This is a genomic window from Sphingobium agri (assembly GCF_023051225.1).
Lineage (GTDB): Bacteria > Pseudomonadota > Alphaproteobacteria > Sphingomonadales > Sphingomonadaceae > Sphingobium > Sphingobium agri.
Genome location: NZ_JALKHS010000010.1, coordinates 171,850 through 229,520, shown reverse-complemented (window position 1 = coordinate 229,520; position 57,671 = coordinate 171,850). Strand labels below are relative to the sequence as shown.

General features: G+C 60.2%; 42 protein-coding genes and 1 pseudogene (2 of these 43 only partly in view). 29 read left to right on the top strand and 14 right to left on the bottom strand.

The window, feature by feature from the left end:
• A protein-coding gene (locus MU848_RS13700; RefSeq protein WP_201516756.1) for a spermidine synthase crosses the window boundary here: on the top strand, positions 1–527 show its 3' portion. It extends 172 nt beyond the left edge of the window; only the last 527 of its 699 coding nucleotides appear in the window; its start codon lies off the left edge, out of view; its stop codon occupies positions 525–527.
• A 628-nt stretch (positions 528–1,155) separates the two neighbouring features.
• A pseudogene (locus MU848_RS13695) lies at positions 1,156–1,787 on the top strand (tyrosine-type recombinase/integrase).
• Between the two features lie 156 nt (positions 1,788–1,943).
• Here MU848_RS13695 and MU848_RS13690 read toward each other — a convergent pair.
• The 6 genes from MU848_RS13690 to MU848_RS13665 form a co-directional block, all read right to left on the bottom strand.
• Positions 1,944–3,029, bottom strand: a complete 1,086-nt coding sequence (locus MU848_RS13690) for a PepSY-associated TM helix domain-containing protein (protein ID WP_247233316.1) — start codon at positions 3,027–3,029, stop codon at positions 1,944–1,946.
• Positions 3,026–5,236, bottom strand: a complete 2,211-nt coding sequence (locus MU848_RS13685; RefSeq protein ID WP_247233310.1) for a TonB-dependent receptor — start codon at positions 5,234–5,236, stop codon at positions 3,026–3,028. Before MU848_RS13685 ends, MU848_RS13690 begins: the two co-directional genes overlap by 4 nt.
• 159 nt (positions 5,237–5,395) lie before the next feature.
• A complete protein-coding gene (locus MU848_RS13680; RefSeq protein WP_247233308.1) occupies positions 5,396–6,412 on the bottom strand; it encodes a sugar phosphate isomerase/epimerase family protein in 1,017 nt (338 codons plus the stop codon).
• A gap of 10 nt (positions 6,413–6,422) precedes the next feature.
• On the bottom strand, positions 6,423–7,556 hold the full coding sequence (locus tag MU848_RS13675) for a Gfo/Idh/MocA family protein (RefSeq protein ID WP_247233305.1): 1,134 nt from the start codon (positions 7,554–7,556) through the stop codon (positions 6,423–6,425).
• 3 nt (positions 7,557–7,559) lie between these two features.
• Positions 7,560–8,396: a 3-keto-disaccharide hydrolase gene (locus MU848_RS13670; protein WP_247233303.1), complete on the bottom strand. Its 837-nt coding sequence runs from the start codon at positions 8,394–8,396 to the stop codon at positions 7,560–7,562.
• The gene (locus MU848_RS13665; protein ID WP_247233301.1) at positions 8,393–8,980 is read right to left on the bottom strand and encodes a TetR/AcrR family transcriptional regulator; all 588 of its coding nucleotides are present in this window, start codon (positions 8,978–8,980) and stop codon (positions 8,393–8,395) included. The genes MU848_RS13670 and MU848_RS13665 overlap by 4 nt, the downstream gene beginning before the upstream one ends.
• A gap of 102 nt (positions 8,981–9,082) precedes the next feature.
• Between MU848_RS13665 and MU848_RS13660 the strand changes: the two genes are divergently transcribed.
• The 5 genes from MU848_RS13660 (at position 9,083) to MU848_RS13640 (ending at position 16,936) form a co-directional block, all read left to right on the top strand.
• On the top strand, positions 9,083–9,967 hold the full coding sequence (locus MU848_RS13660) for a sugar phosphate isomerase/epimerase family protein (protein WP_247233299.1): 885 nt from the start codon (positions 9,083–9,085) through the stop codon (positions 9,965–9,967).
• Positions 9,964–11,034 carry a Gfo/Idh/MocA family protein gene (locus tag MU848_RS13655; RefSeq protein WP_247233297.1) on the top strand — a complete coding sequence of 357 codons (1,071 nt, stop codon included), beginning with the start codon at positions 9,964–9,966 and terminating at the stop codon, positions 11,032–11,034. Before MU848_RS13660 ends, MU848_RS13655 begins: the two co-directional genes overlap by 4 nt.
• Positions 11,019–11,813, top strand: a complete 795-nt coding sequence (locus MU848_RS13650; protein ID WP_247233295.1) for a hypothetical protein — start codon at positions 11,019–11,021, stop codon at positions 11,811–11,813. Before MU848_RS13655 ends, MU848_RS13650 begins: the two co-directional genes overlap by 16 nt.
• The gene (locus MU848_RS13645; protein ID WP_247233292.1) at positions 11,814–13,058 is read left to right on the top strand and encodes an MFS transporter; all 1,245 of its coding nucleotides are present in this window, start codon (positions 11,814–11,816) and stop codon (positions 13,056–13,058) included. It abuts the gene before it with no gap.
• A gap of 1,478 nt (positions 13,059–14,536) precedes the next feature.
• On the top strand, positions 14,537–16,936 hold the full coding sequence (locus tag MU848_RS13640) for a TonB-dependent receptor (RefSeq protein ID WP_247233290.1): 2,400 nt from the start codon (positions 14,537–14,539) through the stop codon (positions 16,934–16,936).
• A gap of 102 nt (positions 16,937–17,038) precedes the next feature.
• Here the strand turns inward: MU848_RS13640 and MU848_RS13635 are convergent, their stop codons facing one another.
• Positions 17,039–19,603, bottom strand: coding sequence for a beta-glucosidase family protein (locus MU848_RS13635; RefSeq protein WP_247233288.1), 2,565 nt, complete (start codon positions 19,601–19,603; stop codon positions 17,039–17,041).
• Positions 19,604–20,063: 460 nt separating this feature from the next.
• Between MU848_RS13635 and MU848_RS13630 the strand changes: the two genes are divergently transcribed.
• Positions 20,064–20,765, top strand: a complete 702-nt coding sequence (locus MU848_RS13630) for a FecR family protein (protein ID WP_247233286.1) — start codon at positions 20,064–20,066, stop codon at positions 20,763–20,765.
• Between the two features lie 159 nt (positions 20,766–20,924).
• Here MU848_RS13630 and MU848_RS13625 read toward each other — a convergent pair whose 3' ends face one another.
• Positions 20,925–21,833, bottom strand: coding sequence for a LysR family transcriptional regulator (locus MU848_RS13625; RefSeq protein WP_247233284.1), 909 nt, complete (start codon positions 21,831–21,833; stop codon positions 20,925–20,927).
• Between the two features lie 175 nt (positions 21,834–22,008).
• On the opposite strand from MU848_RS13625, the gene MU848_RS13620 reads away from it, so the two are divergent.
• A complete protein-coding gene (locus tag MU848_RS13620; RefSeq protein WP_247233275.1) occupies positions 22,009–23,121 on the top strand; it encodes an S-(hydroxymethyl)glutathione dehydrogenase/class III alcohol dehydrogenase in 1,113 nt (370 codons plus the stop codon).
• Positions 23,122–23,492: 371 nt separating this feature from the next.
• On the opposite strand, the gene MU848_RS13615 is transcribed toward MU848_RS13620, so the two are convergent.
• Positions 23,493–25,703, bottom strand: a complete 2,211-nt coding sequence (locus tag MU848_RS13615; protein ID WP_247233268.1) for a TonB-dependent receptor — start codon at positions 25,701–25,703, stop codon at positions 23,493–23,495.
• Positions 25,704–26,251: 548 nt separating this feature from the next.
• Here MU848_RS13615 and MU848_RS13610 point away from each other — a divergent pair.
• The 8 genes from MU848_RS13610 to MU848_RS13575 are packed head-to-tail and all read left to right on the top strand — an operon-like array spanning position 26,252 to position 34,999.
• Positions 26,252–27,679 carry an aldehyde dehydrogenase family protein gene (locus MU848_RS13610; RefSeq protein ID WP_247233266.1) on the top strand — a complete coding sequence of 476 codons (1,428 nt, stop codon included), beginning with the start codon at positions 26,252–26,254 and terminating at the stop codon, positions 27,677–27,679.
• On the top strand, positions 27,676–28,671 hold the full coding sequence (locus MU848_RS13605; RefSeq protein ID WP_247233264.1) for a phosphotransferase: 996 nt from the start codon (positions 27,676–27,678) through the stop codon (positions 28,669–28,671). The genes MU848_RS13610 and MU848_RS13605 overlap by 4 nt, the downstream gene beginning before the upstream one ends.
• Entirely contained in the window at positions 28,671–30,200 is a 1,530-nt protein-coding gene (locus tag MU848_RS13600; protein WP_201516264.1) for a class I adenylate-forming enzyme family protein, read from the top strand. The genes MU848_RS13605 and MU848_RS13600 overlap by 1 nt, the downstream gene beginning before the upstream one ends.
• A complete protein-coding gene (locus MU848_RS13595; RefSeq protein WP_201516263.1) occupies positions 30,190–31,362 on the top strand; it encodes a saccharopine dehydrogenase NADP-binding domain-containing protein in 1,173 nt (390 codons plus the stop codon). Before MU848_RS13600 ends, MU848_RS13595 begins: the two co-directional genes overlap by 11 nt.
• Positions 31,359–32,165: an SDR family NAD(P)-dependent oxidoreductase gene (locus tag MU848_RS13590; RefSeq protein ID WP_247233262.1), complete on the top strand. Its 807-nt coding sequence runs from the start codon at positions 31,359–31,361 to the stop codon at positions 32,163–32,165. Before MU848_RS13595 ends, MU848_RS13590 begins: the two co-directional genes overlap by 4 nt.
• Entirely contained in the window at positions 32,162–33,319 is a 1,158-nt protein-coding gene (locus tag MU848_RS13585) for an NAD(P)/FAD-dependent oxidoreductase (protein WP_201516261.1), read from the top strand. Before MU848_RS13590 ends, MU848_RS13585 begins: the two co-directional genes overlap by 4 nt.
• Positions 33,316–34,188: a 5'/3'-nucleotidase SurE gene (surE, locus tag MU848_RS13580; RefSeq protein WP_201516260.1), complete on the top strand. Its 873-nt coding sequence runs from the start codon at positions 33,316–33,318 to the stop codon at positions 34,186–34,188. The genes MU848_RS13585 and surE overlap by 4 nt, the downstream gene beginning before the upstream one ends.
• The gene (locus MU848_RS13575) at positions 34,181–34,999 is read left to right on the top strand and encodes an SDR family NAD(P)-dependent oxidoreductase (RefSeq protein WP_201516259.1); all 819 of its coding nucleotides are present in this window, start codon (positions 34,181–34,183) and stop codon (positions 34,997–34,999) included. The genes surE and MU848_RS13575 overlap by 8 nt, the downstream gene beginning before the upstream one ends.
• Before the next feature lie 49 nt (positions 35,000–35,048).
• Here the strand turns inward: MU848_RS13575 and MU848_RS13570 are convergent, their stop codons facing one another.
• From MU848_RS13570 to MU848_RS13560, 3 genes are all read right to left on the bottom strand, one after another.
• Entirely contained in the window at positions 35,049–35,405 is a 357-nt protein-coding gene (locus MU848_RS13570; protein ID WP_247233260.1) for a hypothetical protein, read from the bottom strand.
• Entirely contained in the window at positions 35,402–36,664 is a 1,263-nt protein-coding gene (locus tag MU848_RS13565; protein ID WP_247233253.1) for an ethanolamine utilization protein EutH, read from the bottom strand. Before MU848_RS13565 ends, MU848_RS13570 begins: the two co-directional genes overlap by 4 nt.
• Positions 36,665–36,727: 63 nt before the next feature.
• Positions 36,728–37,399 (bottom strand): TetR/AcrR family transcriptional regulator, encoded by a 672-nt coding sequence (locus MU848_RS13560; RefSeq protein WP_247233251.1) that lies wholly within the window; start codon positions 37,397–37,399, stop codon positions 36,728–36,730.
• A gap of 418 nt (positions 37,400–37,817) precedes the next feature.
• Between MU848_RS13560 and MU848_RS13555 the strand changes: the two genes are divergently transcribed.
• On the top strand, positions 37,818–38,600 hold the full coding sequence (locus MU848_RS13555; RefSeq protein WP_247233243.1) for an AraC family transcriptional regulator: 783 nt from the start codon (positions 37,818–37,820) through the stop codon (positions 38,598–38,600).
• Between the two features lie 247 nt (positions 38,601–38,847).
• The gene (locus MU848_RS13550) at positions 38,848–39,855 is read left to right on the top strand and encodes a BKACE family enzyme (RefSeq protein WP_247233241.1); all 1,008 of its coding nucleotides are present in this window, start codon (positions 38,848–38,850) and stop codon (positions 39,853–39,855) included.
• A gap of 185 nt (positions 39,856–40,040) precedes the next feature.
• Here the strand turns inward: MU848_RS13550 and MU848_RS13545 are convergent, their stop codons facing one another.
• Positions 40,041–40,751, bottom strand: coding sequence for a TetR/AcrR family transcriptional regulator (locus MU848_RS13545; RefSeq protein ID WP_247233239.1), 711 nt, complete (start codon positions 40,749–40,751; stop codon positions 40,041–40,043).
• A gap of 353 nt (positions 40,752–41,104) precedes the next feature.
• On the opposite strand from MU848_RS13545, the gene MU848_RS13540 reads away from it, so the two are divergent.
• The 8 genes from MU848_RS13540 to MU848_RS13505 all read left to right on the top strand — a co-directional run bounded on the left by MU848_RS13540 (position 41,105) and on the right by MU848_RS13505 (position 52,767).
• Positions 41,105–43,192 carry a hydantoinase/oxoprolinase family protein gene (locus MU848_RS13540; protein ID WP_247233237.1) on the top strand — a complete coding sequence of 696 codons (2,088 nt, stop codon included), beginning with the start codon at positions 41,105–41,107 and terminating at the stop codon, positions 43,190–43,192.
• Positions 43,189–44,991: a hydantoinase B/oxoprolinase family protein gene (locus tag MU848_RS13535; protein ID WP_247233229.1), complete on the top strand. Its 1,803-nt coding sequence runs from the start codon at positions 43,189–43,191 to the stop codon at positions 44,989–44,991. Before MU848_RS13540 ends, MU848_RS13535 begins: the two co-directional genes overlap by 4 nt.
• 5 nt (positions 44,992–44,996) lie before the next feature.
• Positions 44,997–46,526, top strand: coding sequence for an APC family permease (locus tag MU848_RS13530; RefSeq protein ID WP_201516251.1), 1,530 nt, complete (start codon positions 44,997–44,999; stop codon positions 46,524–46,526).
• A 31-nt stretch (positions 46,527–46,557) separates the two neighbouring features.
• Positions 46,558–47,328, top strand: coding sequence for an SDR family NAD(P)-dependent oxidoreductase (locus MU848_RS13525; RefSeq protein ID WP_247233228.1), 771 nt, complete (start codon positions 46,558–46,560; stop codon positions 47,326–47,328).
• A 57-nt stretch (positions 47,329–47,385) separates the two neighbouring features.
• The gene (locus MU848_RS13520; protein WP_247233226.1) at positions 47,386–48,714 is read left to right on the top strand and encodes an aspartate aminotransferase family protein; all 1,329 of its coding nucleotides are present in this window, start codon (positions 47,386–47,388) and stop codon (positions 48,712–48,714) included.
• A 5-nt stretch (positions 48,715–48,719) separates the two neighbouring features.
• Positions 48,720–49,514 (top strand): SDR family NAD(P)-dependent oxidoreductase, encoded by a 795-nt coding sequence (locus tag MU848_RS13515; protein WP_247233223.1) that lies wholly within the window; start codon positions 48,720–48,722, stop codon positions 49,512–49,514.
• Between the two features lie 25 nt (positions 49,515–49,539).
• Positions 49,540–50,298 carry an SDR family NAD(P)-dependent oxidoreductase gene (locus MU848_RS13510; protein WP_247233220.1) on the top strand — a complete coding sequence of 253 codons (759 nt, stop codon included), beginning with the start codon at positions 49,540–49,542 and terminating at the stop codon, positions 50,296–50,298.
• A gap of 78 nt (positions 50,299–50,376) precedes the next feature.
• Positions 50,377–52,767: a membrane-bound PQQ-dependent dehydrogenase, glucose/quinate/shikimate family gene (locus tag MU848_RS13505; protein ID WP_247233212.1), complete on the top strand. Its 2,391-nt coding sequence runs from the start codon at positions 50,377–50,379 to the stop codon at positions 52,765–52,767.
• Between the two features lie 28 nt (positions 52,768–52,795).
• Here the strand turns inward: MU848_RS13505 and MU848_RS13500 are convergent, their stop codons facing one another.
• On the bottom strand, positions 52,796–54,283 hold the full coding sequence (locus tag MU848_RS13500; RefSeq protein WP_247233205.1) for a class I adenylate-forming enzyme family protein: 1,488 nt from the start codon (positions 54,281–54,283) through the stop codon (positions 52,796–52,798).
• Between the two features lie 670 nt (positions 54,284–54,953).
• Between MU848_RS13500 and MU848_RS13495 the strand changes: the two genes are divergently transcribed.
• Positions 54,954–57,113 carry a TonB-dependent receptor gene (locus MU848_RS13495; RefSeq protein WP_247233197.1) on the top strand — a complete coding sequence of 720 codons (2,160 nt, stop codon included), beginning with the start codon at positions 54,954–54,956 and terminating at the stop codon, positions 57,111–57,113.
• Between the two features lie 136 nt (positions 57,114–57,249).
• Positions 57,250–57,671 carry the 5' end (the start) of a carboxylesterase/lipase family protein gene (locus MU848_RS13490; protein WP_247233195.1) on the top strand. The gene runs 1,216 nt beyond the window's last position, so only the first 422 of its 1,638 coding nucleotides appear in the window; its start codon is at positions 57,250–57,252; the stop codon falls past the right edge of the window.

The following is a 57,671-nucleotide window of genomic DNA, read 5'->3' as shown; positions in this document are numbered from 1 at the left end:
CCACTCTGACGTGTCAGCGCGTCACCGAAGGAGATGCGCGGGTTCTCATCGGTGGTTTGGGCATGGGCTTCACGCTCGGCGCTGCTTTGCGATCACTGCCGCCCACCGCCGAGATCATGGTAACAGAACTCATCCCTGAGATCGTGAACTGGGCGAAAGGCCCTTTGTCCCATCTCTTTCATGATTATCTCTCCGACCCCCGTGTCGTCCTTGAACTGGCCGACGTTCATGATGTGATTGCCAGCGCCGAAGCTAGGTTCGACGCCATTATGTTGGACGTCGATAACGGCCCTGACGGGCTGATCCATCTTGCGAACGAACGCCTCTATTGCAATTGGGGGCTGCGCACGGCCCATGCAGCGCTCAAGCCGGGGGGCATTCTGGCGATCTGGTCGGCCTATAGCGACGATGCATTTGTCGCACGCCTCGAAAGCAACGGTTTTGATGTGGATGAAGTTGAGGTAGCAGCGGTGGTCGACGGAGAAAACACGATCCACACTGTATGGCTTGCTTCAAAGCGGCCTTAATCCGGCTTCCCGTCAGGGGCGAAGTCGCTTGGCTCCCTCCAGTGCTTCCCGACGGATTACGTTGATGAGTTTCCGGAGAGCATGGGCGTGAACTTCATGCCCGTTCCTCTTTAAGGAACAAGATGACGCCGATGCCTCCTTCAGCGCTTTCGTTTTGCGAGATTGGAGACGATTGATCTTATCCATGGCCTATCTCCGCAGCTGGTAAGGGGGAGCTGCCGCGCGATATGCGACGGCGATCGGATGACTTCGCCCCATATTAGTTTGTTTTTCATCCGGGCACGAAATGCTTCAGCATCCCGGGGGAGCCGTTCAGATGGAGGCGCTCGCCGCCCGAATTCGCGAGATCATCGAAAGCAAAGGGATCTCACCAAAATAGTCGGCCGATAGCGATCCATTGGATTGCTATTCACTGTAGCGATAAAGATAACCGCATGCGACTGGCAGCTATACCCGCATTTGCATCCACAACCGGAAAATCGGATATCGGCCAGACTTGAGGTGCGTATATTGAATAGCTGCCGTTCCGGACCTAGGGATCGAGATCTGGCCTTTGTACGGTAAACAAGAGTCGGCCCCACCATGAAGCGTTTTCCCCGCGGCGATTATGGCCAATTGGAGACGTGTCATGGGATTGTCAGAATTCGATCCTGCCGCTCGTGATCGAGTGTCGTGTAATGCAGGACGCAAGGTAGGTGCGAAGCGAGCGCTCAAACCCCGTCAGATTTGGGCCATCCGCTTCTTCCTGGATCAACATGGGCGGGTTCAAGATCGGGCTCTCTTCGATCTCGCCATCGATAGCAAACTGCGCGGCTGTGACCTGGTGAAGATCAGGATCAGCGACATCGTTTGTGATCGGAAAATTCGTACGCGAGCCACGGTCGTTCAGCAAAAGACCGGAAGGCCAGTTCAGTTCGAATTGATGGACGAAGCTTGCGCTAGCCTCCTCAAATGGCTCGAACTGAGAGGGGGGCTCTTTAGAGGATTTCGCTTCCCCAGCCGCACCGATCATGCTGCCCACATAAGCACAAGACAATATGGCCGCCTTGTCGACAAGTGGGTTACAGGAATTGGCTTGCCCAGTGAAGATTATGGCACCCATTCGCTGCGGCGGACCAGGCATCGATCATCTTCAAGGCGACCGGAAATCTTCGTGCGATCCAGATCTTACTGGGGCACACAAAGATTGAAAGCACGGCCCGATATCTCGGGGTGGATGTGGAGGACGCGCTCACATTGCCGGAGGGCACGGAAATCTGAGGTTGCCTGGCGCCTCGCCGATACGAGGAGCTAGAACCTATTTTGCGGCTGCTACGCGCCACTTTTTGCCTTTACCTCGCGAGGTTGTCGTTCCTCGAAACGGACATCAAAGTGGCGTGAACTCGCTCTCCCGCCGGCGGTGGTCATGGGCCGCGCTCAACGATGTACCTTGATCAATTGCCGCACCGGACGTTTGACGCGTTTTCTCGCGAACCAAAATGACCAGAGGGTCAACGTCCCCAGCAGCCCCAATGCCAGTCCAGCGAAGGTCATTACCAACCGATAGCTTAGACCGCCGACCTTGGCGGCATGAAGCGGGTAGAGCATGTTGTAGATCTTCACGACCTGAGGCAGGCGGGAAGCATCCCGAGCCTTTATCATACGGCCATCATCCGCCGCGAACCATAGGGTTGTGCGTCCGTTTGGCAGCCATTCGTCCGGCCGCTTCATCCGCAAGGTTACGAGGCCGCTGCCTTGCCGGGGGAGCGACAGGCTGCGCACTTCGGCGCTTGGGAAATGCGCCCGGGCCTCCTCGATAAGAGCACGCCCATTATACTTTGCCGCAAGCGGAACATGCGGAACGGAAGGCGCCTTGAGACTTGCGTCGATCTGGCCGGGGGCGGCGGGCCCTAGGATTAGGGCCGCCATCGGACGGAAGACCAATATGGCGCCGGTCAGCAGCGCCAATATCAGTAGCGGTGCCGCGACCACCCCCAGATCACGATGATGGCGCAAGATTGCCGGCCGGCTCATCCGCTTGGGCAGAAGGCGGAACTCGAACGTCTTGCGCGTGCGGATCCACAGGATGATGCCCGAAATGATGAAGAACAGCCCGGCGATTGCGGCGATGCCGATCACCGATTCTCCCGTGTCGCCTGCAAACAGATGATGATGAAGGTCGAACAGCCAGAGTTCCGGCCGCTCCCATTGGCTGTTCCAGCGCGCAACCAGATTGCCCGCTTGATCGGTATAGGCGCCACGACCATCCGCGAAACGCAGCCGGTTGAGGCCGAAATCCTGTCCGGCAAAGGTGATCATCTCGGGACGGGTGGCAGGATCCGCCATGATACGTTCGACGGCCGCAGCGATGGCGTTCGTTTCCTGCACCTGGGTGTCGGATGCATGCGGCAGCAGCACCCAGGCGTCCTTATGTACCAGCAGAGCGCCCGAAAACCCCAGCACTGCCAGAACAAGGCCGATCAATCCGCCAAACCAGCGATGCAGGAGATCGAGCGTCTTCAAAAGATGTAATCCCAACTCAGGGTGAAGGTGCGACCGCGTCCCGCGAAATAAGCAAGATTATCGGTCGGCAGCCGCGTGTCGCTGCTATAGTCGATGTAGAATTTGTCGAACAGGTTCTGCACGCTCAGCCGCAGCCCGCCAAAGCCGGTCTGATAGCGGAAGCTGGCGTCCGTGACGTGATAGCCTGCGAAATTGTTGCGCCGGTCGGGCTGCGTGAGCCCCGGATCGGCATGAAAGGTGCGCGACAGGAAATATTGCGTCTGGACGATCGCCGAAACCGGCCCGCGATTGAATGTGGCCGACAGGTTGACGCGATCGGGTGAGATGTTCACGCCATCGAGATCGGTATCCACCACGCCATCCGCGTTATTGTCGTAGCGCCCCTCGATATGAGCGTAGCCGATGCCGAGCTTCAGCCCTTTGATCGGTGTCTCGCTGCGCAGATTGACTTCGATGCCTTCGATCTTGATGCGCTGACGTTGCACGTCGAAGTTGCGCCCGAGGCCCGGGACCAGAAGCTGCCCCTTGTCGCTTGACGACCAGAAATAGGTGGCCGATGCGTCGATCGGTCCGCGCTTCACTTCAACGCCGATCTCCCGGTTGTTTGACACTATCGGTTCAATGGTAAGGTAGCTGTCGATATCGACGCCGGGAAGATTGACGGAGCGTGCGATGCGGCCCACGTCGGGGGCGGTATAGCCCTCGGCATAGCTGGCATAAGCGCGGATGCCTTCCCATGGTTCGATGATGACGCCGCCGTTCAGCAGAAGATCGTCAAATCTCGGCTTGCCGCCCGCAACGGCGACGCCGCCATAGGTCGACGTGCCGCAAGGCGTGTCAGCCGGCAAGCTGGCTGAGCAAGCGATAAAGGTTGTTGACGCCAGCGTGTGATAATCGTCGATCTTGATCTGGACATTTTCCCAGCGTGCGCCACCAGCGATGCGCACCAGACCATCGAACAGCTTGAGATTGGCCTGGGCGAAGGGGGCGAGGCTCCGGAACTCGGCCGGGGGCACCCAGACGCGGTCCGTGGCGATCAGCCGCTGCTCGGTCTTGTCCCACAGAGCGTCGAAGCCAAGCGTCGCAGTCAGCGCTTCGAAGCCCGGCATCGCGCGCTCATAGCTGAACTTCGCACCGATTTTTCGCGAGCGGTTTTGCGACTGGTCGAACAGCGTGTTGACGGGCGCGAGAGCCGGGTCCTGGAAGGTCGCGATGGGCGCTATCTCGCCGCCGAACGTATCGCGCGAGCGGTTGAAGAATATCTGGCTGATGAAATTGCCGCCGAGCAGCTCAGTGTCGGTGTAGGACAGCGCGATGCTTTCGGTGCGGTTGGCGGCCGGATCGCCCGGAGGAACGCCGCGGACCGCACTGGTCGGCAGGCCGGCGTTGCGGTTGCCCGCGACCGCTACGAAATCCCCGTCGCCCTTCAGCTCGAAGCGGCTGGCGATCAGGTCGATCCGGCCGGTCGCTGAAGTCGCGTAGCCAAGGCGTGCGAAGAAATTGGTCGTGCGCGAGTCTTGCGTCTCGCCCTGCGTCAGGTTCAGGCCGACGCGACGTTCCTGACCGTCATAGAATACGCCGCGCTTTTCATAGGTAGCACCGATCGTCGCGTCGAAATCCCCGGCCTTGTACTGGAACAGGCCGCCGGCCTTCCAGCCGAGCCCGTTGGAGTGGAAGCTGTTGTCGGACGTGGCCTGCAACAGAACCCGGCCGCCTAAGCCCTCCTTGGTTGGGGCGCCGACCGTGACTTGGTTAACAATGCCGCCTGTGCCGCCGATGCCCTGTAGCGCGTTGGAGCCGTAGATCAGTTCAACCCGGTCGACAAAGAAGCCGTCGATGGTGAAGCCGTCGCGGGCGCCGTCGCGCAGCGGGGTCGATTGTGGGATGCCGTTGATCGCGTAGAGCGGCGAACGACCGCGCAGGGTTTCGCCCGCGCCGGAAAGCTTTTGGCGGGTGGGCGAGAAGGACGGGGTCAGGGTTGCTATCGCGTCGGTCACTGAACCGGAAATCGCGAGCTGCTGGTCGAGCGTCTCCTTGTCGACCACGTCGATCGTCAGCGGCAGTGCATTGACAGGAAGGATGCTGCGAGCCGCAGTGACGACAATCGGTCCTTCGGCCTCGGCTTCAGCAGACGCGGGTTGCGCGTTAGCGGTTATGGCCGACAACAGTGTTGTCGTGGAGAGCAGAGTAGAACTGATGATGCGCATGAACAAACCCCTAGCTTGCTGCGCTCGCTAGTGGATCAAATATACTAATGCAAGTCAGTCGCAGCCAGTCTAGCTCTGGATCGGTTCTTGCGATCGCGGGTCATCTCAGTCGATCGTGTCCGATCAGCGGCCGTTCGGCTGAGCGCCAAAGCCAGCCTCTTAACCGCCCTTGGCAAAATCGTCGAAAGCCCGGTCAGTAACAGGGATGATATGCCGCGCGATAAAGGGCGCCCCTTCGCTGGCGCCTTGCTCGGGGTGCTTCAGCGCACATTCCCATTCCAAGACAGCCCAGCCCGGGAAGTCATATTGCGCCATCTTCGAAAAAATCTGCCCAAAATCTACCTGCCCGTCGCCAAGCGAGCGGAAGCGGCCCGCGCGGTCGATCCAGGACTGATATCCGCCGTAGACTCCGGTTCGGCCGGAGGGACGAAACTCGGCGTCCTTGACGTGGAAGCTCTTCACTCGCGTGTGATAGATGTCGAGGAATGCGAGATAGTCGAGCTGCTGCAGCACGAAATGGCTGGGATCATACAGTATGTTGGCACGCGGGTGCTGATCGACGCGGTCCAGGAACATCTCGAACGTCGCACCGTCATGCAAATCCTCCCCGGGGTGGATTTCAAAGGATACATCCACCCCATTGTCATCAAATGTGTCAAGGATCGGCCGCCACCGCCGAGCCAGCTCGTCAAAGGCTTCCTCGATCATGCCTGCGGGCCGTTGGGGCCAGGGGTAGAAATAGGGCCATGCCAAGGAACCCGAGAAAGTGGCATGGGCGGTTAACCCCAGCCGCCGACTGGCCAGCGCGGCCAGCTTCAACTGCTCCACCGCCCATTCCTGCCGCGCATCCGGACGTCCCCGCACTTCAGGTGCCGCAAAGCCGTCGAACAGGGTGTCATAGGCGGGATGCACCGCGACCAGCTGCCCTTGCAGGTGCGTTGAAAGCTCAGTGATTGACAGGCCCTTGTCGCCAAGCTCCCCCAGGATCTCGTCGCAATAATCCTGGCTGTGTGCCGCGGTGGCCAGATCGATGAAGCGCGGGTCGTTGGTCGGTATCTGCAACCCCTTGTAGCCAAGGCTCGCCGCCCAATCCGCGATGGCGTCCAGCGAGTTGAAAGGCGCGTCGTCACCGATGAACTGCGCCAGGAAAATCCCAGGCCCCTTGATCGTTCGCATTTAAGTTCCTTCACACGATGAGAGGGGCCCAGCCGCTTTCATCGCGGCTGGCGTGAACGGCGGTTTCGATCAGCGCCATGCCGCGCAGACCATCGGCAATGCCTGGCAACAATGGCGCTTTGCCCCCGCGTAGCAACATGGCGAAGTCACGATAGAGGTTGGCGAAAGCTTCCAGATAGCCCTCCGGATGCCCACCGGGCGTCCGCAGCCTGGCCGTTGCGTCCGCGCCCAGCGACGCATCGCCCGCCTGGACCAGCTCCGTGCGCCCGTCGCTATGATGAACGACCAGCATGTTGGGCGTTTCCTGCCGCCAATCGATCCCGCCACGATCGCCATGGATACGCAGGCGCAATCCGTTGCGTTCGCCGATCATGATCTGGGAGGCGAGCAGCGCACCGCGCGCGCCGTTCTCAAAGCGCAGCAGCAGCTGGCAGTCATCGTCCAGCGCACGGCCGGGCACCACCGAGCCAAGATCTGCGAGCAACTGCGTCACCCGAAGGCCGGTCACGAACTCCGCCAGGTGAAAGGCATGGACGCCGATATCCGCGATGCAGCCACCCGGTCCTGCGCGTTTGGGGTCGAGCCGCCACGCCGCCTGCTTGCTGTCGGTCGCGGTGGCAAGCCAGCCTTGGGGATATTCGACGATCACCTTCGTCACGCGGCCGATCGCGCCGTCCGCGACGCGCGCGCGCGCTTCGCGGACCAGCGGATAGCCTGAATAGGTGTAGGTCAGCGCATAGGGTACATCGGCGCCAGCCACGATATCGGCCAATTCGCGCGCTTCCTCCAGCGTCGCGGTCGCCGGCTTGTCGCTCATCACTGCAATGCCAGCCTCCAGCGCCGCGCGCGCGGCAGGCAGGTGATGATGATTGGGGGTGGCGATTGTGACGAAGTCTATCCCGTCGGGTCGCACCGCCTCCGCCCTCAGCATCGTCGCCACGTCAGGATAGGCGCGCGCCGGATCGACCCGGAAAACTGCCCCCGCTTCCGCCGATCGCGCATTGTCGCTGCTGAAAGCGCCAGCGACTAATTCTATCTCTCGGTCCAGTTCGGCGGCGATCCTGTGCACACTGCCGATGAAGGACCCGGGGCCTCCGCCGATCAGGGCAAAACGCAGGCGCCGGCCATCTTTTTCGCTCTTCACTCTTCAGCCCTCTTTGATCCTGATGTTCCGCCATCGGCAGGCCGCTCCAGGTCCCCAGCGCGCCTCGCCAAAATTGGAATCATGGTCGTGCACTTCGAATGCGATATGTCCGCGCTCTCCCAACAGGGCACCGACTGCGGCGGGGTCATAGCCGGGCGATCGAAGGGCGGCGGTATCCACCTGCGCAATCTGCAGTCCATTGACCCATGTCGTGATGACCGGCAACGCGCCGCCCACGCAGCGGATGCGCAACTCGTTCCAATCGCCCCATCGCCAGACGGCCAGGAAGTCCTCCACCTTCGCGGCATAGGATAGACGCCTGATCTTGTCTGGCGTCACCGGTTCCGCGCTGGCCGCAGGATCGTCGACCTTAAGACCGATTGGTAGGCCCTTGCTGTCCAGCACGGCGTCGATCGCGAAAGGCACGGCGGAAAAGCCGGCCAGCCCATTGCCGTAAAAGCCGCCGATGCCGCCCGATGGACGATGATCCACCAATATCTGGAAACCTTCCCAGCTGTCGCGCTGGCGGCGCACCATCACACCGGTATCGGCAGGCCAGTCGGGGCGCATCTCCAGCACTAGTTCGAAATCGCCGAACGTCTCTTCGGACAGCAGATAACCGCCATAGCCCAAGCTTGCCTGACGGCCTACGATCGCGCCGTCCTCGACCGTCCATATCGCCGGATGCGCCTCCGGGTCGGCAGGCGTTTGGATCCCATACTGCGCCATCAGGTCAGTGACGGCCGGTCCGCCGGGATTCCAACGGCCATAGACGCGTGGAATCGCCCGCCATCCGGCAAGCGTGCTCCCATCGAACAATGTGCGAAATTCGTCCGTCATTTTCGCCCTTCGCCATTTCCAAGCAGCAGTTCAATCTCGGTTTCCAACGCCGCGGCCATGTCGATCGAACGATCGACCAGCCAGCGCACCTGCAGGCCGTCCGACTGGGCAATCAGCATCATAGCAGCGTGATCGGCGTCCAGCGCGGCCGCCACAACTCCCGCCGCCTGACGCCTGCGGATTTCATCGGCGATATAGGATTGCAGGACGGCAAAGCGCGCCTGGAAAAACTCATGCGCAGGGTGGGACGCGTCCACCGCTTCGGCTGCAAAAGCGGTATAGAGCTGCACAAGCCCGGGACTGTTTGTGTTGCGCCTGGCCCCTTCCACCAGCCCCGCAAAGACATCCTCGCCTGTGGTCAGTTGAGCTGCATTGTCCTCGTCCCACATGCGCAGCACTTCCTGCAGCAGCATCTCTCGGGACGAGAAATAATAGATGATATGCGCGCTATCGATGCCGATGCTGCGGCCGATCTGACTGAGCGACGCGCCCCGATAGCCTTCACGACTGATAACCTCGACCGCCGCGCGCAGAATCTCGTTCCGCCTTTCCTGGCCTTTTGCATAGGGTCCGCGCTTCTTCATTCGGTGGCCATAACATCAGCATTCCCGAAAATATAGTTGTCCTTAATTTTTAGTATCGCTATAGGTTCAGGCAGCGAGCCGAGCCGCAAGGGAGGATGTTCATTGAAACGCGTCGCAATCAACCCGCTCCCCTGGGTAACTGGCCCGATGGGGCCGCACGTTACTGAACAGAATTTGCGAGAAGCCCTGACTGATCTGGTGCAGACAGGCTTTCGCTCGCTCCACACCGATGTTCCCGCGAGAATGAACGTCGCGGAATATAGGTCGATCTTGGACGAATTCGGCTTCACTCCCGCGCCGGGCTATTTCGCCGGGGACTTTCATGTCGCCGAAAAGCAGGCGGCTATTGTCGAACAGGCAAAGGCGCATGCTGGCACCCTTGCTGCGCTGGGCGTCGACAGCACCTTCGTCGCGGGCAATATCGACATGGGGCGCTTCACCAATCCTGCCGTTGGCTACAACGCGTCCGCCGACCGGACCAAGCGGATGGCCGAAACGCTCGCTCGCGCGGCGGATGCGGGCTTTGCGGAAGGGGTCCGCTTCGCCCTGCACCCGCATGTCGCGATGATCATCGAGACCGAGGAGGAAACGCGCGGCGTGCTCGACATGACCGCCGGGTCTCACCTTGGTTTCGGGCCTGACACCGGCCATCTGCTGTGGGCTGGAATGGTGCCGGAACAGATCATCGCCGACTATGCTGATCGGTTGGTGGCCGTGCACCTGAAGGACGTGGACCAAGCCGGCTTCCGCCGGGCGCTTCGCTATGAAGATGATTATATGACGGCGATCGGCACGCGGCACATCTGGAGCGAGCCGGGCCGGGGTATCGTGAATTTCGATGCCGTCTTCAACGCGCTGCCTGCCGATTTCGACGGGTGGTTCGTGGTTGAAGTCGACATACCGAACCTGCCCACGCCGCTGGAAAGCAGCCGCGCTTCCTATGACTTTCTCGCGTCCCATCCCTATTTTGCTGGAGCCACGGCATGAACATGGTCAAGCCACTAGGCGTCGGCTTTGCAGGCGCGGGCCCTGTCACGCAGGCGATTCACCTGCCGACGCTCGCCCATCTGCCGGATCTCTTCACGCCCGCCTGCGTGATGGACGTCAACGGCGATCTGGCTGCTGCGGTCGCGGTCAGCGCGGGCGCACGTTCCGTCACGTCGCTCGACGCGATGCTCGCCGATCCGGCGGTAGATGTCGTCGCGGTCTGCAGCCCCCAGCAGTTCCACGCCGATCAGGTGATCGCGGCCCTGCGCGCAGGCAAGAAGGCCGTGCTGTGCGAAAAGCCCTTGGCGAACAGCGCCGATGAAGCGCGCGCGATCGCGGAGGTCTCGGCGGAAACCGGTATCCCCGTAATCCTGGGCGCGATGCATGTCTTCGATCCCGGCTGGATCGCGGTGAAGGATATGCTCGGAGACCTGGTCCCCAAGGCGCGCAGCATCCGGTCCAGCATCGTGCTGCCGCTGAACGACCGGTTCGAAAATTGGGCGACAGAGGTGACCGGGCGGCCTGACATGGCCTTCTCCATGCCCGACGAAATTACGCCGGATATGATCCGCCAGATGTTCCACACCTTGATCCTGGGTTTGGCGGTGCATGATCTGCCGCTGGTGCGCGCCTTCCTGCCGGACTGGCGCGACCTGGAAATCTGGTCGGCGCGCCAGCTCGCGCCTTTCGGCTATCTGATCGCCGGTCAGGCGGGCGGCCGCGCGGTGCAGCTTGCCGGGACCATGCATGGCCATGGTGAAGCCTATTGGGACTTGGAAGTCGCTACCGATGCGGAACTGCTCCGCATTCGCTTCACCCCATCCTACGTCCACGGCGGTTCAGCCGTCGCGACGATCACCGACGCATCGGGCGCCGTTCGCCAGATCGGTCCTTTCGACCGCAACGGCTATGTCGAAGAATGGCGCGCGCTTTATGCGGCTGCACATGGCGACCATGGTGCCATACCCTCGCTCGACACCGTCGCGGAGGATTTCGACTTTGTGATCGATGTCGCCAACAAAGCCAGTGCCAGTGCGATCGGAGAACTGTCATGCCCCTGCCACTGACCATCGCCGCCGAAGCGCTCGGCCTTCAGCACAGGCTACGTAAGACGCTGGCCACCCTGCCACTGTCCTATCGCGCTCCAGCAGACAGCGCCGCCGCCTCAATCATGTTCATCGCTGGAACCAGCGACTGGGCGGCACGCGCGACGGCCGCGGTAGAGGCGGGAGCGCGCGGCGTCATCATCGCCGATCCGGGCATCACCGACCCAGACGCGATCCTCACCCTCGCCGATCGGGCAAACCAGGCGGGCGCAGTCGTGGAACTGGCGGAACGCTATGCGGGCGATCCGACGCTACTACGTCATCGTGCCGACCTCATCCAGCATCTGGCGGCGACGTCGACCATCCTGATCAGCCAAGTGGGTGACTTCGCTACGCCCGCCAATGCCGCGTTGGACATGGTGCGCACGGCGCACGCCCTCGGCCAGCCGCTTTCCCTCACCCATATCTGGCAGGCATCCCACGCCGTTGTCGTGCGCGGCACGGCAGGCGAAAAGCTTTTCGAAGCGATTGCCACGAGCGGCACCGGCGGCGGTGGCCAGCGGATCGACGCGCTGGGCTTCGGCCGCACCTTACGTTTCTCGCTCAGGGGTGACGGATCGGCCAGACCTTCGGATCTCAGAATTGGGAACGCAAAGGGCGAGCGGAAGCTGTCGCCGGTCTACGAAAGCGTGGATCGTGCGGCATGGTTGCGGGTTCATGCCGCACTTGATCGCGGCGAACCGGACGGTCTGGCATTGCGGCAGTTCGCAGCCGACATCACCATGATCCAGGCTCTCTGAATGGCCAGCACGGCCGACGGTCGCGCAAGCGGCGCATTCATCGCGGCCTATTGGATCGCACAATGCGGCAACTGGCTGGGCCTCATCACCCCGGTCACGCTGACAATCGCCATGCGCATCGCGCAGATTGCTGATCCTGCGCACAAAATGAGTCAGCTCGGCATGATCTTGGGCATCGGCGCGCTTGCCTCGATCATCGCCACCCCTGTTTGGGGCCATATTTCCGATCGCACGACCGCGCACATCGGCCGGCGCAAGCTGTGGATGATCGTGGGCGTTGCGGGCGGCGGCGCGGGCCTGCTGCTTATGAGCGCCACGAGCAACATCATGGTGTTCGGCCTGGGATGGGTCATCGCCCAGATCGGCTTCAACGCCAATCAGGCCGCGCTCAACGCCCTGTTGCCTGATCAGGTGCCAGAAGCGCAGCGAGGCCGCGTGTCCGGGCTGTTGGGCCTCACCATCATCGTCGGCGTGATGGTGGGCACATTCCTCACCCAATTCACGACGGGCAGCCCTTATCTGCTGTTCATGGTGCCATGGATGGGCACCGTCCTAAGCCTCGCGGTGATCCTGCCGATGTTCAAGGACGGGCCAGCCGCCGCGATGGTCGACGCCTGTGGCGGCGTCCGGCAGTTTTTGGGCTCGTTCAGCATCAGCCCGCGCGAACATCCCGATTTCTACTGGGTATGGATCAGCCGCTTCCTCGTCATCATGGGCATGTCCTATATCCAGGTTTATGCCGTCTATCTCCTGTCCGATCGGCTGCATCAACCAATGTCGGACGTCCCCCGGCTGATGTTCATCAATGGGAGCATCGGCGCAACCATCACGATCGCAGTTTCACCGCTCTCCGGGTGGCTCTCGGACAGGATTGGCAGGCGCAAACCCTTCGTCATCGTCGCCGCTATCATTGGGGCCATCGGACTCGTGACGATCGGCATGGCGCAGACCGTGCTTCAATTCCTGATAGGATCGGCGATCGCGGGGGTCGGCATGAGCGTTTATTATGCGGTCGACCTTGCCTTGGTGGCGGCTGTTCTTCCCGATCCGGACAACAGCGCCAAGGACATGGGCATTTTCCAGATCGCCAATACCCTGCCGCAATCGCTCGCCCCGCTCATGGCACCAGCTTTTCTAGCGATAGGTGCGATGCAGGGCGGCAATTATCCGGCCGTGTTCATAGCTGCCTCGGCGTTCGCGTTGCTCGGCGCCGGAGCTATCCTGCCGATCAGGAAAAGCTCTTAAAGAGGCTGGTCCAAAAATCCGGCAAACTGATTGGCTACTCGCCGACGATATGACAGGCACTAAAAAAACTGCGCTCTGCACCGTGGTGCATAAGACCTTCAAATGCGCGTTAACGCGTTAAGCTGCTTGAACGTGTAGCAAACAGAGCTTTGCGGAGTTCAACCGATGTCAGGTCTCGGCCTAATCGGTCAATCGAACCATGGTAACTTAACGCCTGTGTCTGGTCGGGAGGAGCCATCCTGAGGATGGCAGCTATCGCGACCTTTTGGCTCCGAACCTGACAGGCGCCTGCCCGGCCAGTCGCAGCCCAAAAACTGAAAAAGCAGACTGACCGGACTGAGCGCGCAAAATTTGGCGCTGAGCGTCTTAGAAGGGTCGGTATTAGCCCTGCCCTCGAATAAAATGCCCCCTCTTTCAACATATATTTCACAATCTTCGCGCCCGCGCGTAACTGAGTCTCTCGTTGCATCGGGGGGTGTCGCCCCCGTGGCATCATATTGCAGTCGCGACGAATTTTTTCAGGGGATAGTAATTGGCTCGAACTTCAGTCTATGACATGGCTTTCGACGCTTGATGCGTCAGCGAAATTTCGGCAGTCAAATCTCGATCGCGAAGGGAGTGGTGCGCCGTCCAGTGCGCGCTCCCGCAACTAATAGCATAAGCCCGATACGCCACCCCCACAGGGCGGCGTTCGCGTTTAACCCAAAGACCGCGACATCTCACACGCTGGATACGATCCCCGCCTCCACGCCCCCAAGCGCCCTTGGCATACATCGCCGCGCTCTCGACCTGCGGGGGCAGTACGGCGGTGCCTTCGCCCTGTAGACCGCAAACCCTTCCGATAACTCCTCTAAGAGGTGTGAGATGAGAAAATTCGAGCGATTGGCCGTGAAGGCGCAATTCGGACAAGGCGCAGCTTGACCTCTGCCTTCTCCGCTTCGTAATCTGCGGGCAGCTTTGTGAAGGTGGGGCTGAGTGCGCCGCTCAGCATGTTTGCCGCGAAATTCTCCAGCTCGTTTTAACGATAGCAGGGCGCTTTTTAGCGCGTGGTCCTCATCGGCTCCCCGGACCGTGATTTTCGCCATACCCGGGTAAACGACGCGACGAATAGGTGCGCAGGAGGCCAACAAGCAGTTATGCGCATGACAAGGACACATTCCCGCAATGTAGTTGACGTTCTAATCGCCTCTGATAAGCTGTTGCCATAAAAGGTGATCTAGTCAGGATCACATTAGGTAGGGGTGGATACTGTAGTCACGTGCCTGGCGTGGACTAGAAGCACGTGCCTAACGTTTTTCTCTTGCCTGACAAGAAATTGGGGAGGCATGGGATCGGATGTTCCGGTGACCTCTTCGAGTAGCAGGGAGGGGATCATGCGAATGCATTCAGCTAATCGTATCGTTACGCTCGCGTGCGGAGTTTCCGCGCTCGTCATGCCGGCTGTTGCATTCGCGCAGGCCCAGCAAGCACAGAACTCAATGAGTAACGACAGCTTGATTTCCTCGAGCAATGACATCATCGTTACAGCCACACGCCGTGAAACTACTATCCAAGACACACCGATGGCGATTGATGTTGTTACTGGCGAGGATGTTCAGAAATTAAATATATTCGATACCAAGGAACTACAGAACCTATCGCCCGGTCTTGAACTCAGCAATACAACTGGGCGCAACAATACCGCTTCATTGCGTGGCATCGCGTTTGATCCCGATGGTGGCACCTCGCCTGCTGTCGAAGTGTTCTATAACGAAATTCCCGTCAATGCGAATACGGTGTTCACGGCGATCTACGACCTTGGCCAAGTAGAGGTGCTGCGCGGCCCGCAAGGGCTGTTCCGTGGGCGCACTTCGCCTGCCGGGGCGCTCCTGTTCGGGACCAAGCGCGCCAACTTCACGGAGGCTGAAGGGTACGCACAGATGACGGGCACCACTCAAGATGCCGTCAACATCCAGGGCGGCGTTTCCGTCCCTTTGATTTCCGACAAGGTCGCGGTCCGCATTTCGGGCCTCTACGACAAGAATGCCGTTTCGGGGGTCAGTACGATAACGGGGAGGGAATCGCGCAACCGGACCTATAGCGGTCGCGTTTCGTTGAGCCTGCGGCCCTGGGAGGGCTGGACGACATATATTATGTACCAGCATCTCGATGCTAAGCTGACGCCCTATATCCTAGTGTTCGGACCAGGCAACACGGTAGGCGCGAACAGCACAGGCCCCGCGTTGGCGATCAGCGATCGAAAGTCCGTAATCGAGGGACCGCTCGAGTTTCGCAACAAGTCGGACATCCTCACCGTCAACTCGACCCTGGAACTGGGCGGTGTCGACGTCGTCGCCAACCTGGGCTATCAGAACACACGCCTGTTCCAACTACGCGATCAGGACATCGGGAACGCCATTCCAAATTTCGCGACCATCCAGGACCTTTACACGTCGTTCAAGAATTACAATGCCGAACTGCGGCTTGAATCCGACAATAGTAGCCGCTTTACCTGGTCGATTGCGGGGGATTTCCATGACAACAGCAATTTCGTACCGCTGCATACCGACCAGCACTCCTTCTCTCCGACCGGCGTAGTCGGACCAACCTGCATTCTTGCGCTGGGCAATGCCTGCTATGAACGTGCATCGGTGGAGCTGACGATCAAGTCGCGTGGATGGGGCCTTGCTGGCACTGTCGGCTACCAGCTGACCGACGCCATCAAGTTCACCGGCGGCATACGTTATAGCAACGACAAGACCGTTCGCGATCAGCTCGCGGTCATCAACCCAATCACCGGAGGCGGATTCCCTGGATTTTTCTTCGGTTCGCCTGCGCCATTCCTGCCGCTCTGCAGCAACTTCGGACCTGATTCGCCGTTCATACCGGGCGGCTTGGTAAACTTCTACAAGTTCAACTCTGTTGGATCTTCGCCGTTCATCACCGTCGATCCCAACGGTGTTTGCGGCCTTGGAACCTCCTCACATGTCGTGAGCCGCAACAAATTGTGGTCGGGCGGTGCCAATGTGAACTGGGAAATCAACCCTGACGTAAACGCCTATTTCAGCTACGGACGAACGCAACGGCCCGGGCCGCCCGCGGTCGCGGTGACAGCGCAGGTCGGCCAACAATATTTGCAGGCGAAGAACGAAACCGCCGATGGTTTCGAACTCGGCGCCAAGGCCAGTCTTCTCAATCGTCGCATGACTCTCAACGTCGCGCTATTCTATCAGAAGTTCAAAAACTTCCTTAGCTACGAACCGGCGCTGTTCGCGATTGAGCCGACCGGCCGCGTGACCACAATCGCCGTTCCGACCAACGGCAACGCGGACGTCAAGGGCATCGAGATGCAGCTCGGCTACCGGCCGACGAATAATATCGATCTGGGCGTGAACGCCGCCTATGCCAAGTCAAAATATACCAGCCCGGTGTTCTGCAACATCGTCGATGCGAACGGAAATCCGGTACTACCCGCCGCTCCGGCAGACATCACCAGCGGTCTTCCACAAACCGCCACCTGCCTTGGACGTCCTCTGTCGGACTCTCCTGAGTTTACTGCGACTCTAAACGGAGAAATTCGTTTCCCGATAGGCGCGCAAGTGATGCCATTCATCCGTGGCAATGCGAACATTCGCCCTGCCTTCACGTCGGAGCGGTCGAACTACCGCTATCCAACCGACATTCGGCTCGATCTGTTCGTTGGGCTGCGCAGCGAGGACGACCGTTGGGAGCTGACCGCTTTCGTCAAGAACCTGCTCGACCAAGACCGGCTCCGCTCGGTAAGTCCAAGCACTTTCCGCCTGCAATCTACTGCCGGGACCTTCATCGACTCAGGTTATCGCACCGCCTCAATCAATGCGCCGCGTGAGTTCGGCGTCAGCGGACGCTTTAGCTTCTGACAAAGTGCCAATGTTCCACGCGCGCCCGGGCACACTTACGGCTGCCTGGGCGCGCCGATCCTTCCTGTCACCAGCCAAGCCGTGATGAGCGCTGTCCGTATGTCACTTTCGGTAGCTGAATCGTCCAGCCAGCATGAGATCGATCGGCGATGATGACTTACCCAGCCACAAAGCAAATTGTCCTTCAGGGACAACCCATTTTTGTTCCGTTTCACGCCACACACTTAGCGGGTGATTGCTGGCGGCGGGATCGATAATGATCTCTACCTCCTTGCGTTCGCCCGGTTGGAGCTCCACGCGTTCGAACCCTACCAGGCGCTTGGGCGGTTGGGGTGCTCCGGCTGCGTCAGCGCTGCGCGGAAGAGCAAGATAGGCCTGAACCACTTCGGCGCCCGCCATCTTGCCGGTGTTCGCGACAACGGCTTTGGCACGATAAAGTTTTGCTGTTGGATCATAAGCCACCGTCATGTTCGACATGGCGAAACTGGTGTAGGAAAGTCCGTGGCCGAAGGGGAAGGCCACGCACGGGTTGCGGCCTTTCACCAGTTTGCAATTGCCACTCACATTGGCGTCATACCAGCGATAGCCGATGTTCAGGCGCTCGGCATAGCGCACCGTCTGCTTCTTTGTTGCTTCGTCATAGAGGCCGGGAAACTGTTCGGCGCTCACATTGTCCAGAAAGCCCTTGCCCACATAGGGGAAGGTGACTGGCAGCTTGCCGGAAGGATTCTTGATCCCGAACAGCAGTTCGGCGACGATATTTCCGTCTTCCTGACCCGGGAACCAGCTTTCCAATATGGCCGGACCGCGGGGTCCTACCAGATGCGGGTCCATCGCGACGCCCGCATTGTCCTTGAGCACCAGTACAGTCTTGCGGTTCATGCTGACCCCCGTGCGGGAGGGCGCCGCGAGCAGCGCCTTTATCATCGCGACAGTCTGGCTGTTCCGCGCCGCATTCCTTCCGTTGGTGAGAGCGATGACATTGGATCGCGGCGCATACCAATCCAGATTGTCGCCTGCTGCCGCAGATCCGGCCAACTGACGCCCGCTTGCGCCAGCGAAGGTCGCCCGATCAGCGCCTTCTTCGGAGATGGTGCCCGCCATGATGATGACGGCATCAGCCGCCCCCGCCTGCGCGGTCACATCGGCAAAACTAACCCGCGCCCCATCGATGGTCGCAGACATGTTCGCATCATCGACCAGTGCGAGTTTCACCGCAGCACCCGAATTACCCAGCGACTTCAGCACATTGCGCAGGCCTTCCACCGGCGTCACCGTGTAATGCGGCACCACGTCGGAACTGCCGCCGCCGGATCCCATCGGCTCGCCTGGAAGTGACCCACCCGCCACGGCCTGCTGCGCGTAGACCTGGGAGCCCTTGCCGATCACCATGACGGATTGGACATCCCGGCGGAAGGGAAGCGCGCCTCCATTCTGAAGCAGCACTGCCGCGCGCGTGCCGATGTCGCGGGCCTTGCGCCCATTCTCCTCGACTGCCATCGGCGTCTGCACCAGCGGACGTTCGAAAATCCCGGCCTTGAACATCTGGGTGTAGCGCCGCTCCAGTGCGGTATTGATGTCGGCGGCCGTGATCTCACCCTTCGACAAGGCGCTGCCCAGCTTATCGACTGACCAGAAAAGCGGCGTCGGCATCTCATTGTCCAACCCGGCTTTCAACGTCGCAGCCGTGCTCTTCATCGCGAAGAAATCCGATTGCACATAGCCGGTGAACCCCCATTCGCGGCGCAGCACGCCCGTCAGTATATCTTCATTCTCACAGGAGGATTTGCCGTTCACATAATTATAGGCGCACATGACAGCGGCGGCACCTCCATCCTTCACACCCATTTCAAAGGGCAGCAGGTAGATCTCACGCAGCGTTTGCTGGTCCACCGTTTCCTGGATGGACATGCGGTTGGTTTCTTGTTCGTTGGCGACAAAATGCTTGAGCATGGCGATCAGCCCCTTTGACTGAACCGCTTTTGTCTCCGCCACGGCCATGACGCCGCTCAGATAAGGATCTTCGCCGAAATATTCGAAATTGCGGCCGAGAATTGGGAGGCGGGCCAAGTTGACGCCGGGCGCTTCGAATACATGTAAGCCAAGGCTGTGCATTTCATTGGCGATGATTTCGCCATAGGCGCTCGCCACATCGGGATCGAAGGAGGCCGCGATTCCCATGGCGGACGGAAGCGCGGTCGCCTTGGCCGAGCTGGGATGTGTGTAAGCCAGGCCCGCGGCCTTGGCGGCGCTGCCTGCCTTGGCCACCAGCTGCGCATCGACGCAATCATTCTGACCCAGGCCTACCGGCCCGTTTGTGACCCGAAACGTGGGAATCCCCAGCGCAGCAATCCCGCTAATATGTCGGCCGCCGAAACATTGGGGGAGTTCAGGCAGGATTTCAGGCGCGCTGCCTGTCAATTGCTGCATTTTTTGCGGGAGGCTCATCGCCTTCAACAGCAATTGCGCGCGCTGCCGCGCTACCGCCTCGCGCTGGTCAGCTTCGGACGCGCCGTCCTGACGCGCGATGATGTCTGGCGACATCCACGGCAGTGTCGCCGCGCGCGGCGTGTCGGCGAGGGACGCAGCAGGGGAGATAGCTCCAAGCAGCACCCAGGATCCCCAGGCCGAGGCTAAGGCCAAGCTTCTTCTGCTTGTCTTGATCATGGTATCTCCTCCCCGGTAAGCTTAATGACGCTGCTGTCAAAGTTCGTCCCTCTGACTGGTGCGCGTGTGATAAGTGACGGCAATTATGTGCCTCTATCGCCAGTAAGCCGACTGACTGCAATGGCGAGCTCTGAGGTTCGAAGATCGAGCGGCTGCCTTCAGGACCTAAATACCGAGAGTTGGTCCAAGGCAGGGAAAGGGCGGATTGCCCGGCGTCGATGGCGCGCGGCCCGCTGTTCGCCAGCAGATGGTTAAGCGCGGTGGGAGGAGGAAAAACGCTCCCTAGCGGTTGGGATAGCTTGCCCGACACCGTGTTCCCAGAAAGGAAAATCTGTACGCCGGGTTGGCGAGCGAAAAGCTTGAGCGCCACGCCGAGCGGCTAGGCGGGGATAGTCAAAATTACGCGGGGTGCGCGCTACCTGCGCCGCTGTGGCCGCGCGGTGTTGCAGCTGGATTATGCATGTCTGCCTTGGCGGCGGCTTTCCTGATGATCATGACGCCGCCCGCCGCCGAAGTTGCAAATGTCAGTACAGGTGTTGGTGAACGCAAGACGGTGACGATTGCGGACGGTTCTCATGTGACGCTCGATACCGACAGCGCCGTGGTGATCCGGCTCGATGAACAAGAGAGGCATGTCGCGTTGCGCCGAGGTCGCGCCAATTTCGCCGTGGCGCACGATCCACATCGTCCCTTTCATGTAACGGCGGAGGGACTTACAGTAACCGCGATAGGCACCGATTTCGATGTCTCCGCCATTTCCAGGCCGCCAGCGGTGATACTGATTGATGGCCGAGTGGCTGTAGAGGCGCGAAGCAAGACCGGCCAGGCAGATCGCGCCTTTCTGTCACCGGGCCAGCGTCTGACGCTGTCAGCAAGCGGGCGATTGACTAAACCGTCCAAGATCGACCTTGCGAGCGTAACAGGGTGGCAGGAGGACCGTTTGGACTTTACGAACGAAACAGCCAGCCAAACCATCATGCAGGCGAACCGATATTCGGTCCGTAAAATCCGCCTCTTAGACCAAGCTAGCGGCGGGAAGCGCCTGGAAGGTAGCTTCCGTGCCGGAGATACTGACGGATTGGCCGCAGCGCTGTGCGTTTTCCTGGATTTAAGGATCGTACAGAAGACTGACGAGATGCTGGTGCTAGATCGGGCCCGTTAATCGTCGCTTGTCCAGCTTGCCCAAGTATCTGGCGGTGGCGATATGAGTGATGCCGGGAGGCTGACAGAGGGAGGCCAGCGCTGATCGTCCAATTGTCCAATCGAGAGGTTCGACAAGGTGAGCGCCGACGCAAGTCCGCTGCACCATCTGCATTGATGCCTATTTCGAGGGATCAGGTGATCCGTACCGGCTGTTCATCGCGGGACCCAATTCATGGATAAGGCAGTCCACCACCTGATTAACCTTGGGCAGCAGATGCTTCCGTCGCGGATAGACGGCCCAGATCGGTTCATCGTCGGGCTGCACATCTTCTAGCAAAAGCTCAATCATGCCGTTCTGAAGATAGGGCAGAACATAGAAGTCGGGAAGCTGACAGATGCCCATTCCGGAAACGCAGGCCTCCATCACGGCATGTCCACTGTTGCACTTGAAACGGCCCTTGGGCTGGTGAATCACTTGCTGATCGCCGACCCTGAAGTACCAAGCACTTGCAGACCCCGCGATGCATTCATGCCCCGTCAAATCCTCAACACCAACCGGACGTCCTGCCGAAGCAAGATATTCAGGTGCCGCACATGTGTAGAGACGACGAGACGCTACACGTTTCGCTATGAGGCGTGGATCGGTCATTGTGCCTGTTCTAACTGCCAGGTCGAAATCTTCACCGACAATATCGATAATATGATTTGAAAGCTCAATCGAAACAGCGAGTTTACGGTGCTGCATGGCAAAGCGGTTAATGATAGGTGCCACGAACCGCTCACCTATCGCCGTTGAACAAGTTACGCGCAATTCCCCCTGAGGTGTGCTCCGATCTGCGATCAACGCGATGGCCTCATCTCGGGCGCTGGCGATACGCTCGCAGCGTTCAAAAAACACCTGACCCGTGTGGGTCAATTTGACGGCGCGAGTTGTGCGGTGAAACAGTTTGGCCTCAACCCGTTGCTCCAGCGCCTTGATCGATCGGCTGACATGAGTGGTCGACACGCCCAAGGCCTTCGCTCCGCGGGTGAACGAACCGAGCGTCGCGACGCTGATGAATTCGTCAATTCCGTCCCATCCGGACACTTGATTATCCCAACAGAGAAACAAAGCTGTGCACAATGACCATATTATCACTGATTTGAAATGGCGCTACAACAGTATCAACGAATGTTGGCGATGGAAGCGCGGGGGCGGATTTCGCGAGCGTATACGCTGAGTCCTGCTCTCTCTTCCATCATTGATCACCGAGAGGAACGAGATGAAGACCCGTGCCGCTGTTGCGCTCGAAGCCAAGAAGCCGCTTGAAATTATCGAGGTTGACCTGGAAGGTCCCCGCGCGGGCGAAGTGCTGGTGGAAATCATGGCGACGGGCGTTTGCCATACGGACGCCTATACGTTGGATGGCTTCGACAGCGAGGGTATTTTCCCCTCTATTCTCGGCCATGAGGGCGCCGGAATAGTGCGAGAAGTCGGACCGGGCGTTACCAGCGTGAAGCCGGGCGATCACGTCATTCCACTCTATACGCCCGAGTGCCGCCAGTGCAAAAGCTGTCTGTCCGGCAAGACTAACCTCTGCACCGCGATCCGGGCCACGCAGGGTAAGGGGCTGATGCCCGACGGGACCACCCGCTTTTCATACAAAGGGCAGCCGATCTTCCACTATATGGGCTGTTCGACCTTCTCCAACTTCACGGTTCTGCCCGAAATCGCGGTGGCCAAGATCCGCGAGGATGCGCCTTTCCAGTCCAGCTGCTACATCGGCTGCGGTGTCACGACGGGTGTGGGCGCGGTGATCAACACGGCCAAGGTGCAGGTAGGTGACAATGTTGCCGTCTTCGGGCTCGGCGGCATCGGTCTCAACGTGATCCAGGGCGCACGCCTCGCCGGTGCCAACAAGATCATCGGCGTCGACATCAATCCTGGCCGCGAGGAATGGGGCCGTAAGTTCGGCATGACCGATTTTCTCAACAGCAGGGGCCTATCGCGCGAGGAGACGGTGGCGAGGGTGGTAGAGATGACAGACGGTGGCGCGGACTATACGTTCGACGCGACGGGCAATACCGAAGTGATGCGCACCGCGCTGGAAGCTTGCCATCGCGGTTGGGGCACGTCGATCATCATCGGTGTGGCCGAGGCGGGCAAAGAGATCGCCACACGTCCCTTCCAGCTCGTCACCGGCCGGAATTGGCGCGGGACGGCTTTCGGGGGCGCCAAGGGCCGAACCGACGTGCCCAAGATCGTCGACATGTATATGAGCGGAAAGATCGAGATCGACCCGATGATCACCCATGTGATTGGCCTGGAGGAGATCAACACCGCGTTCGATTTGATGCATGCGGGCAAGAGCATCCGCAGCGTCGTGCTGTTCTGATGGACATGCAGGACGTCGACTGCTCAAGGCAGGCGCCGGACTCCACGGCATTAAGCTGTCGCACCACATTGCGGCATGTCGACCCGGCGCTTGTGCAACGGCTGGCGCTCCGCGTGCATTGCCGGAAGCCACAACATATAACGGAAGTCTTGGGTATCAGTCTGAACACCTGGGACAAGCTGCTTTGCGGCTTACCCATACGCGCAAGCGTTGCGAACCGCCTGGTTGCCCGCTTTGAAAACATATCTTGAAGGCTGAAAGAAGCAGGTTCAGCAAGGACAGGCTTGCTGACCGGCAACCTTATGTGGCGCTGATGCTTCGGACCGCCGGATCAATGGGGAGAGCCATCGAAACAGCTCTCCCCTTGATGCTTATCTTCCGTAATTCACTAACAATGTTACGCCATAGTAGCGAGGGCGCGTGTAGATGCTTTCCAGGAAGCCCAGGCTGGAAACATCCAGCGCATAGGTGCGGTATTTCTCTCCCGTGACATTCTTGGCAAAGGCGGTCAGGGTGAAGGGATCGAACTTGTAGCTTAAGCTCGCATCCAGCGTCTGATATGCCTTTTCGCGTTCCACCGGGGCGCACACGACGCTGAAGCAGAAGCCGCTGGTGAACGTCCCGTCCAGCCGGGCCGTCAGGTCGCCTGATCCCACAGGCAGGGTGTAGCTGACGCTCGCATTGCCGGACCAGCGAGGCGCCTGGGGCAGGCGGCTGTCGGTGACCGTCCCGTCGGGCAGCCCGATATCCTTGACCTTGCTCTTCAAATAGGAAAGGCCGCCTGAGATATTGAGGCCCTCCGTCGGCACGGCCGTTATTTCCAGTTCGCCGCCATAAACCCACGCGTCATGGTTGCTGATCGTCTGGACGAGATCGATCAGCGAGAAAGCCTGGTAATTATGATAGTCATAATAGAAGGCGGAGCCGTTGATCAGCAGGCGATTGTCCAGAAGCTTGGACTTGAAGCCGGCTTCATAAGACCACAGCACTTCGGGTCCATGCGGCAAGCGCGACACCACCACGGGGGCAGAAACCGGTGCTGAAAAATTGCCTGACTTCGTGCCGCGCGTGACACCTGCGAACAGCAAGATGTCGTCCGTGGGCGAATAGTCCAGCTGGATCTTGCCCGAATAGAGATTGTAGCGCTTGCGCGCGTCATCCGGGTAGAGGGACGGGTTGAACTCGATGATCTGGTTATCGGTTACGCCGCCGCTGGTCGAGGTGAAATCAAGACGGTAGTCGTCGGTCTTCTTGTCACGGGTGTAGCGCGCGCCGAGCGTCATCTTTAGCTTGTCGGTCAGCGAATATGTGCCCTGCGCGAATATCGAAGGCGATTTGGTGCGAATCGAATAGTCGGAATTTCCGGTGGAAAAATAGTCGAGCGCGATCAGATTATATTCGGCATGTGATTGGTAATGGCCGTCAATGTCGATATAGTTGACGCCCGCGACCCAGCGGAGGCGGCCGGTATCGCCTTCAGCGCGCAATTCCTGAGAAAACTGATGAAGATTGGTGCGCGGAGCGAAGACGCAGCCGTTCAACGGCGTTCCGTCACAATCCTCCTGATAAAATTTCCTCATCCGTTGATAATCGGTGATCGAGATGATCGTCACATCCCCCACGGTCCAGTCGATCCGGCCGGAATAGGCCTGGATCGTGCGGCTGAAGATGGACGGGATATTATTGTTGTTCTCATAAGTGCCATAGCTTGCCGGCTTTACATAACCGTTCGGATCGACGCCGGGGCCAGTGCCCCAGAAATCATCCGTCGGAGACTGTGTCACGCCGCGGCCATGATCGGCCGGCACGGCGGGCGTGTAAGTGTAGGTGCCACCCGCAATGGAATTGTCATCGCGTGACCGCATGGCACGCAGCAATATTTTGAGGTTGGGCGTGGGTTTCCAAAGAAGTTGGACACGGCCCGCAAACTGGTTGGTTTCACCGCTGTCGCCGATCGCGGGATTGTTGCTCTTGACGAAGCCATCCCTCTGGACTCGAGCAATGGCGAAGCGGGCGGCCAGTGTGTCGGAAACGGCGCCGCCAGCGCCTGCCTCGACCGCATAGCCGCCGTCGCTGAACCATGTCGCCGAAGCGTTGAGCGAAAAATCATCGGTGGGCTTGCGCGAGATATATTGGATGGCGCCGCCCGTGGCATTGCGACCAAAAAGCGTGCCCTGGGGACCGCGCAATACTTCCACCCGCTCGATGTCGAACAGGGGGAAGCCTGCGGTCGCCATGGAACTGAGATAGGAATCATCCTGATATACCGCGACCGGCGGTTCCAGCTGATCGGAATAGTCGTTCTGCGATACGCCACGAAGATTATAGACGGTCGTCGAAGGACTATAGGAATTATATTTGAGGGCGGGCACCAGCTTTACGATGTCCGTGCTGTCGACGATCGCCCTGGCTTGCAGATCCGATCCCGACAAGGCCGTAACCGACACCGGCACCTTTTGAAGATTTTCCTCGCGGCGCTGTGCTGTGACAACGATTTCCTGGATGCCCTGAGCGGGAGCAGATGCCCCCGCCGGCTCCTCCGTCTGCTGGGCCAGCGCCGCGGCCGGCAAGGTCATCATCATGGCAAGTGCTCCCAGGCTGGAGCCGCCGTGCCTGCATAACTGGTCTTTCAACTTCGACATACCCTTCGCTCCCTTTGTTGATCGAGTAGATATCAACAAGCGCAGGTTCGACTCCTGCATCTCTTACTATGAACGTATGTTCGTATCTAAAATGTCGGCTGTCAATATCTCATATGACTGGAAGCGGTCTTGACCAAACCAAAGCGGTAAAGGGTCTAAAAGAGGATGGAGAGGAAAAATCTACCGGTTGACACCACGATCCGAATCCTATTAGCATGAATACATATTCGTATTAAAACATGAGTGCCAGGTTACCGTTTCCCTGAAGCGGGGCTTGCATCGGAAGGGGTAGGGGATCGCATGGTGGAGATCCGAAGAAGCTTTCCCACCGCACCCATTTGCAAACTCGCTTTCCCGGCGAGTCCGCAAGAATGGGGATTGCCCGGCGCAGGCGAAGCGTCCCAGAATTTCATCAAGGCGGACAGCCTGGGGCGCCTTTCAAAACGGCCTGGCTAGATCACCTGCAATTGACCGAGAGGATTGGAGCGATGTCATTGGATTTATTCCCCACGATCGCGAACCGCGAATGGCGTGAAGGCGAGGTCGAGGCGGTTATCGAGCCTGCTACAGGGGATCAGATCGCCGACATGGTCGATGTCGGCCAAGCGGGGGTAGAGGCGGCGGTGAGCGCGGCGAAGGACGCGCGGCGTTCCTGGGCGGCTACCACGCCGAAGGATCGCGCAGCGATGCTGTTGCGCCTGGCCGACGCGCTCGAAGCCAATGCCGATCAGTTCGCCGAACTGGAGGCGCGCGATGTGGGCAAGCCTTTGGCCGACGCGCGGGCGGAAATGTTCTCCGCAGCCGATAAATACCGCTTCTTCGCGGGCGCCGGCCGGGCGCTGACGGCGCCTGTGTGCGATGAATATAAGCCGGGCATCACAAGTATGGTGCGGCGCGAACCCTTGGGCATCGTGGCCGCGATCGCGCCCTGGAACTATCCCATGGGGCTGACGAGTTGGAAGCTTGGTCCCGCATTGATGGCAGGCAACACGGTCGTGCTCAAGCCGACGAACGAGACGCCACTGACATCCCTGTTGCTCGGCCGTATCGCGGCGGACATATTCCCCGCTGGTGTCCTCAATGTGGTCACTGGCCGCGGCGACAGTGTCGGCAAGGCGCTGGTGCGGCATCCTGACGTTGCTATGGTTTCGCTGACCGGTGGCACAAGCACTGGCAAGACCATAATGCGCGACGCCGCCGACATGGTGAAGAAGGTCCATCTGGAACTGGGCGGCAAGGCGCCCGTGCTCCTGTTCGACGATGCCGATCTCGACAAGTTCGTAGCGACGATGCGCGGTGCTGCGTTTCGCAACTCCGGTCAGGACTGTACCGCGGCGACCCGTATCTATGTGTCGAAGGCTTTGTTCGGCGAAGTGACCGAACGGCTCGTGCAGATGGCGGAAGGACTGACTGTCGGCAACGGTTTCCTCGACCCCTCGGTCCAGATGGGCCCGGTAGTGTCTCAGCGCCATCGCGACAATATCGCCCGGCAGGTGGAAAGGGCCGCGGGCGAAGGCGCCCGGATCGTCACCGGTGGGGAAGGCAGCGGCGCCTTCTACACGCCCACGATCGTCACCGGCGCTGACCAGCGCTCGGCCATCGTCCAGGAGGAATTGTTCGGCCCCGTGCTGGTCGTCAGCACATTTGACGACGAAGATGACGCGATCGCAAAGGCCAATGATGTGGCCTATGGCCTGGCAGCGTCGATCTGGACGCGGGACATCAACCGTGCCGTCAAATGCGCTGCGTTGATCGAAGCGGGATCGGTGTGGATCAATGATCATGGACCCACGGCGGCGGAAATGCCCTTTGGCGGGTTCAAGCTGTCAGGGATCGGCCGCGACCTGTCGATCCACGCGATCGAGGAGCATACGGCGCTCAAGCATGTCGCCATCAGCCATGGATATCAGCTGTGACCGTCGCTTCTGGCATGAAGCTCTGCTTTGCGCCGGAAATGAGTCCGGCGTTGCAGGAACAGGTGAGCGGCATCCTGTCGCAGTGGGCGCTGCCCGATCTGGCCGATGATTATGTGATCAGCGCGATGAGCGGGGGCGGCAGCAACGTCAACCTGAAGCTGGAAGGATCACGCCACGCGCTGGCACTGCGCGTCTGTGCGCCTGAGCCGGAGCGGTGGGGCGTTGACCGCGCCGCATCCATCCAGGCGCAATGCGATGCGGCGCGCGCAGATCTTGCTCCCAAGATCCTCGCATCGACATTGCCGGAGGGGCATTTCCTGTGCCCGTTCCTGACGGGCGGCGTCATGACGCCCGCGCGCATGCGAGAAGAGGATTTGCTGGGCAAGGTCGTGGAGACGCTGCGTAGCCTCCATGCGCAGCCGACCTCCAGCCGCGCTTTTTCACCCTTCGAGGATGCCGCGCATTTCGTGAAGCTGGGCGACGCGGAAGGCGCGGCGCGGCCCGCCGAGTTTCCGGACATGTATGATCGCGTCAGGCAGATCGCGCAGCTTTTTGCCGCTATCGATGCTCCGCGGGCATTTTGTCACAGCGACCTTGTGCCGCAGAACTTCATCGTCGGCGACCGGCTGCGCCTGATCGACTGGGATTATGCCGGAATGGGCTGGGTCGCGTTCGAAATGGCCAGCTTCGCCTGTCAGGCGGGCCTTTCGGACGAAGAGACGGACAAGTTTCTGCGCCTGTACGATCCGCAGGTCGATGACAGTCAACGCGCCCGCGTTGCGCTGATGCGCGCGGTAGCGGGTGTGCGGGAAGCGGCCTGGGCGACCATGGCCGAACCGATCCTGTCCGCCCATACGACGCCGCTTGATGGCTGGACCTATCAGGGCTATGCAAGTTCCAACCTGACCCAAGCCCGCAATGCCTGGGCGAAGGCAAGCTTTGCCGAGATGCTGGAAGCCGCTGCCTATGTGCGGGAAGGGGCGCGTTTCTGATGCCGCCTTTCGCAACGCTTTGGCATGCTCTTCGCCACTGGGCGGATGAAACGCCGGCGCGGATCGCCCTGCGGCAGGGCGAAAGAGCGGTCGCATATCAAGACCTCGCCGTCAAAGCGGAAGACTATGCGCGGTTCCTTCGCTCATCCGGTGTACAGAATGGCGACCGGGTGATCATCGTCGGCCTCAACATCATTGAATGGGTGGTTGCTTATCTCGCCGTGATGCGCCTTGGCGCCATCGCCGTTCCCGCGAATAATCGCATCAGCGCATTGCAGATGGCCGACTTGGTCGGCTTGCTAGAGGCGCGGGTGGCGATTGCGGACGAACGGCACGCATCGCTTCTTGCCCAGGCACCAATATCGGTATTGCCGATGGAAAAGGCCATGGCCGTGGCGATGTCCGCGTGGGAAGATTTGCCCGAGTTCGTGACGGGAGAAGCGCCCGCGCTGATCAGCTTCAGTTCCGGAACCACTGGTGAGCCCAAGGGGGCGTTGCTTAGCACCGAAGCCTTGTGCACGGCGTCCGAAGTCTTCCGTCTGTTCTTCCGCGCGACCAGTGCCGACAGCACCGTCGTGATCGCGCCCATGTTCCACAATACCGGTTTCATCGACCAGTTCGGGCAGATGCTGCTGGCGGGTGGCGAGACGATGCTGGTGGAGGAATTCCACCGGAAGGAAGCGGTCGCCGCATTCAAGGCCGCGCCCGCGACCTTCGTCACTGCCGTACCCAGCGTGCTGCGCATGCTGATGATATTGGACGATGCGGACGCGGTGTTCGGACCGGCCCGAACCGTCCTGTTCGGTGGATCGCCGATGCCCGCCGCGTGGTCGCGGGAGATGTTGGAGCGCTGGCCGCATCTTGAGCTTGTCCATGGCTATGGGCTGACGGAATTTGGTTGCGCGTGCAGCTTCCTGCCGCCCGAGATGATTACCAACTTTGGCGAGTCCGTCGGCTTTGCCGCGCCTTTCGCAGAACTGCGGGTGGTGGGCGAAGATGGCCGGGATGTTGCGCAGGGGGCGTCCGGCGAGGTCTGGGTCGCGGGGCCCACACGCATGACGGAATATTGGCGGCGTCCAGAAGCCAACGGGGAAAAATTGTTCGGTAAATGGTTGCGGACAGGCGATCTTGGCCGGTTCGACGACGCTGGCCGCCTGTTCCTGCACGGACGGCGGGATGATGTGATCAATCGTGGCGGCGAGAAGATATTGCCGTCCCATCTGGAGTGCCTGCTCGCGGAACTGCCGGAGATCGGCTATTGCGTGGTGATCGGCATCCCTGATCCGGTGTTGCAGGAAGTGCCCGTCGCGGCGATCGAGATCAGGCCTGGCCGGGCGTTCGACGAAAGCCGCGCCCGCTCTTTCCTTGCTGCCCGGCTGCCCGCCTACGCAATGCCGGCCCACTTCATGGTTTTCGATCCATTTCCCCGCATCGCGTCCGGGAAGGTGGATCGCCGGAATGTGCGGGATGCCGTCATCCGGACGCTCGAGCAGCAAAGCGCAAATTCGGGAGGATCTGATGAAACGTGAATTTGACGTCGTGGTGATCGGGGCAGGGGGGCGGCAGGCGCAGGCCATGCTGGCCGCGGCCGCGCGGGGCACCGATGTCGCCCGCTGGCTTGCGATCGATCGGGCGTGGAGGCCCGAAACCCTGGCTGCAACTCGGGCGCTCGGCATGCAGACCCGCGAGCAGGATCCGCTGGCCGACGGTGGCACGCTGGACATGCTGATGCGGTCGACGGCGATCGTCGCGAACTTGGCAGGCCCCTATTACCGCACGGGCTTTACTGTCCTGGATGCGGCGATCGCCGCCGGAACCGACTATCTCGATATCTGTGACGACGCCGACATCACGGTTCCGATCCTGTCGCGCGACGATGCCGCCAAGGCGGCGGGCGTAACGGCAATCATCGGATTGGGATCGACGCCCGGCGTGTCGAATATCCTGATCCGCCTGGCGGTCGATCATCTGAACGGCGCGGACGATGTCGAGATCGCCTGGGTGGTCGATGCCAAGGACATGACCGAGGCGGCGACCAAGCATTTCTGGCACTGCTTCAATCTGGTCGACTTTGATGGCACGGTTCACCCCGTTCCACTTCCCGGCGAAATGGATTCGCGCGTCGTCGATTTTCCAGGGTCGGTCGGACGGCAGACGGTGGTGAAGCTGGCCCATCCAGAGCCGCTTACCGTTCCCCGCTTCCTGCCCGTTAAACGGGCGGTCAACTATGGGGCCATCGCCCCGATCGACGCGCATGCGGTGGCAGCGGCTCTTGCCGCCGTGGCGGACGAGCAGCAGCCCGGCAGCACGGAGCAGCGTACCGACATGCTGGTCAGGGCGTTCCAGCAGTTTCTTACTCGCTTCAAGGGTGGCGAACGCATCGGAAGCGGGCTGCAGATCGACGTTCATACCAACGGCAACGGGCTGCGCTACGCTTCGGGTGCGGACACCAGCATGGAAGAGGCGACGGGCGTTCCAGCCGCCGCAGGGGTGATCATGCTGGCGGAAGGCGACACGCCACGCGGTGGCGTATTCGCCCCCGAAGCCCTGTCGCCCGGGAAATTTTTCGCGGCGCTTCGGCGCGTCAGTCTCGGCGGCGGCGGGCTGGGGGTCTATCGCCTTGAAAATGGCCGCCAGGGTGAGAAGCTGCGCATTCGCGACCTGATGGCCGATAGATCGGAGGCTGCATGAGCGAGGATCTGGCAGGCAAGGTCGCACTGGTCACTGGCGGAGGCCGGGGGCTTGGCGAAGGGATCGCCGTCGCATTGGCGAAACGCGGGGCCACGATCACCCTGAGCGGGCGCAACCCCGCTGCTCTTCAAGCCACGGCGCAGACGATCGAGAGCATGGGCGGCAGGGCGAGCGTGCATCCGGGCGATGTCGCATCGACCAGCGACGTCGAAAAAGTTGTTTCCGGCACATTGGACGCCCATGGGCGGCTGGACATCCTCGTCAATAATGCCGGCATCGCCCATGAAGCGGCGTTCCTCGACATCGAAGAGGCGGGCTGGCGGCGGGTGATCGACGTCAACCTGAATGGTGTCTTCTTCATGACGCAGAGGGTCGCGCGGCAGATGCGCAACCAAGGTCGCGGCGGCGCCATCATCAACATCGGGTCGATCGAAGCGCATGCGGCGGATGGTCCCTTCGCGAGCTATGTGGCCGCGAAGTTCGGGCTGCGCGGCATGACCATGAGCGCCGCGATCGAGTTGGCCGAATATGGCATTCGCGTCAATTCCGTCAGTCCGGGTTGGGTGCACACCAAGATGGCGGAAGAAGCACTGCGGCCCGCCATGTTGCAACACATGCTGCACGACTTCAAACGCGTACCCATCAAGCGCATGGTGACTGTCGATGAGGTGGCCGGCGCGGTCACCTTCCTCGCCAGTGACGCAGCATCGGGCATCACCGGCACCGATCTGGTTGTCGATGGCGGCACGCTAGCCGACATTCATGTCCATCGTTCCCTTCCCAATGATGAGGATGAGCAGTGACCCGTCCAAGGATTGCCATCATCGGCGCTGGCACTGCCGGCTGCGGCGCCGCCCTTCGTGCAGCGGAACTTGGCGCTGACGTGATCGTGCTGGAGCGGGACGCCCCCGCCAGCGGTTCGTCCGGCCGTTCCGCCGGCGTCTATAATTACCAGACGCTCAACCCGCTCGACATAGAGATCCGCATCCGGGCGAAGGAGTTGTTCCTGCGGCTGGAACGGGAGCGCGAGCTGCCGCTTGCGAAAATCGGCAACGTCCGCGTCGCCTATACGGATGAGCATATGGACCGGCTGGCCGAAGCGGTGAAGGTGCAGCGGGAACTGGGCGGCATGGATTCCCGCCTGATCGACCGGGAGGGGCTCCGGCAATTAGTGCCCGACATGCGCGTGGATGACCTTGCGGGCGGGCTTTTCGGGCCCACGGACGGGCATCTGGACGGATATCTTCTGTGCACGACCCTGCTTGAGGAGGCCAAGGAAAAGGGCGCGCGTGTCAGCGTGCAGACTGACGTGCTTTCTCATTCCAAGACGGGCAGGGTGCATCGGCTGGAAACCAGCAAAGGCTTGGTCGAAGCCGATATCGTGATCAATGCTGCGGGCGCATGGGCTGGGAATGTCGGCAAGCTGCTGGGACATGCCGTACCAATCAAGCCGCAGGTGCATGAAGTCTTTCTGGTTCGGCTGCCTCGCGAGCTTGACTATACTGTTCCGATGGTCAATCTCTACATGCCAGGGCAGGAGGGCGAGGGCCTATATTTCAGGCAAGATGGTCCCGACAGCCTGATTGCTGGACTTCATACTTATGAAGCCATCGACGGGCTTGATGTGGATCCCGACAGCTTCAGCCCGCCATCTGGCGACGATCATCTGATCACTGTCGCAACTCTTCTGACAGAGCGGATGGGCATGGACGACTTCGGATTTTCAAACGGCTGGTTCGGGCTCTATCCCATCAGCATGGACGATCGTTTTCAGGTCGGGCCGTATGAAGCCGATCCTTCCGTGCTGGTAGTCGGCGGACTGGGTGGCGTTGGCGTCACGTCCGGATCGATATTGGGCATGTGCGTGGCGGAATGGGCAATCTCCGGCAAGCCCGCGACCGTGCCGGGCGTAGAGGAGCTTCGGCCAGACCGCCCCAGTTTGAGCAGCTTTCGATGAGTGAGGTTATCATGGACGTTCTGTTGACGAACGATGACGGATATCAGGCAGGGGGCATGGCTGCCATCCGCGACGCGATGATCAATGCGGGCCTTAATGTCCTGTCCGTGGCGCCGGACGGGCCACGCAGCGGTACGTCCCGGTCTGCATCCTTCCGCAAGCCGGTCGTGATGACCCGCGATGGCGGCGATGATCGCAATCCGATCTATCGCGCCGACGGCACGCCCGTCGACTGCGTACGCGCCGCGATCCTGTCAGGCTTGGCCAAAGATGTCCGCCTAGTTGTATCCGGCATCAATGAGGGTGCTAACCTAGGTGACGACGCCACCTATTCGTCCACCTTCGGATCTGCGGCGGAGGGAGCTTTGCTCGGACTGCCGGCGTTGTCGATTTCGCAGCAGGCGCGTGACGGCCGCTTCCGTCTGGTCGACCTTACCGATTATGACTATGGCTGGTGCAGTGAGGTGGGCGCTGAACTGGCGGCGTGGATGATAGCCAGCCCGCCGCCGCCGCGCAGCATCCTGAATGTCAATGCGCCCGGCATATTGAAGGACCGGCGCCTCAAGATCACCGCGCTTGACCATCGTGTCTGGGACCCAGGCCATTATGAGGCGGTTGAAACCGACAGTGGACACGGCTGGTACACCTTTCTCACCAACGTCGATCGCGATCCCGTGTTCACGATGCGGCCGGGGTCCGACGCCAGCGCCGTCGCGGCGGGGCATGTTTCGGTCACGCCGGTCAGCTTCGATTTCGGCGATGTACGTGCAGCGGGCCGCCTGCGCCGCTGGCTGAGGCAATCGGTGGACGTCATCAACCCGCGCCTGGGCGCCAGCGACGGTGAGTGCAGGAGCGGCTGCTGTGGATGAACGGCGGGTCGCCCTCGTCACCGGAGCAGGGGGTGAACTGGGGCGCGCGATCTGCCAGCGGCTGGCGGATGCCGGCCATCGCTTGGCGCTGTTCGAACGCGACGAGGCCACGGCCGCGGCCCTCCGGCAGGAGATGCCGGGTGATTGCCTCGTCCTAGCGGCCGACCAGACCGATAGAGATGAGGTCGATCAGGCGATGGAAAAGGTGCGCGCCCATTTCGGCCGTCTCGATGTGGCGGTCGCCAATGCCGGATACGCCAAGTTCACCGGCTTTCTGGAGATGGATCCGGCGGTCTGGGACCGGCATGTCGCCATCAATCTGAGCGGCACCTTTCACATCTGCCAGACAGCTGCGCGGCTGATGGCAGAGCGCCGCAGCGGTGGCTCGATCACGGTGATCTCATCCTCTCTGGCGGTTCGGCACGCCGATCAGATTGGCGCTTACTGCGTGACCAAGTCGGCCCTGCTGATGCTGGTTCAGACCATGGCGGCGGAACTGGGTATCCACCGCATCCGGGCTAACGCAATCCTGCCCGGCGTCATAGAAACGGCCATGACCAAATGGATGGTCGGAAAGCCGGGTGTACGCCGCGACCTGTTGCAGAAGACGCCGATCGGCCGTTTGGGCCTGACCGAAGACATTGCGGAGGCTGTCGCATTCCTGTGTTCCGATAAAGCAGGGTTCATCACCGGAGCCAACCTGTCGGTCGATGGTGGACAGTCGATCTATGGGCAACCGGCATGGGTGCGTCAGGATCGTTCGATACCTTTTGAACCGGAGTGGGCGGCTGGCCTCGGCGACGAGGCGTAAGACGGCAGAGCCTGAACGACGTCCCGGCACGCCTGCCGCCGGGATGGCTTCAGGCGTTCGGCTGATGGTCGCGCCAGTCGACAGGAGCGATCGCGATAAAGACGGTCGCCTGCTCCCCTTCATAGCGTAATTCAGTGCCGTTCCCGATCCAAAGCATGTCCCCCGGACCAAGTTCGTGGACCTCATCCCGCGTGCGTAGGCGGAACGTGCCCGACAGGCACAGGATCATCTCGTCATATTGCACGGTCCATGGCACGCACCGGCCATCGAACATCGCGAAATACGCGCCCATAGTCCGGCTGCTATCCGGGCCGATCAGCCGGGCGATGCTGGCCGAACCGGGACCCTCGCCATAATCCGACATCGCCGTATCCTGCAGGCGGAACAGGCGGATGCTGGCGGTCACAGAAGCGCTCCTTCAAGGGCGTGCAGTTTCGTATCAGACGATGGCACAGCCGCTTCGGCCGCTGCCCTGTCTTCTTCCTCGAAGCGCAAGGCACGCGGCACGGCCAGCCAGCGTGCGACCAAAATGCCGCAAATCGCCCCGACCAGCTTGCCGAACATCAGCGGCACGATCAACGAAGGCTGAAAATTCGCGATGAAGGCGAGCGAGTCCCCTAATATCCAGGAACCACACACGGCATAGGCGATCGTCATCACCTTGTTGCGCGCATCCATTTCCGGGATCAGTTTGAACAGCGTCAGCGGGTTGGCAGTCGTCGCTATCAGCCCGCCGCTTCCCACTGCGCTGAACCCGGTCAGATCGCCCAACCTTTCAATGGCTTTGCCGCAATAACGGCGCAGCGCGTAGACCATCGGAAACGCGCCAGCCAGCATGATGCCGATATATCCGGCTATCTCCAGCCCGCGGATGGAATTGGCGGCGTCGGCCAGCAGTGGATCAAAGGGCCATCCGCCGAAAAGATGGCTGAAAATGCCCGTGAAATACTGGACGATACAAGCGCCGAAGATGAGCTTGATCGCGGCATCGGCAAGGCGGCCGAAGCCCATGAAACCTTTGACCATGAAGTCGGGAATGAAACGCAGACCCGCCACTATAGCGGCAACGATGATGGTCAGTGGGAAAAGATCATGCAATATCTGGCCGAAGGTCATCGCCAGACGGAATGTCTCGGGGCTGCTGGTCGAAACCGTAGGGCGGATGAGCGGGTCGGTCATTGCGACGACGCTCAGTCCCACGAACAGCGCGACCGGTATGGTGATGAGCCCCGCCATCATGCCAAGCGCCAAATAACGATGGTCCTTCCGCGGGAGCATCGCCAGCGCCACTGGGATGGTGAAGACGACATGCGGTCCGAGCAGGAAGCCGTTGAATGACGCGATGATCCAGTTTTCACGGCTGGCTGCAAGCGCATCGGCCATCTGATAACCGCCCATGTCCACGGAAATCAGGGTCGTTGCCGCCATCGCCCTGTCCGCCCCGGCAAAGGAAAAGACGGGGGCAACTGCATGGGTGATGAAAGCGGACAGGAGCGGGGCGGCTGCGAGGACGGCCCCGACTGGAAGGAAAAGGACGCCGGTCGTCCGGATCCCCTCCATGAATTCCCATCCCATGCCTGCGCTGTCATCCCGGACAGCGGCGACAGCACCCCATATCGCGAACAGCATCACGACGCCGATCACATATTGACCCAACCCGTTCATCTTCGAGTCTTCCCGCCGCCTTAATACGAATGTTCGTTCATATTAACCGGGGCGGCGGTGTCGTCAAGCCCCTTCTGACCAGCCCACCTTCAGCATGTTGCGGGCAAGTTCCGACATGCGCCGAGCAACCTTCTCGGGGCTGTCCGACCCGCCCGGGCGATACCACATCAGAACATTGTCGCACATCGTGCCTATGGCAAGCGCGCAAATGCGTGGCTCCAGCGCGTCATCGGGGCGCCCGGCCACGATGTCCCGGACAATCTGGGTGAGGACATCCAGGTAGCGGCGCATGTGAGAGCGGATTTCCTGTTTAGCGCCAGGGCTGCCAATCCTTTCCAGCATCGCCGAATCTATCAGCCGGTCGTTCGCCTTGGCGAAGGCAGCGTTGGAAATCTGGTACAGCACATGGCGGCGGATCAGCGCGTTCATCCGTTCGACCGGCGGCATGTCCGGCTCGTCATTGTCCACAACCTCGCTGTTGAACATGTCAAGGGCAGCAAGAATCGCCGAGACGAGCAATTCATCCTTCGATTTGAAATGATTGTAGAAGGCGGGCGGCTTCAGGCCGACCTCCGCCGTGATGTCACGCAGCGACACTGCTTCATAGCCGCGAGAACCAAACAGCTCTACGGCTGCCTTCAACAACTCTTCGCGCATTCCCGATTTGCGGCGGGTTCTTTTCGGCCGAGCGCGGTCTGGCAAGGGGATCGGTGCCGCGACAGCACCGCCGTCCACTGAAGAGTCCTTTCGCAGCGCTCTGGGGGTAGCATCCTTCACCGACACGCTCCGGCACCCCAGCTGCAGACATATAAATGCAAACGGTGTTTCATATTAATCCATATGCCCTGTTGGGCAGCACCGTTCAAACGGAAACTATTTGGTTCGGGGTTGCGGACCTCTGCAGGCTATGTTTCCCTGAAATCCTGAGAGCTGGTCCCAGCGCCGCTTCTGCCTAAACTAGGCTGTTGGCCGATTTGGCGTATAACTTGGCCATCAGCCCGCTTCGCGCCACGCTTCAATATGTCATAAGGAGGGACGGCCTCATCGGTGTTTCAGATGTGGCTGCGAGAATTTTGATGACTTCGGATGTGCGGCCGTCAGGGCGCGCCTCCCAAGGACCGTGTGGCTTCCGACGGGTTGGAGGAGCATTCACTTGGTTGACACTCGTAGACATGCCAGCGCGGTCCATGTGCTCGCTCGCAATTTCATCGAAGGCGATGTCATCCCTGCGCACGCCCATCCGGACGGCCAGTTTGTCCACGCGGTTTCGGGCGTGATGGAAATCAGGGCGGACCGCAGATTATGGGTTGTTCCACCTCAGCGGGCCGTCTGGATCCCGCCGGGAACTGCCCATGAATTCCGCGCGAGAACACCTGTTCTGCTACGCACGCTCTACATCGCATCCGATCGGACGCCGCCTCATTTCGGGCAGCTGGCGGGGGGATTCGTCGTCACGGCGCTTGTGCGTGAGCTCATATTGCGGGCGATCGATCCAGCCGTGTTGAACTGGGATTCAGCCCGCATTCTTCGCCTTCACGCATTATTGCTGGATGAACTGAACGACCTTCCATCGGACGCGGTGATGCTGGCGATGCCGTCCGATCCTCGCCTTGTCAGGGCATGCGAGCAAATTCTAGATAGCCCCAGCGTGGCCGATATCGACGAGCTTGCGCGATCCTCGGGGGCTTCGACGAGAACATTGTCCCGCCTGGCACGCGAGGAGCTGGGATGCCCCCTTTCCGTCTGGCGGCAACAAGCGCGGATCGTGGCCGCTTTGCCGATGCTCATCGCTGGAGAATCCATCCTGAGCACGGCCTTGTCGTTGGGATATGAAACGCCAAGCGCTTTTACGGCGATGTTCAAGCGCTTGATAGGAACGACGCCGACTGCCTTTGTCGCTGAACGGAGTGGCTCAGCGGTAAGGCCGGAGAGATGACGCTTTCGGACTGAAAGCGGAAGCGCCGTAACGGAAGGTGTTTTCCCACGTGATATAGGAACATTGCTCAATATATAAACAAACGTTAATTATTATTGCCTGGTGGGCCTTGGGAATGAGAGCCATATGTTGATGAACATCTTGTTGACCAACGCGGAAGGCAACTGCGCATGGAGGCATGAGTGAGATTTGTGGCGGCATATCTGTCGTCGCGAATAACTGGATTATGGAAGCACAGGAGTGAGAAATGGCTAAGATTGATTGGGATAGAGTTGGAAAAGGTGTCGCTCGTGAAAATGAGCGGATGATTTGGCGGCCTTATGGCGCACCTGTCGTTCTGGACCTGGAACATTCATCGTTCCACGATGCGCCGATCTCCGTGCCATGGAATATCCCTGAAACACTGGCCGTCTCGGTGGCCATTACGGGCGCGTTCTTCCGCCGCTCGCAAAACCCGAACCAGCCCTACACCCCGGAAGAAATCCGCAATTCAGCGCGCGAATGCCTGGAGGCAGGGGCCAGCACGGTGCACATTCATGTTCGCGATGACGAGGGCTATAATGTCCTCTCGCTTGACCGGTTCGAGCAGGTTATCGCGCCCCTGAAGAAGGACTATCCCGACCTGTCGGTTGATGGCTGCCTTGTTCCCGCGCTTGAAGGCGAATGGGCTGAAATGAAGCGGGTGCTGGCGACAGGCCTGCTGGACGGTGCGCCCATCAACACCACGACGACCTATATCGGTGACTCCCTGTTCAGCAAGCCGGCGCCCGTCATGATCGAAAAGGTGCGCCTCATCCTGGAAAATGGCGGCATTCCTGAAATCGCCGTCTATACCGATGCCGACGTAGCCAATGCCGATCGGTTCCTCATCAAGAGCGGCCTGATCAAGGGGCCGGCCTTCTGGCTGATCCTTCCCGCCCTGCCGGGTTGCAGCCCGATGGAAAATCCGCGCCAGATGATCGAAGGCTTGATGCGCACCGTCACCACGATCCGTGACGTGGATCCCGATGGCGTGATCATGGTGTGCGCGGCCGGCCGGGCATCGATGTATGTCGCGACGCTTGCAGCAGCGATGGGCTTGCACATCCGCGTGGGCATGGAAGACACCTATTGGCTCTGGCCGCACCGCGACGATCGCATTCAGTCGAACGTGCAGACCTTCGAACTCGGCGCGAAGCTGGGCGAAGTGCTGGGCCGCCGTGTCGCGACGCGGCAGGAATATACCGACATGCTGAGATCCTGCGCCCAAGGATAATGGGCGCAAAGGGCGGCCATGCTCCAGTGGACGGGAGCATGGCCGTTCGCCTGTCATGGTAGAATGCCGTAGTGCCGTAGTGGCGGCTGGATTTCCGGATTGATGCTTTGCTGGCCGCGCCTCAACTTCCAGGAGAGCGCAATGCTCTGTTCTTCCGATATCCCCCAAACAGAGATGGGATGTCTTCAGGCCGCCGGCAGCGCTCCGTCGATACCAAGCATCCGCCTTGTAAGTTCCCAATAGGATGCGACGAGATGATCGTCAGCCGCCTTTGAAGTAGAAACATACCAGCGCCCGACCTGATCATACATTGTCGAGACGGCGCTCGACACGATCCTGTAATCGGTCTTCACTGGCGATTCCTCGACAAGCTGAGACACCAGCTTTGTCAATTCGCGCAAATATAGCCGAAGCCGGTCCTGGATGGCTTGCTGGAACGTTATTTCGCCGACACGCTGGAGCAGATTGTGCGCCATCAATATGTCGAACGCCCGAGCGATAACCGGATTATCCAATTGATAGCGGATGTGCCGCTCCAAAATTCCTTCCAACGCTTCCAAGTTCGATTCGCGCTCATCACGTGGGCCCAAGACACGCTCGTTGAAGTCTTCCATCGCCCATAACAGAGCTTCGCCCAGCAACGCTTCCTTCGACTTGAAATGATTGTAGATAGCGGGCGCCTTGATCCCGGCGAACTGCGCCAAGTCGCGCATCGTCGACGCTTCGAAGCCGTTCTTCGAAAACAGATCGAGCGCCGCGACCAGCAGCCGTGCCCGCGTGTCCGATCGCGTGGCGCGGTTTTCCCGTTCGATCGCCAGCTCTTCGGATTCGGCAAGCCGGGCTTCATATCCAGCGCGCTTTCGCAGGGCCTTCGTCTGATTTGTCGGTGAAGTCATTCTGCTCGTTCCTTAATACTCTCCGAACCACGATGGCAACCATCCATGCAACCAGTGGCCGAGTTCGACTGCCGATCACCCACAGTACAACTTTGCACTTGAATTAACGAACGTTCGCTATCATACTCCAAACCGAAATGCGATAGTATGCACAATTAGACGGGAATGCACGGGGGCCTGAGTGAAATCTGCCACGGCCGAGGTGTCACCTAGAGCGGTGGGCACCGTGACGATCTCCCCCCTTGTCGATCCAATCAAGCGGCATCCGGGTGTCTCGCATGCTCGGGCTGTTCGAACCATCCGCCCTTCAGGGCACCTGGTCCATATCTGGACCAAGCAGGGAATGTTGAGGCATGAGTTTTACTATTTCCGTGGATACGGGAGGCACCTTCACCGACGTCATTGTCCGGGACGCATCGGGCAAGCAGACGATCGGCAAGGCGCTGACCACCCATGGCCGCGTATTTGGCGGTCTCAGCGAGTCCATCAAGGCTGCGGCTGCCGATCTAGGCCTCAGTTTCGAACAGCTCCTCGCGGACACGACGCTGTTTATCTACGGCACGACGCGGGCCACCAACGCGATCGTAACGCGCAACGTCGCCAAGACGGCTTTGCTGACCACCGAAGGCTTTCCGGACATCCTCGTACTCAAGGAAGGGGGCAAGCTGGACGGTTACGACTTCACCAAATCCTATCCGGCGCCCTATATTCCGAGGCGGCGGACCTTCGAAGTGCCAGAGCGCATCGATGCGGAAGGCAAGGTGGTCCAGGCGCTGGATGAGGACGCGGTACGCATTCTCCTGCAACAGCTGGGCGGTCGCGGTTTCGAAGCGATCGGCGTGTGCCTGCTATGGTCGTTCATCAATCCCGAACATGAGCTGGCGATCGGCGCACTGATAGAAGAGGTTCTGCCCGGCATTCCCTACACATTGTCGCACCGCCTCGCGCCCATCATCCGCGAATATCGCAGGGCTTCCGCAACGGCGATCGACGCTTCGCTCAAGCCGCTGATGCAAAAGCATCTGTTCGAGTTCGAACAGGATATCCGCGCGGCGGGCTATAAGGGGCAAATCCTTGTTTCGACCAGCTTCGGCGGTGTCATGGACCTGGAATCGGTCATGCAGTCGCCGATCAACATGGCGAAGTCGGGGCCGTCGATGGCACCGGTCGCCGGTATCACTTATTCGGTCGCTGAAGGACTTGGCGACAATATGATCGTCGCGGACACGGGCGGGACCACCTTTGACGTCGGTCTCTCCCGCAATGGTCAACTGGTCTATAGCCGCGACACCTGGCTGGGCGGCATGTGGGAAGGCGACCTGCTGGGCATCTCGTCGGTCGATATTCGCTCGATCGGCGCGGGAGGCGGATCGATCGCCTGGATCGATGACGGCGGCATGCTGCGTGTCGGCCCGCAATCGGCCGGATCTGAACCAGGACCGGCCTGTTATGGGCGAGGAGGCCGAAATCCCACGACGTCGGATGCCGCATGCGTCCTCGGCTATTTCGACCCGGATTATTTTCTTGGCGGGCGCATGAAGCTGGATGTTGCAGCCGCGCGCGCAGCCATCGCGACGGTCGCGGAACCCCTTGGCCTCTCCATCGAAGTGGCGGCCTGGGGCATCATGCGCATTGCCACCGACCACATGGTCAAGGCCATTCACGAAATCACCGTCCAGCAGGGCATCGACCCGCGTGAAAGCACCGTGGTGGCAGGCGGCGGCGCGGCCGGGATGAACATCATGGCGATCGCGGCAGAACTGGGTTCTGACTCGGTGGTATTGCCAAAGGTCGCGTCGGCTCTGTCGGCATCTGGCATGCAGTTTGCTGACATCGTCACGGAAAGCACCGCGCCGCACTTCACATCGACGCTACGCTTCGACCGCGAAGGGGTGAACACGGCGCTCGCCAAGATCGAGGCTGAGCTTAATCGCTTCCGGTCCCAGATCGAAAATGCGGGCAGCGCGCCGTGGCGCGTCGAATTTTTTGCAGAGGCGCGCTATCTCGCGCAGGTCTGGGAACTCGATACACCGATTGCCTGCGACCGTTTCAACGGCCAGGCGGACATCGATGCGCTGGTCAGATCTTTCCATGACCTGCATGAGCGCGTGTTCGCCGTCCGCGACGAAGAGTCGCCGGTCGAGATCATCAACTGGAAGGGCCGACTGACCGTCGAGCTTTCCAAGAAGATGGACCCTCCGCCCAAGGCGGATCGCTTCAGCGCCCAGACGCCCGGTCATAGCAGGACCTGCTATTTCGGGGGTGATGCAGCCATCGACACGCCGATCTTCAAACCGGCCGAACTCAAGACCGGTATGGTCATCAGCGGCCCTGCCATCGTCGAGGAGCCGACCACCACCCTCGTCGTCTATCCCGGCATGTCCGCCGAGATCAGCGGCGCGGGCAATTATATCCTCCACACCCGTTGGGAGCAGGCATGATGGCAGAAGACAGCAAGCGGAATGACGCCATTTTGATGGCCGTCCTCGCCAACCGGATGGACGGCATTGTGCGGGAGATGACGAACACGCTGCTGCGGACGGCGCGTTCGTCGGTGATCAACAGCGCCCGCGACTTTTCCTGCGCCATGTGCACGGCGGAAGGCGAGTTGTTTGCCTGCGCCGAAGGTCTGCCGGTCCATATATTCGGCGTGCAGAAGCAGGCGGCGGAAATGGTGCGGGTGCATCCCGACTTGAAGGAAGGGGACGCGTTTCTGGACAATGACCCCTATGTCGGAAATTCGCATCCCGCCGATCATTGCACGCTGGTCCCCATCTTCCTTGACGGCGAACATATGTTCACCGCTACGGTCAAGGCGCATCAGGCGGACATCGGCAATTCCCTGCCGACCAGCTATTATTCATCGGCGGTCGATGTCTATCAGGAAGGTGCGCTGATCTTCCCCGTTGTGCAGGTTCAGCGCGATTACAAGATGATCGACGATATCGTCCGGATGTGCCGCCGCCGCATTCGTGTGCCGGGGCAGTGGTATGGCGATTTTCTGGCGGCCGTCGGATCGGCGCGCATCGCCGAACGGCGGCTGAAGGAGCTTTGCGAGAAATATGGCAAGGACACGCTGAAGGCGTTCAAATCCTATTGGCTGGAATATTCCGAGGCGCGGATGGAAAAGGCCATCAACGCGCTGCCTCAGGTGAAGCTCCAGAATAGCGGTCGTCACGATCCTTTTGAACCCTTCCTGCCCGACGGTGTGCCGCTGAACGTCGAGATCGACGTGAAACCGGGCGAGGGTAGGATCGAAGTCGACTTGCGGAACAACATTCCCAATGTCGATTGCGGCCTCAACCTGACCGAAGCCACGACAATGGCGAGCGTGTTCGCGGGAATCTTCAACGCGATGCCAGGCGATGTTCCTAAAAATTCAGGCGCGTTCCGCCGCGTCGATGTGAAGCTGGCGGACGGCTGTGTCGTTGGTCGGCCCAAATTCCCTCACAGTTGCTCGGTCGCAACCACGAATATCGCTGATCGGCTGGTGAATATGGTCGGTTCGGCCTTCTCCCAGATAGACGGCTTCGGCGTTGCCGAAGGCGCGACCGGCGTGGGCGTGGGTTATGCCGTGCTGTCTGGGCGCGACCATCGCTATGACGACGCGCCGTTCGTCAATCAGCTGGTCGTAGCGGCCAATGGTGGCCCCGCAAGTGACAGCGCGGACGGCTGGGTCACTTATGGTTTGCCAGTAGTCAGCGGTCTCATGTACCGCGATTCGATAGAGATCGATGAGCTTAAAATGCCCATCATCTACAAGCATATGCGCTTGCGAGGTGGCACCGGCGGTGCGGGCAGACGCCGCGGCGGTATGTCGTGCGATCTGGCCTATGGGCCGACCAACTATCCCGTTACCGCCATCTATCAGCTCGACAGCCAATATTATGCGCCAAAGGGCGTGCGCGGCGGCCAGGATGGGCTGACCGCAGGGGGCTGGCATGTGCTGGCAGACGGGACGGAGGTCGCGTTGCCCAACTCCATTCAGGTGGAGCTGAAAAGAGGCGAATATCTACGGGGCTTCGACTCCTCGGGCGGTGGATACGGGAATCCGCGTGAGCGTGATCCTGCGCTGGTGCTCGACGATGTGCTGGAAGGATGGGAAACGATCGACCGAGCAAGGGATGTCTATGGCGTCGCCTTCACGGGCCGGGTCGAGGATGAGACGCTGGCGGTTGATGCAGAAGGCACCGCTGCCCTGCGCAGGAACGCAGCCGTGTCCCAGTTCCAGGCAGGGTGAAGGCAGTGACGACGCCCAGCCTGTCCACCTCTCCTGACGTCATCCTGTCGTCCGCGCCCGCCGCGCATCCGGTCGAGCTTCATGGCAAGCTGTCCGGTAATATGGGCGCGTTCGATCTCACCATGACGGTGCTGGCGGCGTCCGCCCCCCTTTCCGTCATGGCGGCGTTCGCGCCTGTGTCGATGGCAGTCGGCAATGGTGTCGGCCTGGTGTCGTCCTTCCTGATCGCCGGCGGTGCCCTGCTTTTCTTCGCCTTCGGCTTCATGGCGATGGCACGGTCCATCGCCAACAAGGGGGAGGGAGCGGGTGCCTTCTACATCTATCTGACCAAGGGGCTGGGTCGGCAGTTCGGGCTGGGCGGCGCGTTTCTGGCGATATTTTCATATACGTTGATCCAGACGGGCACGATCGGCATGGTCGGCGTGTCGATCGTTGACTATCTGCATAGCAGGTTGGGCGTTCCAGCCTTTCCCTGGTGGGTGGCGACCGGCATTGCCTGGGCGATCGTTGGCGCCCTCGGCTACCGCCGCATCGACCTTTCAGCGCGCGTTCTGGGCCTTGCGATGCTGGGAGAGATCGCGATCGTTGCGGTTCTGGATGCAGCCGTATTCCTGCGTGGAGGGGCGACCGGCAGCCTGGACTTCACCCCCTATTCGCTTTCATCGCTCCTTTCCGGCAACGCGGGCATCGGCATCATGATGGCGGCCGCCAGCTTCCTCGGGTTCGAAGCAACCGCCATCTACAGCGAAGAGGTTCGATCGCCGGACAAGACCATTCCCAGGGCGACCTTCATGTCGATCATCTTGATCGCTCTCTTCTATTCCATATCGACCTTCCTTCTCGTCAACGCCTATGGCGTGAAAGAGGCGGGCATAAAGCTGCATTCCGATCCTACCGGCATGTTCCCCGACGCGCTTGCCGCCTATGTCGGCCAGCTGTCAGTGGATGCCATGTACCTGCTGCTGATCAGCAGCCTGGTCGCGGCCGTGCTGTCCTTTCACAACGCCATTGCCCGTTACTTCTTCAATCTGGGCTGCGACGGCGTGCTGCCGGCGGCATTCGGGAAGACCCATGCGCGCCATGGATCACCTGCGCTGGGGTCGCTGCTGCAAAGCGCCACAGTGGTCGCGGTCATCGTGCCCGTCGTCCTGTTCAACATTGATCCCGTGCTGCAATTCTACGCATGGGCCGTGGGCCTTGGCACCATGGGCATGCTGCTGCTGTTTGCGATCGCGTCGCTGGCGATCATCCGTTACCTTTCGTGGCAGGAACAGAGGGGTAGCCTCTGGAGCTACCGTATTGCGCCCGTGCTCGGGTTCATCAGTCTCACGGCGATTGCGATCTACGCGACGATCAACTTCGAAGTCTTCGTCGATGCCTCGCCCACATTGGCAACGATCTTCCTGGTGTCGGTTTACGCGACCTTCGTCGCTGGCGTTGGGTTGGCCATGCGCTGGCGAAAGACACGGCCGGACTGGTACGGCCAAATCATCACCGCGAGCACGTTCCCCGATGACGGCGCGCAACGACATTGATCCCCACATGCCAATGAACAGGTTTTGATCCATGAAATATGACGGAAAAGTGGTAGTGGTGACTGGAGCTGGTTCTGGCATGGGACGAGCAATGGTGAGCGAATTCGTTGCTCAAGGCGGACGAGTGGCCGCTCTGGGGCGCACGCTCGACAAGATCAGCCAGACTGTGGAATTGGCTGGCGGCGCCGAAAAGGTTATGGGCATCCGCGCGGATGTAGCGGTTGAAGCCGACGTGACCGCCGCCATTGACAAGGTTATCGCGCGCTGGGGCCGCATCGACCTGCTCTGCAACAATGCAGGCGTGCTCGACAGCTACCGCCCGGCTCATGAAGTCAGCCTGGAGGAATGGAACGAGGTGATGGCCGCTAACGCGACCGGGCCGTTCCTGATGGCGAAATATGCCATCCCCCACATGCTGAAGCAGGGCAAGGGCAACATCATCAACATCGCCTCGACCGCCTCCTTCAGCGCGGCGGGTGGCGGTTCGGCCTATACTGCGTCCAAACATGCGGTGCTTGGCCTTACCAAGCAGCTTTGCTTCGAATATGGCGCGCTCGGCATCCGGGTCAATGCGATCTGCCCGGGCGCGACAGCGACGCCGATGGCCATCCCCGAAGCGCAAACGGCGACCTCCCCGGACATGGAGGCTGCGGTGGCCAAAGTGCCCGCTCGGCGTTGGTGCCAGCCCGGAGAAATAGCGAAAATGGCGATGTTCCTGGGCAGTGACGATGCCGATTACGTGCACGGCAGCGCTTATGTCATCGACGGCGGCTGGCTCACGGCTGCGCGGGAAGCATTCTGAAAATGGCGGGTCATTGCCGCACGGCGATGCCCTGTTCTGATACTGACGAGGTTTAAAATGGCAATCTGGCCCGATGAGGACTCCCAGTCAAAGCGGCTCTACGAACGCGGGCTCAAAGTCTATCCCGGCGGAATTACGCGTCTGGTTCCATGGCTTGAGCCCTTCCCGGTCTACACGAAGATCGGCAAGGGCGCCTATGTCACTGACGTTGATGGCACGTCGCGCCTTGACCTGCTCAACAATTTTGCGTCGCTCATCCACGGTCATGCCAATCCGGCGATCATAGAGGCCGTGTCGAAGCAATTGGTGCTGGGGACAGCCTACACCAACCCGACCGAGGTGGAGATCGAGCTGGCCGAATTATTGTGCGATCGCATAGATACGGCCGAAAATGTCCGGTTCAGCAACAGCGGTTCGGAAGCGGTGATGTCCGCGATCAAGGCTGCGCGCGCCTATACCGGCAGGCCCGCGATCGTGAAGGTCGAAGGCGGCTATCATGGCTCCTACGACTATGCCGAAGTCAGCCTGGATACGCCCAAAGAGCAGTTCACCACGCCGCCAAAGTCGGTTGGCTATGCTGCCGGTGTGCCTGACCGGCTTCTGGAGGATGTCTATGTCATCCCCTTCAATGATCCGGAAACCGCCGCCAGCGTCATTCGTGCGCACAGGGATCGGATCGGCGCGATCTTGCTGGATGCAGCGCCAAGCTATCTGGGCTTTACGCCTGTATCGTCCGAATTTGCCGCAAGTCTGCGCGACCTTGCGACCGAAATCGGCGCAGTGTTCATCCTGGATGAGGTCATCAGCTTTCGGCTCGATCATGGCGGAGCGCAGAAAAAATTCGGCGTGAAGCCGGACCTCACCGTTCTGGGCAAGATCATCGGCGGCGGTTTTCCTGTCGGTGCGCTGGTCGGGTCGAAGGAGGTAATGCAGGTCTTCGATCATCGCGTGGGCAGACCGCTGGTTCCCTGGAGCGGGACCTTCTCGGCCAATCCCATGACAATGACGGCGGGCAAGGTCACGTTGGAACTGCTGACCCCCGAACTGGTCGCGCATATCAATATGCTTGGCGATCAGGTCCGCGCGGGTTTGACGCGAGCCTTCGTCTCATCCGGTTTCCCGGGGCAAGTTACGGGCGTGGGATCCATGTTCAAGATCATCACGCATCAGCGTCCCGTCTATGATTATCGCAGCCAGCGGCACAGCCCTGCGGAAAGTGCGGCGATGATGGAATTGCAGCGCATGCTCGTGCTCAAGGGATTCCATGTGTCGGGCGCTGGCATGGGATTCCTTTCCACTGCCATGGTTGCGCAAGATATCGACAATTTCTGTGCGGCTACGGAGGAATGCCTCCGTCAGCTTCCTCATCCTGAGAGCGGGAAATGACCCAAATGTTCAGACATGAACGCCTGAAGGGAACATCGGACGCTTCGCCCGAGCGTGCGCTCGTCACCGGGGCGACATCGGGCATCGGCCGCGCCACCGCGCTGCGGCTTGCCGGACGGGGGGCGACCGTCTGCCTGGTGGGGCGTAATGAAAACGCGGCAGAAACATTGCGCGCCCAGATCGAAGATATGGGCTGCCAAGTACTCGTTATTCTCGCCGACGTCAGTGATGGTCATGCGGTGGAACGAGCGGTGCGCAGTTTCGCAGAAGCTTATGGCGGTATCGATACAGTGGTCGCGTCGGCTGGCATTGCTCCTAAAGGAAATGCGACTGAAACCAGCATCGAAGACTGGAAACAATGCATATCGATCAACCTGGATTCAGTCTTCTATCTTGCCCGCTTCGCAATGCCGGAACTTATCAAGACGCAGGGTACGTTCACGATCATCAGCTCGGATGCGGGCATGTGGGGCGATTCCGACTTTGCAGCCTACATTGCTTCCAAACATGGCGTGCATGGGCTGATGAAGTCACTTGCCCTTGATTATGGACGTTACGGCGTCCGGACCAATGCCGTTTGTCCCGGGTTTGTCGAAACGCCGATGGCCGACAAGCTGTTGGCGAACCTGTCGCCTGAAAAGCTTGAGGCGCTTCGAAAGGCGGTGCCTCTGGCGAGATTTGCGCAGCCTGAAGACGTAGCCGACGTCGTGGCCCATCTATCTTCGGACGCAGCGCGCCACACCAATGGCACTGAATACCGGCTCGATGGCGGCAAGACCTGTGGTCACTACAAGCCCTGATAATCCCCACGGCCTATGAACTCGAATGGACCAGGAAGATATGGGTGAATTTTCGGGCAAGTCGGTCCTGATCACGGGTGCGGCCGGGGGGTTCGGCCGCGTGCTGACGTCCAAACTTCTGGAAGCTGGCGCCAACATCGTCCTGGGCGACCTCAATGAGGCGGCGCTTGCGGAACTGGCGGCCTCGCTTCCTGGGCGGATCGCCTGGATGCGCTGCGATGTCACGGTGGAAGCGGACCAGAAGGCATTGGTCGATCTTGCAGTCGCCACTTATGGCCGCCTTGACATCGCCATCAACAATGCGGGCGGCACATCGCCCATGAAGAGCTTTCTCGACACGACCGAACAGGACCTTGATCGGAACTTCGCGCTGAATGCCAAGAGCATTTTCCTAGGCATGAAGCATCAGATTGCCGCGATGATCGATGGCGGCGGCGGCTCGATCATGAATGTTGCGTCCGTCGCCGGTATCGCAGGCGCGCCGAAAAATGTCGCTTACGGCGCGGCAAAGCATGCGGTGATCGGCATGACGCGCACCGCCGCGGTCGAATTTGCGCGCAGCAATGTCAGGGTGAATGCGGTCTGCCCCTATTTCAGCCTCACTCCGCTCGTCACGCAGAGCAACCTCATCGAACGCAAGAAGCAAATGGAAGCAGCCGTTCCCATGAAGCGCCTGGCCGAACCGGAAGAGGTCGCGTCTGCCATATTGGCGCTGGTGTCGCCTTCCAACAGCTATTTGACCGGTCAGGCCGTTGCCATCGACGGCGGACTGACCGCTTTTTGATCCAGCGGACACCCCGCGGCGCCCCGCCCAATGCGGCTGGCTCAGACGAGCAGGCGGCGGTCGAAAAAGGAGCAGCACATGCCGGTTGACCCAACGGGAAGCGGCGCTCAGTCCAAGAGCGCCCCTAGCCGCTTATTGCTGAGCGTCTGTCGGCTGTTGGGCGCGCTACTTGTGCTTGTGGGGTTGATCCTGCTGCTGGGAGGTGCATGGCTCGTCCTGCTGGGCGGAACGCCATATTATCTGGTGTCAGGCGCTGCCTTGGCGCTCAGCGGTGGTTTGCTGGCGCGGGCGCGGGTGGCCTCATTCTGGGTTTTTGCGGCCGCCTATGCGGGCACGATCATCTGGGCATTGGCGGAGGCTGGATTGAATTTCTGGCCTCAACTGCCCCGGCTGGGACCCTTTCTTGTCATGGGAGTCATCATGGCGTCGCTCTGGGGATGGCTGGTCCCCCCGATGCGCCGCGCAGCCCGGTCGGCGATGGCAATGCAATTGCTCGTGATCGGTGCCGGAATTGGCGCCATGTTCCTGCCGCATGGCGTGATCCACAGCGCGGAAGCCCGAGCCGACGGCTTGAATGGGGTGAACACCCCGGCATGGCAGTGGCGATCCTATGGTGGGGACACAGGCGCGGGACATTTCGCGCCATTCACGCAGATCAACAGGGACAATGTTTCCCAATTGAAGCCCGCCTGGATATTCCGAACCGGAGAGATCAACGATAGTCCTGACATGCAGGCAACGCCGATCCAAGTAGGATCAAACCTCTATTTCTGCACGGCGCATAACCGCATATTTGCAGTCGATGGGGATACGGGGCGGCGCGTCTGGTCATTCGATCCCCATGTTCGTTCAGACGGCACTTGGAACAGGTGCAGGGGTGTCGCCTTCTATGAAGCTGTTTCGCCTACGGCTGATAAGGTCGAGGGCAATTGCGCGCGGCGCATTTTGGCCACCACCATTGACGCCCGGCTGATCGCGCTCGACGGGGCCAATGGACAGCTCTGCCGCGACTTCGGCCGCAACGGACAGGTCGATCTGACGGCCGGATTGGGTGAGATGAAGCCGGGATGGTACTATCCCACCTCGGCGCCGCTGGTTGCGCGGGGCAGGGTGATCGTTGGCGGCTGGATATCCGACAATCAGTCGGTCGATGAGCCGGGTGGGGTGGTGAGAGCATTCGATGCCGTCACGGGCCGCCTTGCCTGGGCGTGGGACCCTGGGCGAAAGGTAGGGCAGCAGCAGCCCGGTTCCGCTCAGGACCAGTCCGTAAAATTCGCTCGCTCCACACCGAATTTCTGGGGCACTGCAACCTTTGATGAGCAGCTGGGACTCGTCTATGTTCCCACCGGCAATGGTACGTCGGACCATTGGGGCGGCATGCGCTCGCCCGAAACCGACCGCTACTCGACTTCCGTCATTGCCATCGACGTAGAGACCGGACGCCTCGTTTGGCATTATCAGACGGTACATCACGACCTTTGGGATTGGGACCTGTCCGCCCCGCCCGCATTTGTAAACATGCCCGATGGGCGCGGAGGTGTGGTTCCTGCCCTGGTGCAGGTTGGCAAGGCCGGTCAGATCTATGTTCTGGACCGGCGCAATGGGCGTCCGGTCACACCGGTTGCCGAGCGCCCGGTTCCGCAAACTGCTGCGCCCGGAGACCATCTGTCACCCACGCAGCCCTATTCCGTTGGAATGCCGCAACTGATCCCGCAACGTTTGAACGAGCGGGACATGTGGGGCCTTACCTTCTTCGATCAGCTTGCCTGCCGTATCGCTTACCGCAAATTGCATTATGAGGGGCAATATACGCCCCCGGGTGAACGCGACACGCTGATCTGGCCCGGCTATCTTGGCGGCATGAACTGGGGCGGCGTGGCGATCGATCCCGCCCGCAAGCTGCTGATGGTCAACGACATCCGCCTGTCCACCATTGTGCGACTGGTGCGGCGCAAGGACGTGGAAGGCAAAGTCCAGGCCAATTTCAGCCATGCAGGCTATGAACTCCATCCCGTCAAGGGTGCGCCCTTCGGCGTAGAGTTGAAGAGCTTCCTCTCGCTCCTCGGATTGCCGTGCGAACAGCCTCCCTGGGGCAAGATCACGGCGATTGACCTTCAGAGCCGCCGTGTCAGATGGCAAGTGCCGGCTGGAACGGGTCTGGAGCAGACATTCAATCTCGCAGGCGTGGAACTGCCGGTGAAGCTGGGCATGCCATCCATCTCATCGACCATGATGACAGCATCCGGCCTCGTTTTCTACGCTGGTGCCAATGACCCTTTCCTTCGGGCGTGGAATTCCGCCAGCGGGCGCGAGCTGTGGAGGGCGCGGCTTCCCGCCGGGTCGCAGGCGACGCCCATGTCCTATCTTTCCCCACGCACTGGGCGGCAATATGTCGTCGTGGCTGCGGGAGGCACGCCCTATAGCGCGCGCGTCGGGGATTATGTCGTGGCCTACGCCCTGCCGCGATGAATTCCCGCCCGTTCGCGATCGGCAGCGCTCATTGTCCGCTTCGGGCAATCGCGAGGGCAAGGGCGGCCGTGCGATCGATCTTGCCCGAGGCCATTCGCGGCAGGCGATCCACAATGACATAGTTTTTGGGAACGGCATAGCAGGGCAGGTTAGCCGTCAGATGAGCCACAGCGTCATTGCAACTGAATTCCTGACCCTCCCGACATTCCACGACAGCGACGGGCACTTGGTTCAGCACTGGATCAGGCATGCCAACGATCGTGCAGTTGGCGACGCCGCGACATTCCGACAGCAGGCACTCGACGTGGGAAGGCAGGATCTTCTCGCCGCCGCGATTGATGATGTCGTCAACCCGGCCGCTGAGATAAAGCAGCCCATTCTGATCCATCTTTCCCAGGTCCCCGGTCCGTAACCATTCGCCGCGGGTCTTTCGCGCGGTTTCAGCCGGACAGCGCCAGTAGCCCAACATGCGCGTCGGACCCGCGACCCATATCTCGCCAACCGCGCCCGTCGGCACATCCCTGTCCTGATCGTCGACCAGCCGCATTCTCACGCCTGGCGCGGGGAAACCGACCGATGCACCATGGTTATGAATAAGTGCAGGCGGGAGAAACGTGCAGGCGGATCCGAACTCGGTCAGACCATAGCCGTGAACTAGTTCCAGATGAGGCCAGCGGTCATCAAGTTCACGCGACCAGGCCGGGGGCATCGGTGATCCACCGAACACGACAAGGCGGGCAGGTCCGAATATCAGATCGCTCTCGTCCATCAGCATCAACATCCGCAGCACGCTGGGAACAGCGGTGACGAAGGTGGAGGGCGACAGGCGGAAAGCCTCGATCGCGTCTTTGCGATGAAATTCTGACACCAGCACCGTCTCGCCACCGACGATCAGCATGTGCCCCAATTGATCGATAAAGCCGGTATTGTGGAATAGCGGCGAAAGGACGATCGTGTTGTCGTCCGGGCCGGTGTTCAAAAATCGCTGATAGGTGGCCGATGCCTCAACTATGGCTCGTGCGCTCAATACCGCGCCTTTTGGCAGCCCCGTCGTACCCGATGTGAAGCTTATAACCGCTGGGTCGTCGGCGGCGGGAAGAGCGGGAAGAGACAGTCGAGGCGGGCGTTCCCATGCTTCCAGCACGTGGAGCGGCACGTCGGCGATCCCGAACATATATTGATGCTTGATGTCCGCCAGGGCGAGCTTCGCCTCCAACAGCGAAGCGCAGTCCGCCATCTGCTTGGGCGAAATCCGGTTGTTGACGAGAACTGCGATGGCCCCCAAGCGCATGATGCCGAGATAAGCGACCACCCAGTCAATGCTGTTGTAGCCCACGACAATGACTCGGTCGCCCGCAGCCACGCCGAGATCCATGAGCCATTGCGCTCGGCACTCCGCTTCCTTCGTCAGTTGGGCGAAGGTCAGCAGCCTCGATCCGTGCCTGACCGCAGTCCGATCGAAACCATGCTCAGCCCAGTGATAGAGACTGTCCCAAAGGCGTTCGGGTTTGCGCATCGGGGGCGGACTCTCTCTGGAATGATCCGTCCGGCTGACGGCATCAGATAGGATCATCGCTATTGCGCCACTTCCTCTCGCTATATAGGCCTATCGATCGACGCAGGCGGCCTGAGATGGCTTGTCCGTTGGCTGCAAAGATCGGCGTAACGTTTCTTTTGCCACTATCCATATCGTTACTCCCCCAGCGACGGCAAATGATCTTTGTCGTCGCGTGCGGATCGCGCGCCCGCTGGACACCTGTCAGGATGGCTCGACTACATGCCTACAACGGACGGCGTTCACCAGTCCTCCAGTCCCATCCTTCCTGCGCTGCGAGGACGGCCTGTTCTGCGGGATAAGATCATCCGCTGTCTTCTTCGACAGGGCTCCCACGATGACGCGAAGACGCATATCAGCCAATAGGCTTGACATACGAACAACCGTTCATTAATATTCTTGTCACTCCAGCAGATCTTTACAGAGAGGACGGGGGGGAATCATGAAAATATCGGACAAACTTACGTCGAACGCGCGCGATCGACTCGGTGGCATCTCTCGCGTCAGGCGCGGCCGGAGGTCCATATGGCGACAGGCGTATCGCGCCGGTCTTCTTGCGGGCGGATGCCTATCGCTTGTCATGGTCAGCCCGTCCTATGCGCAGGCGCCTGAGCCACAAGCCCGTGAGAGCATGGGTGAGATCATCGTGACCGCACAACGGCGTGAGCAATCGATCCAGAAGGTCGGCATCGCCATCACGGCGCTGTCGGGCGACGAACTGTCCAAACTGGGGGTCGCGACCGCATCCGACATAGCCCGCCAGGTCCCCGCGCTGGAATTCGACAGCGGCAGTGGCGGTGGGCTCAATGCCTTTGTTACGATACGCGGCGTGTCGCAAGTCGACTATTCGGAGCATCAGGAAGCGCCCAACGCGGTCTATCTTGACGAGGTCTATGTTCCGACGCCGTCGATGGTCGCCTTTCCGGTCTATGACCTTGCGCGCGCGGAAGCGCTTCGCGGGCCGCAGGGAACGCTTTTCGGCCGTAATTCCACTGGCGGCCTGCTTCAGTTCGTGACCAAAGACCCCACCAAGGATTGGGACGGCTATTTCAATACCGAATATAGCAGTTTTTCCACAGGCCGAGTCGAAGGCGCTGTCGGCGGCCCCATAGCCGATGGCGTTTCGTTCCGTCTCGCGGGCTTTGGACAGATCGGTAACGGATGGTTCAAGAACAATAATCCGAGCGGCAAGGACAGTTTCGAATCCAACAGCTTCGGCATACGCGGGAAGCTTGCTTTCGACATCGGTTCTGACTGGAAAGCGATCGTGACGGGGTCGCTGAACAAGAGTCCGAGGCATCGGGAGGGCGTCTACAAATCCTACCCGGTCTATGTGGATGCCAATGGGGTTACACAGTTCGTCCCCGCCAATGTCGATATCTACGGTACGGGCGCCGGCAATGATCCGTTCGGATATCGCGACCCCAGTAGTGACGGAACCGAAGGGTCGTTCAACGATGTCGGTTTCCTGAAAAAGCAGACCTATTATGGAACGCTGAAGCTGCAAGGGTCGGTCGGCGGTGCGACGCTGACGTCGATCAGCAATTATACCAAGTCGGACATCGATTATCTCGAGGATTCGGACGGTACGCCCAATAACATCTTCAATTTCGGAAGCGGTGGTTACACTCGCCAATTTTCCCAGGAATTGCGGCTGTCGGGCGATGCAGGTCCATTGAATTGGACAGTAGGCGGCTATTTCCTCGACCTCAAAGGTTCCTATTATACGGATTTCATCCTGATTGGCATTTTCGACGCCATCAACACATATCAGCAGCGCACACGCTCTTACGCCGCTTTTGGCCAGATCGAATATGAAATTCTGCCGTCGGTGAAGGTTACCGTCGGGGGACGCTACACCCATGACCGCAAAGTGTTCAATTCTCAGGTTGCGCTTGGGCCGCAGGACCCTAACTACACTGGCACATCTGCTGATCAATATTGGAATTTCAATGCCCAATCGGCAGCGGCATGGGGCAGCTCAAACAGGCAGAGCCGAGGAGACTGGACCGGCAAGTTCCAGCTCAGCTATGAACCCGACAACAATCTGCTGCTTTATGCGGGGGTCAGCCGTGGCATTCGTGCTGGTGGCTTCAATGCCACGGCTGACGGCACGCTCGGTCTCCAGCCCGATGGCGTAACGGTCGACTATTCGGCAGTTCCCTTCGGAAACGAGACGGTGGTTGCCTATGAAGGCGGCGCCAAGTTGCGCGTTTTCGACGGCAAGGCCAATATTCGTGCGAGTGCTTTCTATTATGACTATACCGGTTATCAGGCATTCAACTACAATGGTCTGATCTCCACCGTATCGAACAATGACGCCTATTATGCGGGCGGTGAGCTTGAAATATTCGCGAACCCGATAGAGGGTTTGAATATCTCCCTGGGCGCAGCCTATCTGGACGCGAAGGTGAAGGACATCGTGACCCCCGGAGGCGTTGTCGATGTCAGGCCAGTCAAGGCACCCAAATGGTCCCTGAACGGCCTTGTCACGAAGACCTTCGACATCGGCATCTATCAACTCGGCTTGCAATATGATTTTGACTATCAGTCGGAAAGCAAAGCCAACCTGATCGTATCGCCTGTGACCACATTGCCGTCCAGCTGGATGCACAACGCGCGCATCAGCTTTGGTCGTGAAGATCAGGGATGGGAACTGTACGGCTTCGTCCGCAACTTTACGGACGTGAACCGCAAAGCCTTTGCCTACGACAATAGTTGGACGGGGCTGGCTCTTGGTTCCTTTGCTCCGCCGCGTACCTATGGCGTCGGGTTCCGTAAGGATTTCTGAGATGATTGGAGCCGGTGGCTGCCAGCCGCCGGCCTTCCACCAAGAATGCAGGCTGGCATGCAGATAGCTGAGACGAGAGATCGTGACCGGGGTAGAGAATGGCATCGGACATTGTTGTGCGTCTCAGGAAACCGCAATGAACCTTGATCGGCGTCGTTTTGTGACGGCAGGTACGAGCGCTTTGTTCATGGGGCAGGGGTTGCTGGCAAGTTCAGCGGGAAACGCGGCTACGGTTGCCCGGCGCCTGGTCAAGACGGTCGAAGGCACGTTGCGTGGCTATGAAACCGCAAAGCTCGCCATCTTCAAGGGTGTCGCCTATGGAGAGGACACCACTCATCGGCGTTTCCAAGCGCCTGTTTCAGTGAAGCCGTGGAATGGCGTGCGAGATGCGTTTGCCTGCGGGTCGCCCTGCTATCAGAATAATCCTGATCCCCCCGCATGGCAGGACGCCCAGCCAGAGAGTGAGGATTGCCTGAAGCTCAATATATGGGCGCCGAAGGACGCGCGGAATGCGCCCGTCATGGTCTGGATTCACGGTGGCGGCTATTGGTGGGGTTC

Excerpts from the sequence above, each read along its gene's own strand:
- MU848_RS13685 (WP_247233310.1), bottom strand. The coding sequence starts at position 5,236 with ATGCGCATCATCAGTTCTACTCTGCTCTCCACGACAACACTGTTGTCG.
- MU848_RS13680 (WP_247233308.1), bottom strand. The coding sequence starts at position 6,412 with ATGCGAACGATCAAGGGGCCTGGGATTTTCCTGGCGCAGTTCATCGGT.
- MU848_RS13670 (WP_247233303.1), bottom strand. The coding sequence starts at position 8,396 with ATGACGGACGAATTTCGCACATTGTTCGATGGGAGCACGCTTGCCGGA.
- MU848_RS13665 (WP_247233301.1), bottom strand. The coding sequence starts at position 8,980 with ATGAAGAAGCGCGGACCCTATGCAAAAGGCCAGGAAAGGCGGAACGAG.
- MU848_RS13655 (WP_247233297.1), top strand. The coding sequence starts at position 9,964 with ATGAACATGGTCAAGCCACTAGGCGTCGGCTTTGCAGGCGCGGGCCCT.
- MU848_RS13650 (WP_247233295.1), top strand. The coding sequence starts at position 11,019 with ATGCCCCTGCCACTGACCATCGCCGCCGAAGCGCTCGGCCTTCAGCAC.
- MU848_RS13645 (WP_247233292.1), top strand. The coding sequence starts at position 11,814 with ATGGCCAGCACGGCCGACGGTCGCGCAAGCGGCGCATTCATCGCGGCC.
- MU848_RS13640 (WP_247233290.1), top strand. The coding sequence starts at position 14,537 with ATGAGTAACGACAGCTTGATTTCCTCGAGCAATGACATCATCGTTACA.
- MU848_RS13635 (WP_247233288.1), bottom strand. The coding sequence starts at position 19,603 with ATGATCAAGACAAGCAGAAGAAGCTTGGCCTTAGCCTCGGCCTGGGGA.
- MU848_RS13630 (WP_247233286.1), top strand. The coding sequence starts at position 20,064 with ATGTCTGCCTTGGCGGCGGCTTTCCTGATGATCATGACGCCGCCCGCC.
- MU848_RS13620 (WP_247233275.1), top strand. The coding sequence starts at position 22,009 with ATGAAGACCCGTGCCGCTGTTGCGCTCGAAGCCAAGAAGCCGCTTGAA.
- MU848_RS13615 (WP_247233268.1), bottom strand. The coding sequence starts at position 25,703 with ATGATGATGACCTTGCCGGCCGCGGCGCTGGCCCAGCAGACGGAGGAG.
- MU848_RS13610 (WP_247233266.1), top strand. The coding sequence starts at position 26,252 with ATGTCATTGGATTTATTCCCCACGATCGCGAACCGCGAATGGCGTGAA.
- MU848_RS13600 (WP_201516264.1), top strand. The coding sequence starts at position 28,671 with ATGCCGCCTTTCGCAACGCTTTGGCATGCTCTTCGCCACTGGGCGGAT.
- MU848_RS13595 (WP_201516263.1), top strand. The coding sequence starts at position 30,190 with ATGAAACGTGAATTTGACGTCGTGGTGATCGGGGCAGGGGGGCGGCAG.
- MU848_RS13590 (WP_247233262.1), top strand. The coding sequence starts at position 31,359 with ATGAGCGAGGATCTGGCAGGCAAGGTCGCACTGGTCACTGGCGGAGGC.
- surE (WP_201516260.1), top strand. The coding sequence starts at position 33,316 with ATGAGTGAGGTTATCATGGACGTTCTGTTGACGAACGATGACGGATAT.
- MU848_RS13565 (WP_247233253.1), bottom strand. The coding sequence starts at position 36,664 with ATGAACGGGTTGGGTCAATATGTGATCGGCGTCGTGATGCTGTTCGCG.
- MU848_RS13550 (WP_247233241.1), top strand. The coding sequence starts at position 38,848 with ATGGCTAAGATTGATTGGGATAGAGTTGGAAAAGGTGTCGCTCGTGAA.
- MU848_RS13545 (WP_247233239.1), bottom strand. The coding sequence starts at position 40,751 with ATGACTTCACCGACAAATCAGACGAAGGCCCTGCGAAAGCGCGCTGGA.
- MU848_RS13540 (WP_247233237.1), top strand. The coding sequence starts at position 41,105 with ATGAGTTTTACTATTTCCGTGGATACGGGAGGCACCTTCACCGACGTC.
- MU848_RS13535 (WP_247233229.1), top strand. The coding sequence starts at position 43,189 with ATGATGGCAGAAGACAGCAAGCGGAATGACGCCATTTTGATGGCCGTC.
- MU848_RS13525 (WP_247233228.1), top strand. The coding sequence starts at position 46,558 with ATGAAATATGACGGAAAAGTGGTAGTGGTGACTGGAGCTGGTTCTGGC.
- MU848_RS13520 (WP_247233226.1), top strand. The coding sequence starts at position 47,386 with ATGGCAATCTGGCCCGATGAGGACTCCCAGTCAAAGCGGCTCTACGAA.
- MU848_RS13515 (WP_247233223.1), top strand. The coding sequence starts at position 48,720 with ATGTTCAGACATGAACGCCTGAAGGGAACATCGGACGCTTCGCCCGAG.
- MU848_RS13510 (WP_247233220.1), top strand. The coding sequence starts at position 49,540 with ATGGACCAGGAAGATATGGGTGAATTTTCGGGCAAGTCGGTCCTGATC.
- MU848_RS13505 (WP_247233212.1), top strand. The coding sequence starts at position 50,377 with ATGCCGGTTGACCCAACGGGAAGCGGCGCTCAGTCCAAGAGCGCCCCT.
- MU848_RS13500 (WP_247233205.1), bottom strand. The coding sequence starts at position 54,283 with ATGCGCAAACCCGAACGCCTTTGGGACAGTCTCTATCACTGGGCTGAG.
- MU848_RS13495 (WP_247233197.1), top strand. The coding sequence starts at position 54,954 with ATGGGTGAGATCATCGTGACCGCACAACGGCGTGAGCAATCGATCCAG.